Origin of the sequence: Helicobacter sp. 10-6591, from assembly GCF_003288805.1 — a bacterium.
In the GTDB taxonomy this organism is placed as follows: domain Bacteria; phylum Campylobacterota; class Campylobacteria; order Campylobacterales; family Helicobacteraceae; genus Helicobacter_F.
Genome location: NZ_NHYK01000006.1, coordinates 1 through 57,671 on the forward strand (window position 1 = coordinate 1; position 57,671 = coordinate 57,671).

Genomic DNA, 57,671 nt, shown 5'->3' on the forward strand with positions numbered 1-57,671 from the left:
TGCATAACTAGAACTCTGAGACAACAGATCATTTCTTATAGTAGTAGCATTTGCATACAAGTTTGCATTCTTATAACTTCCCAAAGAAGAACTTGCTCTATGATGCAAAAAAGAAAGAGTATTCAATGCATTCCCCATAACAGTATCTAAGAATGTAGCTCTTGCAGTAGCTGTAGCTATAAGTGTTCTGTTCAATGCAGCTGCTGCTGTCTTAGAACCATCTATGTTGGCAACAAGACCTCTTAAAAGATCACCTGTTATAGTTACTGCACCATTGCCATCACTTGTTTGTACTTGTGTATGTGCTACTGCTTGTGCTTTCTGACTTCCTTGTATAGCATTTGCTACTTTGGTGATATCTGTAGTAGTTTCACTGATTGTGAGTTTCTCTAAAGTTATATTGCCATTACCTTCAAATTGGACTGTTTTCAGATTGCCATTACTACCATTGCTTTGATTCTCTAACTTCCAATCTAGGATTTTTATACTGCCATTCCCATCGTTTTTGATCACAGTGTTATTGCCTGTTTTTCCTTGATTATCAATTTCTAAAGTTCCATTCCCATTATTTGTGATATTGCCTTTGAGTGTTCCTCCACTTTCATTTCTCACTACTCCTTCTATTTTGCCTTGTTCACCTATTACAAGTACATCTCCACCTTCACTTGAGCCTAATTGGCCTTTATTTGTAATCGCAGCAGTCTTGCCTTTCAAAGTGCCATCTACTTGAATCTTACCTGTGAGTTTGTAAGTGTCTGTGTTATTGCTACTTGAGCCGTTTTTATTATCTTTACCTAGTACCAAACCACTGCCACTTACTCCTTCTACTGTAGCACCTTGTGCTATCTTTAGGTTTCCAACTACTGTCTGATCACTGTTTCCATTAGTTTTGCTTATATTTATTCCATTGTCTTGACCTCTGATTATTCCTTGCCCCTCTATTTCTAGATTGTTTATAGTTGTGTTTAGAGTACCTCCAGCATTAAAGAATGCTATGCCATCTTTCTTGCCTTCTATGGTTCCAGAATTTTTGAGATTGCTTATACTCCCACCTTCTATAAAGACTCCATAGTCTCCACCTGTGATAGTGCCTTTGTTTTTGTTTTCTATAGTGCCGTATATTGGTTTTTTATGAGTAACAGCAGCAATCACAATACCTGCAGAATAATCTCCATTGGAATTACTTGGACTACCATTACCATTTGTTATTGTTATCTTGCCTTCGTTTATGATGTTTTGGATAGTCATAAAATCACTAACCATATAGATTCCAGCATTTCCAGCTTCAATAGTGCCTGTGTTTTTGATAGTTCCAATATTGATATTATTGCTGTTCCCATTGTCGTTAGCTTGTCGGGCTATTGAGATTCCAGCTCTCTTGCCTTTGAGTGTTCCTCTGTTTTCAAGGTTTTTGATACTAGAAGTTTCACCATTGCCAGCTTGCACACGGATTGCTGCATGTATCAGATGTGCATTACCATATTTGAAGCCATCATTTTGGTTGTTTGAGCCATTATTACCTTGGCTTTCACTCTCTATAATTCCCTCATTGATAAAAGTTTCAATAGTACTAGCATTTAAATACACTGCATTGTTTTTACTTGCCTTGATAGTTCCAGAGTTTGTAAAGTTTGTGATAGTAGCTTTGTAGAGATCTATGCTTCGGCTGCTACGATTGTTAGTACTACTGCTGCTACCACTGCTGCCACCATTATTATTAGCATTTGAGGTTTCTATCGTTCCAGAGTTTTTAAAGCTTGTGATAGTTGTGTTATAAAACTGTAAAGCCCCTTCACTTCCATCTGTCTTTCCTTCTGCCTTTATCGTTCCCTCATTGATAAAAGTGCCAAGTATATTTCTACTTCCCTCTTTTACCTTTATTGCAACCGCACTTCCAGTCGCTGAAATAAGCTTGCCGCTTTCATTTTTAAATGTCTCAATCTTAGCGCCATTTTGGAGTCTTACAGCAGCACCGTTATCTGTTGATTCTATAGTGCCCTTATTAGTGAAATTTTTCACAACAGTTTGGCCACCATTATTCTGCCCATCTGTATAGAGATAGACTGTATCTGCAGTACTGTTTGATTTTATTGTTCCATTATTTTCAAAGTTGTCTATTGTAGAGCCACCACGAAAGATTATGTTCCATTTATTGCCACTATCTCCATTAATCGTTCTATTAAGAGTAGCTCCTTCTTTTATTGTTATCTTAGGAACAATAATTTTATTATTATCAGCTTTATTACCCACTTCTAGGGTTGGCTTCTTATCGTTGTTTGTTTCTTTTTTTATAATAAGTGAGCTTATACGGCCATCAGCATCATTTTTGGTAGTGATAATGCCATCAGTCAAATCTGTAATTGTGGTGGTATGACTGGCATCACTTCCATTTCCAGTGTGATTGCTTTGACTGCTTCCGCCATTACTTCCTTTAATCTCCCACTTATTATCTGGATGATTAGCTACTGCACTTGAGACACAAAGAGACAAAGCTGCTATGGTTGAGACAAACTTAGGAATAAAGTTTCTTGATTGTTTCAAAGTCTTTCTTCCTTTCACTCCTCTAGCTTTCGCTTTAGAATCTACTTTAACCTTAGAATTTACTTGCATTTCTTTTACTCCTTTCACTCCAACTTTAGAATCTATTTTCATTTTAGAATCTACTTGCATTTTCAACTCCTCTCCAACAACTTCTATTCCTAAATTCTTATGTTTCATTTTTAGCTCCTTTACTTCCAAATACTTCCAAATCTGAAGCTTTGTAAAAGCTTCAGATTCTTTCAATTTTCCCTACAAAATCTTTGAAAGCTCGCCTTGCAAAGATTTCCCCTTGCAAAGATTTCTCCTTAAACAAAGATTTTCCCCAAAAAAAGATTTTCTAAAATCTTTGAACTCCCAATTGTATAAGGGATAAAAAAAAAAAAAAAGCACTTATTCTCAAAAAAACACACAAATTTCCAATAAGGTGTAAAAAAGAAACAAAAAAAGCAACAAAAAAAAGAAGAAAAGTGTATCTTGTCTTAAGACAAGGGGCAATGTGTCATAACTACTGCGTTTTATGTATATGCGCTAAACAAATCATTTGTACAAAGCCTCTTTCATAGCGCTTTGTGCGTCTTTGAGCTGCTGTTTTTTCTTTAAAGATTCTCGTTTGTCATAGAGTTTTTTGCCTCTAACAAGTGCGATTTGTACTTTCAGTTTGTTTTTGTGATTGAAATACAAACTTAAAGGCACAATGCTCAAGCCCTGTGTCGATACGCTTCCTAAGAGTTTTGTAATCTGCTTTTTATGTAACAAAAGTTTGCGTATGCGTCTTTGGTCTGGTCTAAAATGTAGATTTGTATGCTCAAGAGCCGAAAAATGCGCGTTGAACAGAAATGCTTCAGCTTTGATAATGCGCACAAAACTATCTTTAAGATTGACTTTATTTGCACGTGCTGCTTTGACTTCACTACCAAGCAGTGAGATTCCAGCCTCCAGACTTTCTAGAATCTCATAGTCAAAAAATGCTTTCTTGTTTTTTGCTACTTCTTTGGATTGCAACTTTTGCGCTTTTGGACCTTTACCCACTGCTAACCCTACAAAGTGGAAATCTTTGCAAAGCTTTCAAAATAAAGTTTTTTAGCTTCATGCAAACTCATATCTATAGAATCTATACAGATTCTCTGCCCCATTACAACGCCTAAATTTTGCGCTTGCAATTTATAAGTCTTAATCTGGCTTAAAATCTTTTCCACCTTACTCGCATGAACTTCTATAACGACACAACTGGGAGTTTGCGCAAAAAGTAATTGCCAATTTGTGTATCCAGTCTGAACTCTGATCCCCTTATTGCCAAGCAATGCCATTTTTGCTAACGCGATTGCCAAGCCACCTTGATTGAGATTTTTAGCACTTAGGATGTCTCCTTGATGGATGGTCTCATACAAAAAATCCCAAAGCCTTGATTCTGTATGCAAATCAATGCGTGGCACTTGCCCATAGATTCTATCCTCGCAAAGCTTTTGGGCTAAACTCGCGCTAAAGTTCTCTTCTAGCTTCCCAACAAGCATAAGTGTGCTACCCGTCTGCACCAAGGCACTTTTAATAGCTTTATTGCTATCTTGTATCACACCTACGCTCACAATGCTTGGCGTAGGATAAATGTCCTTGCCATCGCTTTGGTTATGTAGCGAGACATTCCCGCTGACAACTGGGGTATTAAGAATCTTGCAGGCCTCTTTGATTCCCTCGCAGCTTTGAGAAAACTCCCACATCACTTCGGGATTATTTGGCGAACCGAAGTTAAGACAATCACTAATTGCTAGCGGTCTGGCGCCTCTTGTAGCACAATCCCTACCAGCAGCACTAACACTTAATTTTGCTCCCTCTTTTGGATTGAGATAGCTTGCACGCACATCACAATACACACTCATCCCAACCCCTACGCCACTCTCTTTGACACGTATCAAACTCGCATCACACTCACCCGGACCTACAATGGTATTTGTCTGTACGCTACTATCATACTGGCTATACACCCATTTTTTATCGCTTACCTCAACAGATTCCAAAAGCTTTTGGAAGACCTCTTGCGCATTCAAATCCGTATTGATACAACTAGCGATTACAGATTCTCTTTTTATCTCTTTTACTTCTCTATCAAGAATGGGTGCATTATTGCTTAACTCATCTATTGGGATTGTGGCACACAAGTCCCCATACCAAAACAACTCCATCACACCACTATCAGTAACCTCGCCAATCACAGCTACATCCACTTCCCATTTCTTAAAAATCTCCATGACTTTCTCTTCGCTACCTTTTTTTGCGCAGATGAGCATTCTCTCTTGGGATTCGCTTAGCATCAGTTCATAAGGATTCATAGCAGATTCTCTCATTGGAACCTTGTCAAGATAAAGTCTCATACCACTTCCACTTTTCCCTGCCATTTCAAAGCTTGAGCTTGTAAGTCCTGCCGCACCCATATCCTGAATCCCCACGATATAGTCATTCTTAAATAACTCCAAACAAGCTTCTAATAAAAGCTTTTCAGCAAATGGATCGCCTATCTGCACACTTGAGCGCAAAGCCTTTGTGCCGGATGTAAAGCTATCACTGCTCATTACCGCTCCACCTAAGCCATCTCGTCCAGTTTTTGAACCAACATAAATTACTGGATTGCCTACACCTTCGGCTTTCGCGTAGAAAACCTCCTCTTTTCTTGCAAGTCCTAAACAAAAGGCATTGACCAATATATTACCGTTATAGCTTGATTCAAAGCTCATCTCCCCGCCAATTGTAGGCACCCCCATACAATTACCATAGCTACCAATCCCCTCGACCACTCCACGCAAAAGATAACGATGTTTTCTGCCAATCTCCTTAGAATCTGTAATATCCCCAAAACGGATAGAATTAAGGCTTGCTACAGGCCGCGCACCCATTGTAAAAATATCGCGCATGATGCCGCCAACGCCTGTAGCCGCACCTGCATTTGGCTCGATGAAACTCGGATGGTTATGGGATTCTATTTTAAAAACCGCGACAATACCGCCTCCTATATCAATCACACCAGCATTCTCTCCAGGACCTTGCACTACCCAAGGTGCGCTTATAGGGAAGCCTTGTAGATATTTCTTGCTTGATTTATAACTGCAATGCTCACTCCACATAGAAGAAAATATCCCTATCTCAATGAGATTTGGCTCTCTCTTAAGGATTTCTTTGATGCGAGAATAATCTTGCAAACTCAATTTGTGTGAATCTAGTACGGCTTGTAACTCAGTAATCGGGGAGGTAAGGTGAGAAATATCGCGCATAAAAACCTCATAAATATTAAAGAAGTAAGTGGGGCTTGCATTGTAGCATTGTTTGAGCATAAATTCTTGCTAACCCAACTCCTTGAAGCCAAGCATTGGGTTATAATTCCAGCTTTATCCCTCTTACACACAAGGCAGAAAATGCACACTATCTATCCTAGTTTAGAACAGATCACAGAGCTTCCTGCTTTAGAGCAATACAAGCGGGTTGCAATCACAAAAGAGATTTATTCTGACTTTATAACTCCTATTGAAGTATTGCGGATTCTTAAAAATGTCTCAAAACATATATTTTTACTTGAAAGCGTGGAGGATAAAAAAACTTGGGGACGTTGGAGTTTTTTAGGTTTTGAGCCAAGTTTAGAAATCGTATGCAAAGACTGGAATATCTACATAAAGGACCTAAAAAACATAACAACAAAGCAATTTCGTGGAGAGCCAAAGAAAGCCATAGAGGACATTTTAGAAAACTACAAAAGCCCAAAATTTGACAAGCACCCTCCTTTTAGCGGTGGTCTTGTAGGCTACTTTGCCTACGAATATATCCGCTATAGCGAATCCCATCTTGACTTCAAAAACCCTGACAGCAAGTTTCATGATGTGGATTTGATGCTTTTTGACACATTGATTGCATTTGATAATCTCAGGCAAAAAATTGTGCTCATAACAAATATCACGCTTGAAAACCTTACAGATTCTTATGAGAGCGGAAAAGAAAAGCTAAAAACTTTAGAGAATCTCCTCTATAATGGCACAAAAGCCTCTATAAAGCCCATAAAGCTCTTAACCCAAATGCAATCAGACTTTAACGAAGTCCAGTATCACCAAATGGTAAGCAAAGCAAAGCGCTACATCTTTGAAGGCGATATTTTCCAAGTCGTACTTTCAAACCCAAAACGTGCAAAAGCAGAGGGAAGTCTCTTTGATGTGTATAGAATCTTGCGCACTAGTAATCCCTCGCCTTATATGTTTTATTTGTGTAGTGATAGTCTTGAGATAGCTGGTGCTTCTCCTGAGACCTTAGTCAAGCTTACAGATTCCAAGCTCTATACATACCCATTGGCTGGCTCTCGCCCTTCAGGCAAGAATGAGGAGGAGGATATATCGCTTGCAAAAGAGCTTTTGAGTGATCAGAAGGAATTAGCAGAGCACAATATGCTTGTAGATCTGGGACGCAATGATATTGGCAAGATAGCCAAACTTGGCAGTGTCAAGGTAGAAAAATATATGGATATTCAGCGCTATTCTCATATTATGCATCTAGGCTCAACTATCAGCGGGATAATAGACCCTAACAGGAATGCACTCGATGCTATCGCCTCTATCTTGCCAGCTGGCACATTAAGCGGCGCACCAAAAATCAGAGCTTGCGAGATTATCAATGAGTTAGAAGGAAGCGAGCGGGGAATCTATGGCGGAGCAATAGGCTATCTTGATTTTTCAGGCAATATGGATACTTGCATTGGAATTCGTCTGGTCTATAAGATGGGCGAAGATATATGCGTACGATCAGGTGCTGGGATTGTCATAGATAGTGATGAAAGTAAGGAATACCAAGAATGTGATAATAAAGCCCAAGCACTCATCACAGCACTACAACTTGCACAACTTATGCACTAGGGCTCCAAAACTTTCACTAAGATTCCATATAGTTATACAATCAATACAAAGGCAGGCAATGATAGTTCTTATCGATAATTACGACAGCTTTTCTTACAATCTCTACCAACTTCTTGGCGCATTTGACCCGGAGATTAAAGTAGTGCGTAATGATGAGTTGAGCGTACAAGAAATAGAGCGCCTCAACCCCCAAGCACTTGTGCTCTCACCCGGACCCGGTAAGCCTGAAGATTCTGGAATCTGCATAGAGGCAATCAAATATTTTGCTGGAAAGATACCTATTTTAGGCGTGTGTCTTGGCCACCAAGCAATCGTTTGCGCCTTTGGGGGTAAAGTCGGCTATGCGCCCTGTATAATGCATGGCAAGACCTCAATCATAAGTCTTGATACTACCTCTAGACTTTTTGCAAATTTTGATACAAGTCTAAAAGTAGCACGTTATCACTCTCTTTGCGCTATCAAGGAGTATCTGCCAAAATGCCTCAAAGTCATTGCAATATCCAAAGATGATGAAATTATGGCGCTTGAGCATAAGGAGTATGCTATCTTTGGTGTGCAATTCCACCCAGAATCCATAATGACAGAGCGCGGAGCAGATATGATAAAAAATATTTTGTCTCAATAGAAGTTACTAACTGAAGTTTAAAAAGGTTTGGGGAAAGACTAAAAAAGCCAAGAGACTACAACCAAGTCTCTCTGAAGGCTCTATCTCAAAAGACCAAGCTTATTTGCGCATAAATGCTAGGTAAGAATCTTGCAACAATCTCTTTTTCAATGTTGTTGCCATTTTGCTTTTCAAAATGACAACCATTGCTTGCTCCAAAAGCCTGCTTACATGCATGTCCATCCAAATAGAACTTATCCTTGCTAGAGGTTATCTTTGCAGATTGTAAAGCCACAACTGGCACCTTTACGCCTAATTCAAACAGAAGCTTTCCGACTGGTTGATAAACAGCGACATTCGCATAAGGTATCATGTTTCTTGAGCCCGGTCTTTGTGCTAAGAACTTTGCCAAATCACCCTTGATAAAATCAACTCCACCGCCAAGAGCTATCCCTAGAGTATTAGGACCGCCAAATCCTATCATCAAATCCGCCCCTGCACCATAGCTATAGTATTTGAGATTTGTAAGAGGAAACTCATTCTCTTTAAGTGCAGTACCATAAGAGAAAGTCCCTGCATCATAAGAACCATAGATTCGCAACCCACTCTTGCGATTTGGAGCAAGGATAAGACCGGCTTTGTATCCATAAGTAGTATTGATTCCCAATCCAACGTCATTGCCCTTTTGTACACCTGATGGTTGTTGTACATTATTATTATTATTTGTAACAATCTTAGGATCTTTTACGCTTGCATGTTGTTCGAATCTGCTCAACTCCACCCCAATATCTCCAGCTACAAACAGACCACTACTTAATCCAAAACAACTTCCAGCTAATGCCCCTAATGCTATCAACTTTTTCATCGTAATTCCTTTCGTACTGATTTTTCGACAAACGCCGCGGGCTATTATGCAAAGCAAACAGTTAATAATTTTTTTTTTTTTTAGTTTCAGGATTTATTTTTAAAATTCTATTACTAAAAGTAGCAAATACCTTAGGCATTATCCTATGTAAAACAAAAATGTCTCATTCTGATTTGGAATCCAAGTGATAATCGCTCACACCAACAAAGAAGCAACCCTTGAAGCCTATTAAAAATTTACAACCAAGATCACACTTCAAAATCTCTATACAAAGCATTTTGTCGCAATGCCTCATACAAAACCGCACCCACACAAGTAGCCAGATTGATACTGCGAGCAGATTTGCTCATTGGCAATCTATAGGATTGGCACTCAAAGGTTTCTAAAATATCTGTATCCAAACCCCTATCCTCTCTACCAAAATACAAAAATGCTTCTTTTTGGAATCTCGCTTCATAATAAAGCTTCCTTGCTTTAGTACTCAAGAAAAAATGATTCTCATTTGGACTATAAAGTTGCCAAAAATCTTGCAGATTCTCCCATTCATAGACTTCTAATCTTTGCCAATAATCAAGTCCCGCTCGCTTCAATTCTCTCTGCGTCGTGCTAAAGCCAAGTGGTTTTATAAGATGCAGCACACAAGCAGTAGCGACACACAAGCGACCGATGTTTCCTGTATTTTGTGGGATTTGGGGTTGGACAAGCACAATGTGTAGCATACAAGCCCTTTAAGCTATTCAAAAATCAATAAAAAAACCGATTCTAGCTGCTTTTAAACCGCTAAAGGCAAATACATTCTCTCTCAAAGTGGGATTTCATATGAAAAGGAAACTCTTATTAGGTATTGCATGTGTAATAGGTGCTTACATAAATGCTTATGACACAATTGATGAAGCGCTGAGCAATGGAATCTCAAATGGCGATGTAGTATTTTTCAGCTCAAACACAAATGTATATGGCGATACACACCAAAGTATGCCGCGACAAAATGACCTTACTAAAAGCGCCTATAGCGTAGGAAGCTTAGGACTAGCTTATCGCTCTGGATTCTATAAAAGCTGGCGTTTCATGGTGAGCTTTCGTGCAAGTGAGAAACTCTACCAAGCCCACAAAGACTCCCTATGGATTGATGATATAAACTCTCCAGGAAGATCTTTTAGCAACCAAAAAGGCGATGCGGCCAAAGACTTTTATGCACCTGCAATGCTTGGACAATCATATCTGGAATATTTCCATGAGGATACGAGCATACGCACAGGAAGGGTCTTTGTCAAGTCAGAATGGGCTGATAGATTGATTGATGGTGTGCATATCCGTAATAAATCTTTTGAAAATATAATCATAGAAGCTTTTTGGGCAAAGTCTAGCGGCTATGTGCAATACAACAAACTCAGTGGTCTTATAGATGTAAATCCAAATAGTAGAGCTGGTCTTTTGAATACAAGCATCAAATACACACTCAATGATATGTTTTCCCTTAAAGCCCAAGCAATCTACGCAGCACGGCTTTTTAACGCCTTCAGTGCAAAAGCAGCCTTCCGCTATGAGATTTCAAATTCTTATATTGGTGCAAACGCCCAGTTCACCGCAAGCTTTGAAGATATTAATAGCCCTTATAGACGCACACAAGATAATGATACCTTTGTATTTGATACCCGCGCATATATTGGCATAAAGGATTTTATAGATGATCTACACAATGGTCTAGAGATAAGCGGTGGATTCATTAGGAGTGGGGAGAATGGCATTGGGAGTTTGAATGCTGTAGGCAATAATATTAGTCCATTTTTTATGTGGGGTGGTAGAGCATTTTTAGTAGGAAGCAATGCAAGTCTTGGCTTTGCTAAGATACATTTCACAATCGATAGAATATCGCTAGCACTCGTATATGGAAGCACACATTTTCAAAAGCCATTTGGTCTAAGCACTATATACAATGGTTTTGACAGGGTCAATGAAGTAAATTTCCTCTTAGACTTCAGTCTCAGCGAACACACCTCAGCAATTTTTAATCTGCTCAACACGCATAAAGGCAAAGCCTACTATCCACATACTACTCTGATAAATTTTGGAATCAAACTTAGCTTTTAGCCAAATCTCCAAAGATATATGATGTCATCGAAGTAGAGCCGTACTGATATATTTCATTGAACACGCTTACATTCTCAGTATCTTTGCTTGTACCTAGGATATTTAAAAGTGGCAGAAAATGCTCCATTGTAGAAAAACTCTGATTGCATCTCTGTGTTTTTGTTTGTGCCAAAGCAGATTCTATAACTCTTTGAAAATCTCTTTTGAGTATCGCATCTTTTATTGCGTTGTCAAACTCTATGGCCCACTCATAACCATAATCTTGCTTCTCCCAACACATCAAAGAAAGATTATGTACAATGTTTCCACTGCCTATGATAAGTATGTTTTCCTCTCGTAGTGGATACAATGCCTCACCTATAAGGATTTGCTCTTGTAATGTCGCATGAAGATTCACACTCATTGCCACTATGGGTATATCAGCCTTAGGATACATATGGCTCAGCACACTCCAGATACCATGATCGATTCCCCAAGAATTATCAAATTCTGCACCAAAACTGCCCAAAAGCTCTCTTGCCCTCAATGATAAAGCACTATCTCCGCTAGGATCATAACGCAACTCATACAGTTCTTGAGGGAATCCATACATATCATAAATTTGTCGAGGTGTAGGTGTGTGTGCGATTTTTAGCCCTTTTGTATGCCAATGTGCGGACAAAACCAAAATCGCGCTAGGTTTTATCAGTTTCCCTAAATCACGCCATTTTCTAGTGATTAGATTGTCTTGCAAGGCGTTAAGTGGTGAGCCATGCCCTATAAACAAAGTGGGTAGCATATTTTTCCTTCTTAAATTGAGATAAAGAAGCATACACCAAAAGACAAACAACACAATCTCCCCTCCGCACATAACATTGCAAAATTTAGTAAAATTGCACACTCATCTCAAAATCACAAGGAATCTTTTGGCAAATCGTAGGCTTTTTTTTGTTGTCGTTGGATTGATTTGCGTAGGTGTCTTGATGTCATATTCACTGGCTGCATACTCAGTCGGATTTTTCGGCTATGACGAATTCCATTTCTTTGGGAGAGAATTACTTGTGGCAATTGTTGGTATTATCGTTATATGGCTTTTTGCCCAACTTGATCCTGATAAAAGTTTCCAAAATATCGGACTTGGAATCTTTTTATTATCACTACTGCTAATGGTTGGTATGCATTTTTTACCTACCAGCTTGGTTTCATCTGCTGGCGGTGCAAAACGTTGGATAAAACTGCCGGGATTATCCCTTGCGCCTTCAGAATTTTTTAAAATCGGTTTTGTGTATTTTCTGGCTTGGAGTTTTACGCGTAAATTTGGCACAGAGGCAAACTTCAATCTCAAAGACGAGATAAAACTTTTTATCCCCTATATAGTCTTATTTTTTATAGCTGTGGTGCTTATTGCCGTATTACAAAATGATTTAGGGCAAGTGATTGTTTTGGCTTTGACACTTGGATTCATGCTGCTTTTTGCAGGTGGGAGCCTCAGACTCTTAGGAATTATCCTACTTACAACTCTTAGCATAGGGCTTGTAGCAATCATCACAAGCCCACATCGCATCTTGCGTGTTAAGCTATGGTGGGCAAATGCACAAGATTCTATCCTAGCACTCTTGCCCCAAAGTCTTGCAAATTCTCTGCGGGTGGAAAATCTCCCCGAGCCATACCAGATCTATCATGCGACAAATGCTATATTCAATGGCGGATTTTTAGGCAATGGCTTGGGAGAGGGCGTGATCAAACTTGGATTTTTAAGCGAAGTGCATACGGATATTGTGCTGGCTGGGATTGTAGAAGAATTAGGGTTTGTGGGATTATTTTTCATAGTCGCAGCATTTACCACAATGATCTTTTATATATTCAAAATAGCAAATCGAGTGCATAATATGACCTACTATCTTTTCTGTGTGGGCATCGCACTCCTGCTTGCATTTTCATTCATCATCAATGCTTTTGGAATCTCTGGTATAACACCTATCAAAGGAATCGCCGTGCCTTTTATAAGCTATGGAGGAAGCTCGCTTTTAGCAAGTTGTCTTGCGATAGGCTTAGTACTTAGCATTTCAAGAAGAGCAAAAATTCTTTAAATTGAAAAACAAAGGACTTCAAATGGATATTATCATCCCAGCTCATGAAAAAGACTTACACATCCTGCCTCATACTATAGATTCTCTTTTAAAGAACATGTATATTGCCGCAAGAAACAAAGAAGATATTAGGGGGGGGGGTATAAAGAATTAGCAACTAAAAGATCTCTTTGCAAAGATGATATTTATGTCATTGCAAGGCACAATCTCAAAGCTTACATTCAAAATCTAGGTGTTTCTTTCATAGACGAAGATTCCCTACTGGATAATCTCACTTTCAAAACCATCCACTCTACTCTCTTAGACCCTAGACATTGTGGCTGGTTTTTCCAGCAGTTTCTAAAAATGGCATACAGCTTTGTATGCCAAAAAGAGTTTTATCTTAGTTGGGATTGTGATAGCTTACTTATCAAAGAATTTACTATCGATTTAGATTCTGTGTTTTTAAATGCTTTGCCTGCACGCATATCGCCAAACCACCCTTATTACAACACTTTTACTACGCTCTTAAATCTCAAGTTCAACAACAACTACCAATTTATGTGCGAGTTTATGATTTTTAATAAATCCATTATGCAAGATCTATGTAAGACTCTCAATCAAAAGCAACCGCAATATTTCTACCAACCCATTATTTCTCTTGTAAATAAAGACAGCAAAACATACAGCTTCAGCGAGTTTGAAACATATGCAAACTTCGTACTGAACCATTACAAGGATACTTACCAACTACAGTTTTACCCTGTATATAGATGTGGTGCTCGATTTTTCAAAGAAATTCCAAGTTTGGACAATGCTCTTGTAAGAGACTTTGGCAAAACCTACTATATGCTGCAATTCAATCATTGGGATAACCCTGTGCCATTTGCCAGGATTCTCCATAACCAAACACTGCGCAAAATCATAGGATTTAAGAATCTTATGAGAATTTATTTTTACGGAGGATTCTATAAACGAGACTTTAAGTACAGAGACGATTCTCCGGTATCATAACCCACGCGCTCTTATTTGTCTTGCAATGCATCGACTATGCTATCAAGTGGCGTAAAAACGCGTCGCAAAATCTTAAAAGGTGCAGTTACCACATCTTCTAATAAACTTACTTCGGTTTTTGGATTTGATAACTCCCCGCTGACCACAATATTTGTCGTTATCTTGCCCTCATCCCCTAGAATCAAAAATCCAACAATAGGAATGCTTGAGATAATATCTGAGAGAGTTTTCATCGTGCTTGCTTGGAGCAATAGATTCAATGTATCGCTTTTAAAATCAACCAATCCATTCCCACTTATATCAATAGCAGTGCCTACAAAATCAATTTCATCAAGCCCCAAATATTCATCATTAAGCCAAAACATAAATGAACCATTCTTGATCTCATATCCATCATCATTTAATCCGGGCTTTCTAAAAACCACAAGTGAAGGGATAGCATCAATAAGAGCAAGAATATTTTGTATCAACACAAATTCTTTAAAAATCGTGTTTTGCATATGGATTTTTCCTTGCAAAACCCCGCCCTTAAAAATCCCAGAAAGCTCAAAAAGCCCATCTTCAAAAAGTCGCTTTTGCATTACCTTATTGATAAAATCCGCGCTGAAATTATCGATTGCCACCTTTGCTTGGTGGTTTGCTACATCGACATTAGCAATCCCATTCCCATAAGAAGCATTCATATTCACAATTTCATCGCGCAGAGTGATAGTTGCAGAATCTGTAGGGATAGTGTAATGTCCAAAATACACTTGCATATTGTTTGCCTCTAAATACAAAATATGTGGTGGATAATTTATTTCTTGCTCGTATTTGCGCTTTTGTGCAATAAACTTATTGTGTTGGGCAATCTCTTGTGGACTTAGCTCTTTATACTGGGATTCTTGATTAAAGCTCTCATGCAAAGCAGGGATAGTACTTGAAAGCAATTCATCAAGATTGACATCATAGGAATCCAACACAAAAAACATCGTATTCTCATGCTTGCGCAAAGAAAACTTTTTATCTTGGGTACTTAGCTCTATCTTTGGTTTTGGCTTAGAAATATCGATTATGCCCTCCATAGCAAGAGAACTAAGACGCGTTTTATCTTTTCGATAAATAGGATAAGTGAGATTATTAAGATTGGCGCTTATGAAGATTTCGTGTTCATTGAGCGAATCTTGTGTAAGTACAAGACTACCTTCAGAGATTCCATAATATTGCAAGAGTGGGGAATAGGGATAAATAGCATGGATGTTTTTCATACCCACTTCTATATTTTGCTCTGAATCCTGCTCAAAGACCAAAGAAAATTGTGGAATGCTAATCTCTAAGCTCTCATCTGCGAAATTACCCACAACCTCGATAGTGTCCAACAAATCCACTCCATCGCCCTGTGTAATATCTTCCACTTCTATTGCCTCTGGTTGTATCTGTGGAGATTCTTCTAGCTGCTGGGAAATGGCAATACTTTCTTGGGGAGAATGAGTTGTAGCCTGCATGCTGTTTGTCTTAGCGCTTACTGTGTTAAGAGTCAAAATACTGGGAATATTTTCTATGGAATCTTGCTCTACAATCGCTTGGATAATCCTTCGTACCATAGGATCATCTGTAGTTTCCACATCAAGCTCTGGTGGTAAAGTCTGGGATTTAAAAATCTTAGAGGGTGCTAAATCAAGTGTTTTGACATCGAGTTTTAACAAAAAATTCTGCTTCAAAAGATCTATATCCATTTTTGTGTGCGCACTGAGTAAGTCTTGGTACTCTAAGTTTTTGGCTTCTATATTGATAGTCTGGTGTTTGCTAGAAATAGCAATGCTTGTCAAAAGATCATACACTTTGATTTTTTGGCCTAAAAATACAATTGTGCTTTCTTTAGAGCTTATTTCACCTTGGACATTTGGATGCAAATCCCCGAATTTATCAGCTTTTAGATGAATCTCAACACCAACCTTTAATGCTCCATCTTGAGTCATTACAGGCACTGGAATCTCATATACCTCAAGCAAATCCAAAAGAGCTTTATCGAGATTAATCTCTTTAGAATGCAGCGAAACAAAGACTTCCAATGGCTTAGAAAACGGCAGTTTCAGACGCACTTTCGAGTTTGTCAGATCATAGCCGACATAGCTTGGCTTAGTAAATGCAATATCTAGCACATCATCACGCATATTCAGAGCTACTTCCCTTGCATTGATTGGCGCTATATTGGAATCCAAACTCACCTTCACATCTTTAAGAATGGCATTTGCCTTTATCGATCGATTGAGATGAAAGAAGATATCTTTGTTAAGTGGTATCTGCATATCAAATGATGTAAGCTCAAAAGAGCGAAACTTTATCTTTTCAAACAACCAAGATTCTAATTCCTTATTGTGCAGTAGTTTGATATAAGACTCTAAAAATTGAATATTCCTCCACACCGAGCTAGAAGCTACCACATTGAGATGTTTAAAGTTTGTAGTACCATGTATATTAAGCTTAGTTGGTGTTTGAGATTCTGGATTTTGTTGTATATGAAAGTTTTGGATGTCATCTTTTCGCAGAGTTTTAAGAATAGGATTATGGGTTAGCGTGAGGGCAAAATCAAGATTTTTCTTGCTCACATAGTACTCCAAATACCCATCACACTCCAAAGACAGATCAAAAAAACGAAGAGTTTGCACACCTAAGATAATTTTACTGTGCAGATTCTGTATGCTAAGCAGAGCTTCAAAATCTGGCGCATAAAGCGCATAGCTCATGCCGTCATAAAGCAACCTGCGCTCTGTTTTGTCAGGAAAAATCACACTATAAAGATTGAGTTTTTCAAAGTAAGAAAGCACAAAGAGAATGCTTTGCGCAGCGCTCACGACAGAATCCAAAACATCCTCAGAACTCCTCTCTATGCTAGTTTGTGAATCTTGGGCAAAGAGGCTTGTCTCAGATAAATCAATCCTATCAACCTCTAAAATAAACTTATTTTCTAACTTAAGATAGAATCCTTCCACTTTGATTTTTCCTACCACAAACCCCTTGTGATAAATACCCTCGTTGAGAATCTTGTAGCCGAAAAAGGAAAGAATGATGATGACGCCACAGAATACAAAAAGTCTTTGGAGACTTCTTTGCTTTTTCTTAGGAGGTTTGGTTGTAGTTGTTTCTTTTGCTTTCATGATCTATCTTCATGTCCCAATACAAATGCCCCAAATACTAAATCTACCAAAAGGCTCAATAAAATCCATTATAACACATCTCAACAGCTTACAAGGCGTCAAAGAAGGGCAGTTTGGCATAGTTGATGAGTGGCTTATGCGATTATTTTGGCAGCCACAAAGTGGAGTGATTGCTATAGATTCTCAAAACTTAAGCAGAAAAGAATTTTTGAAGCATCTAAGTAGCGCAAAAAGTGCTACACGAGAGATTACACTCATTCCAGGTGAGACGTTGCATTTTTTCTTAAAGGATGTGGCGTTAAAGTTTGGGCTTGATACAGCAAAACTGCAAGCTGCTTATGAAAAGTATTTTGATCTGCCAGATGGAGTAATCATAGCTGAGACCTACAAGTTCCCACTTGGATTGGATGAGGATGCTCTTATGCGTTTGCTAGCAAAAATTTCTTATACATGGCATGAGAGGCAAGCTATCGCGCTACTTGGGACATATGATAAGGCACAATGGTTTTATTATGTGCGTATGGGTTCAATAGTGCAGAAAGAAGCAGCAAACAAAGAGGAAATGCCACTAATTGCTGCTGTGATAAATAATCGCTTAAGAATCGGAATGCCTTTGCAAATGGATGGGTCACTAAACTATGGGGGATTTTCGCATGTGAAAGTTACCCCAGAGCGCATAAGAAATGATCTTAGTCTCTATAACACCTATAAACACAAGGGAATCCCACCCTATCCTGTCGGTAGTCTAAGCTTAGATGCTATCAAAGCATGTATTGAACCTGCAGATGTGGATTATCTCTACTTTGTGCGTAATGCAAATGGCACACATACATTTTCTAAAACTTACAAAGAGCATAAAAGCAATTTTTGAATAAATTTCCAGAAATTTTCAAACGGGTTTATAGTCGAGTTGGGATTGTGCAAAGCGATCCTATTGCACAATACATCTCTCAAGAGCGCTTAACATATAGACTATTCTCTCGCGGTGTGAGAAGCCTCATAGCGCGCTGGGTATCAAGGGCTAGGCTATGGTTGAGGCGATTGAGAAACTCGGGATAGGTGAAGTTTGGCATATTTGGGCAAGTATGGGGTATCTTGCGCGGAAAGATGGGATTGGATTCTGATTAGGCACGGTGTCAAAGAAGTAGCCCCCCGCTTTGTAATGGAGTGCTTGCGTGGTATTCTTGGAGCTCTGCGATGATTTGATAAGACTGCAATAAGCATACACCACAATCCCCTACAAGCTGTGAAATTCCATCACTGGTATTTACAATCTGATAGATTCGTCTCACCCAAGGAGGCGTGAGGGTAAAAGTTGGCGGTAAGGATCGCAGCACTCTTTTTAGCTTGTGGAGTTGTCTGCCTGGTGCAGGGCAAAAATGGAGGTTGACTCCTGCATTTGCATTGGCATAATTTTCCCAGTCTTTTATATCTTTGGAAAAGAGGAATAGAGATATAGGGGAGTTGGCTGTGTATATAAGAAAAACTTAAGAGTAAGTAAATCTGCAAGAATCCGGTCGTAGTTTTACTAAAGTTTGGCTGTGTCTGCTTGTAGGTATTTAGTGAAGAAGTAAATGTACTTAAGTGGTATGGCAAACACAAAAAACTATGTGAGCTGAGGTTTTGTGGAGATGGACAAAATGGGCTATCCATCCGCCGGCAAACAGCAGCTAAAAGCTTGATATTCAATCGAGAGAAATTTTTGGATTTTTAATCGTAGAGCATGAAGTGATATGCATTCAGATTCTTTTAATTTGTATTCACCCTTAAAATCTTTGGAAAAGCTTTCAAAGATTTCTCCTTAATTATATAAATCCAAATTCTTCCAAAAAGATTCTTCCCAAATCTTTACGCGCAATTGCTGGCGCTCAAACTCGGCTGACCTCACTCTGATTGAATTCTTCCACTCGCACCGTCATGATGAATCTTCAATCTGTACTGCCATACGAGCAAAAATCCCAATTGGGATTTTTGGAATTAGTGTAAGTCTGTCCAAATCTTCCTTTTCCATAGATATGCAAGCACGCTCATCACACCAAAGAAAAGGATGATATACACGCCCAGTGCTTCTCTCTCTTGTTTTTTGGAATCTCCTACTGACTCAAGATATGCAACCACGCGACGTTGGGATTCTTCATTTAAGCCAACGCGAGGCATTGACAAGCCTACAGGCATCACGCCTAGCTCTTTGGCAAGGTTTGTGTAATCGTCATCATCTTGCCAAGCACTCTTTGTTGTATTTTGAGGAAGCGTGATTCCATAATCTTTGTGAGACTTAGCGTTTATTTGCTCTGTTTTCTTGGCGATTGCTTTTTGCTTCTCTTGTTGTGATAGGGACTGAGCTTGGATTTTTGGTATTTCTACCGCAAGCTCTTTAGCTTTGGCTTTATTGAGATACTCATCTAAAATCGCCTGTTTGATCGCGCTGTAAGCTACTCTTTGTGGGTTGTTTATAAAGGCTTGTAGATAATCTTCACCACGTGCGCGGATAATCATCGAGAGATCTGGAGCTTCTGCACCAAGATATTTCTTAATCTCATCTCGTTTTTTCTCCATTTGGGCAAGGTGCTCTGGAGTCTTTGGTTCGTCATAGCGAATATTATGGCATCTGGCGCAAGCATCTTGGAAAACTGCTTTGTTGGTCAATCTGGTTTCTAGTTCTTTGATGAGACTCTGCTTTTGAGAATCTGAAATATTGGCTTTTTGGATAGCTTCTTTTTGAGCTAGATACTCTGGTGAGTAAAGCACATTATTTCGTAATGCCACATTTCCTATCGACTTGAGATAAGCTACTATATCCGCGACTTCTTGTGCTTCGTCATTTTCCGCAAAATACTGAGTCATAGGGAATGGATTCTCATCGTTAAATTTATGATCAAGCTTGATTGTATGCGCTGGATTTATGATGAGTGCGCTTAAGAAATTCTCATCATAGATAGCACCTGCTGTGGAAAGATCTGGGGTAGAAATCATGCCACCCTTACCACCTTCAAACTGCAAAAGGCCATTATCGATATTTGCGGCTTTTATATTGTGGCAAGCTACACAATTATTCATCACGATTGTTTCACCTCTTTCTTTGTCGCCTTTGGATAGGTCGATTCTCTCTAGATCTTGGAATGCAAAATCAACAGGCGCTGTTTTAGGGTGGAATACAGAGTGTGCTAATGGCTCTACACCCCAGTAAAGAACACTTACGACAATACACACAACAACTAAAATTTTTATCTCTCTCATGTTAGTGTCCTTTGTTTCTTTCCATGATTGTTATAACAGGCAATGCGATAAATATCCATACTAAGAAACCAAGTGCTGCAACCAAACCAATTTGGTTATTAATACCTTCTGGAGGCAGTTTGCCAAAAATAGTGAGTACGACCAAATCAATAATTAAGACCCAAAACCATATAAAATAACCGGATCTTTTATGTGCTGGTGCAACAGTGGGGCTTCTGTCTAGCCAAGGAAGGAAAAGGAATGCAACTTGCGCGATGCCAAAAGCCATAAGTCCTAAATCTGCGCTAAAGAAAAACCCACGCAATACTTCATAGCTCCAAAGAAAATACCACTCTGGGTAAATGTGCGCTGGAGTCTTGAGATTGTTAGCTGGATCGAAATTGATAGGATCCATAGCAAAATCAAAGTGATAACACACAAGATAGAAAAAGAGCATCATAAAAACGCTGAGGATAAAAATATCCTTGCAAAGAAAGTCTGGCCAAAAGCTGATGACTTTGGATTCTTTCTTTTTGCCTTCTTCGTATTTTTTTGCCTCTGCTTCGAAGTCAATCTCTTCTCCCTCTTGGTTATTGACATGTGGGATTCTCAATGTGTAAAAATGCAATCCTATGACCATCAAAATCACTATAGGTAGCAAGCATACATGTAGCATAAAAAATCTTGTCAATGTAGAATCTGCAACCACAAAATTCCCTCTCACCCATTCGACTAAATCAGGCCCAATGACTGGCAATGCACTTGGGAGATTTGTAATCACAGCTGCCGCCCAAAAGCTCATCTGTCCCCAAGGGAGCATATATCCGCTAAATGCCTCAGCGGAGAAAAGTACAAAAAGCAACATGCCTCCAATCCACACAAACTCCCTGCCTCTTTTGTAAGAGCCATAGTAAATAGCGACCATCATATGAATATAAATAATCAAAAACACCATACTTGCAGCGACTGCATGTATATGCCTCCATAGCCATCCGAAAGCCACTTCTCGCATAATAGTGTCATTGACACTGTCAAATGCGAGTTTGGTATCGGGCTTGTAATACATAAGCAAGAACAATCCACTAACTACCAGTAAAGTAAAAAGTGCGAGCAAAATCACACCCATAGCCCAAAGGAAATTTATCTTTTTAGGTATCCAATACTTTGTCATCAAAACTTCGATAAGTTTTCTGACAGCAAGACGTTGGTCAAGCCAATCCACTAAATTATCCGCTTTTTTCACTTCCATAATATTTGCTCCTTAAACTATGCTTTTTTGAGTGCTCTGTACTCAGGGCCTTCTTCGCCTAATACCATCTTTAATCCATCAAGCTTGAATGGAGGAATCTCCATAGGTCTAGGTGGTGGTGTGCCTACTTTATTGACACCAGAAGAATCAAACTGCCCGCCATGGCACGCGCATAAAAAACCTTGTTTTTTCTCATCAAAACCAGGAATACAGCCCAAATGCGTGCAAATTTGGATGCCCACGGTATATACCGCACCATTTATTTCAAAATCACGTCCTTCGACCTTTGGCAATCCGCTTTGCTTCTTCAGTATGTACACGGGTTTACCTCTCCATTCAACAGTACTTAACACACCTTCTTGTAATTGACTCAAATCTACGCTTGTAAATCCCGCAGAAACTACGCTTGGTAAGGGATCCCAAGATCTCTTCATAGCGCACAATGAAGCTACTGCACCCGCAGCTGCTACCCCCCCTAAAGTCATACCAAGAAAATCTCGCCTTTTAGCATCGCTAGACATCGTATCTCCTTTTCTGTAGTTGTGTAATGCGCGTGTATATTAGTTAAAAAATACTTAAACATTTATTACCTACAGAGTTTTAGGGGGGTTTAACCTTGTGTGGATAACATTGCAATTAATCTGAAATCTAAGGAATCTTTATGCAAAGCAGCATTGATTTTATTTGTAGCTTTTTACGACAAGAGGTTTTTAATCGCGGGTTTAAGCGTGTGGTAGTAGGGCTAAGTGGCGGAGTGGATTCTGCGGTGGTAGCAAAGCTCTGCCAAGAAAGCTTTCAAGAGAATCTCAGCGTGCTTTTACTACCAAGCTCTACTTCAAATCCTACCAATCTTAATGATGCTAAAGCATTTGCACAAACTCATAAAATCGCCCATCACATTATCCCTATCGCACCTTTTGAATCAGCATTTCAAGAACTCTCTAAGCTCATGTACCCTTCCAGCCTCAAAGAAAAAATCCGTATTGGCAATTTCTGTGCCCGGATACGTATGAATCTACTCTATGACTACGCATTTGCTAATAATGCACTTGTGATTGGCACAAGCAATAAAAGCGAATTGATGTTGGGCTATGGGACTATATATGGGGATTTGGCATATGCGATAAATCCTATTGGTGATCTTTACAAAACACAGGTTTATTCGCTTGCGTATACACTTGAGATTCCTCATGCAATCATTAGCAAAAAGCCTAGTGCAGACCTTTTTGAGAATCAAAGTGATGAGGAGGATATAGGCTTTGACTACAGAGAAATCGATAGATTCTTACGATCCTTAGAAAAAATAGCTAGTCAAAGAAATATCACCCTCTTTTCTCTTGCTCTGAGTGATTTTAAACAACTCGCAGTCTTAAAAGAGGCTTTGCAGATAGAAGGCTTTAGACAAGAGATAATAGACTCTTTACTTACAAGAATCATCAAAAATAACTTCAAAAGGGAATTGCCAACAGTCTTGAAATTTTGAATTAGATCGGGGGAGTTTCGTGTTAATCAGGGTCTAGCAAGAGAGAAGATTCTCCTGCCGTTGGCCTTAAAGTTTATCAGCATTTTGGCTTAGGTATTCAGCCACACCCTTTGCATTTGCGACCATGCCTTTGTCGCCTTTTTGCCAGCCTGCTGGGCATACCTCGCCATGTTGTTCAAAATGCAAAAGTGCATCACACATTCTTACCATTTCATCTACATTTCTCCCAAGTGGAAGGTCATTAACTACCGCATGGCGGATGATTTTATTTCTATCAATCAAAAAGCTTCCGCGCAATGCAACTGCACTATTAAAAAGCACATCATAATCGCGAGAGATTTGCTTAGTGATATCAGATACCATCGGGAAACTTACTGCACCGATACCACCTTCTTTGATAGGAGTGTTTCTCCAAGCGAAATGCACTTCTTTAGAATCTATTGATACACCAATAACACTAAATCCGCGTGCTTCAAAATCTTTCACTCTGTGGTCAAATGCAATAATCTCACTTGGACAAACAAAAGTAAAATCCTTAGGCCAGAAAAAAATCACTGCACCATTTTTACCAATATTGTTGTAAAGATTGAAATTATCTTCAAATAATCCATCTGCCTTGATGGCTTCTGCGGTAAAATCAGGTGCGGGTTTTGTCACTAACATAGCAACTCCTTTTTAATAAAAATTATTGATAATAAAATTATTATCACGAGCGCAAGTGTAATAAATATTAGGTAACTAAAGACTAAGATGAAAGCAAAATTTTATAAGGAGGTAATATGCAAAAAAGCGGTATGAGTGACATGCTAATAGAGTTTAATGGATACAAGCCAAAAATCGCAAAAGGTGCATGGATTGCTAGTGGTGCCAAAGTCATTGGCGAAGTAGAAATTGGCGAGGATAGTAGCATATGGTTTAATTGCGTGCTTCGAGGGGATATAAATTCCATTAGAATTGGCAAACGCACAAATATCCAAGACCTTAGCACACTACATGTATGGCCAAGAGGTGTTTTGGATAAAAAAGATATCGGTAGCAATACATTGGATTTGGGTTATCCTGTGGATATAGGAGATGATGTGACTATCGGGCACAATTGCGTAATCCATGCTTGCAAGATTCACTCGCGTTGTTTGATTGGCATGCAAACTTGCATAATGGATGGAGCAGAAATCAGCCAAGATAGTATCATAGGAGCTGGGAGTGTCATTACAAAAGGTAAAAAATTCCCGCCATGCTCTCTCATCTTAGGCAATCCCGCAAAGTTTATACGAGAACTAAGAAATGATGAAATCTTATTCATTCGAGAATCTGCGCAAAATTATGTCCGCTATAAAAATAGCTTTATGCAACCAAATTAAGAACACAATATAGGAGCCAATATGCAAATAAAACCATCAACAACAAAAGACGGAATCACCTATTTTATTACCCCCCCCCCCTATTTAGAGAGTACTCAAGAGAACTTCACAGCTTCCCAAACAAATCTCACTGATTCTCTTCATACAGATTCTTTAAACTCCACCACTAATGCAGAATCCCACTTCCCAAGCGAAGGCTTGGATATGCTCTATCTGGCAGAACAAAAGCACTTTTGGCATATCTCAAGACGCGAGTTTCTCTATAAGCAAGTAACCAAGATATTTGACAAACTCTATCCGCAAACTCAAGGCAAAAATCTCAAGATTCTTGATGTGGGTGCTGGCACTGGGAGTGTTACAAGACATTTCCTTTCACAAGGATTTTCTGATATAGCAGTTGGCGAGATTCATCCACAGGGTTTAGAGTATGCTAAGAGTTATGGTGTCAAAGAACTTTATTGCATGGATTTACTGGATGTACCTTTCCAGGATGAGTTTGATTGTATCTTTGCCTTTGATGTCTTAGAGCATATCGATGACGATGGGTGCGCACTCAAAAATATGAGAAGTATGTTAAAAAATAAGAGTATTTTAGCACTTAGTGTCCCTGCGCATAATTGGCTGTGGAATGCACATGATTGTCTGGTGCATCATAAGCGTCGCTATACACGCTGTATGCTTAATAAGCTTATGAGAGAATATGGATTTGAGATTGTATGTAGCAGATATTTTTTTGTGTCGATTACTCCTTTACTCCTTGTAAGAGCTTTACTTGCTCCATATGATAAACAGAATCCAAAACTTCACAATTCTCATAAACCAAACCAATTACGAGATATCCCACCTCCAAAGCTTATAAATAATATATTGCTAAAGATTTGTCGCGTAGAAAATAAGATTTTGGATTTGCTACCGCAAAGATTTAGCACGGCTTTTGGAGGCTCATTGCTGGTGATAGCAATGAGCTGATCTCATAGGTCTATTTAGATAGCTACAAGAGGAATAAAGTAAGAAAACTTCAATAACTTTTATAGTAGAATCCCCCCTCTTAAAGATCAAATCATAAAAGGAAGCCTACAGCTATGACAAGGATAGAAGAAGTTGCGGCACGTGCTTTAGAAAAAGTCAATAACAATAGATACATACTCTCAAATCTCTTGTTTGCTAGAGTAAAGGAATTGAGTTTAGGTGCTGAACCTCTTGTACCAAAAGATGTCAAAAAAGACAAATTGACAGATATTGCTATGCTAGAGATAGCAGAAGGGAAAATCATTCTTGAAAAGATCGAGGGTAAGCCTTTAAGTTAAAAACTTGGTTGTTTAAGTATCGTATTGAATTTTTTTTCTCAAATAGGTGCGATTGATACTATCGAAGATGCTATTGTACATCTACATACACTCACAAAAATAACACCAAGTATCAATCAAGCTATCCAAAAGGCAATCTGCTACCACCAAAACCAATTTCGCAAGAGCGGGATTCCGTATGTAGTCCATCCCCTGTGTGTGGCCTGTATTGTGGCGTTTTATGGTGGAGATGAAACGATGATTTGTGCAGCACTTTTACACGATGCAATCGAAGATACACATTGTAGTCTTGGCGATGTTGAGAGGGATTTTGGTTTAGACATTGCGCGCTTGGTAGATGCTTTGACTAAAATTGTAGAGATTCGTAAAGAAGAATTTGCTGGGCATTCTAACCAGAAGCTTCTAACTTCTGCGCTCTCTTTTCGAAAAATCCTGCTTGCTTCCATACAAGATATTCGTGCATTTGTTATCAAAATTTGTGATCGTATGCATAATATGCTTACCTTAGATTCTCTTGCACACCACAAAAGGATAAGAATCTCGGAAGAAACACTTGTCGTATATGCGCCAATAGCTCACAGATTAGGAATCTCTTCGCTCAAGGCAGAATTAGAGGATCGAAGTTTTTATTATTTATTCCCCGAAGAATACGCAAGGATTGATCGCTATATAAAAGACAACCACCAATCAATTGATTTGAAACTTAATTCATTTATTGATTCTGTACGACATTTGCTATTGAGTAATGGCTATAACGAAAAAGATTTTACTATTGAGCATCGTATCAAGCGTTACTATTCAATATATCTCAAGATGCAACGCAAAGGTGTAGCGATTGATGAGATTTTGGACCTACTTGCTGTGCGTATTATCTTAAAAGAACCACTTGATTGTTATAGGGTGTTAGGAATCTTGCATTTGAATTTAAAGCCTGTTGTCTCGCGGCTGAAAGATTACATAGCAATCCCAAAAGAAAATGGCTATGAAACTATCCATACGACGATTTTTGATAAATCAAGCATTTTTGAAGTGCAGATTCGCACAATCGATATGCACAAAAGTGCGCAATATGGAATCGCTGCACATTGGAAATACAAAAGTGGCGGGAGAGAGCCAAATCTCAACTGGGGTAATAATCTGCAATACCAAGATAATTCTCTTGAGGAATTTTATGAGTTAGCAAAAAATGATCTTTATAAAGATGATATTATTGTTTTCTCTCCAAAGGGTGATACTTATAGCCTGCCTGTAGGGGCTTTGGTACTAGATTTTGCTTACGCGATACATACAGATGTGGGCAATCGTGCAAAGAGTGCATTTGTAAATCAGCAAAAAGCTTCATTGCTCCAACCACTCAAAAATAGCGACATTGTACGCATAATCACAGCCGACCATAATGAAGAGGTGCGACCACGCTGCAGCTGGGTAAATGCACTCAAAACTTCCAAAGCAAAATCACAGCTCAAACTCCAATGCCAGCTAAGAATCAAGGAGATTGATACAAAAGCAGCTATCCATATTCTTGCGACAATATTTGAAACCACCCCCGAAAAAATAAAAAAACACCTCAAGCAGATTGGATTGGACACAGAAGTTTATAAGATTATGCGTGATAGGAGTTTTTTCAGAAATATTAAAAATGCAGTCAAAGAAGTTTATGAAAGACAAAAGAGTTTTTTGAGTATTTTTAAAACCAATCGTTTGAAAATACGACAAATCAAGCTTGACAACATTGTGGCATTTAGTAATTTTTCTCTTACCCAAGCAATTTTTGATTATTGTTGTCATCCAAAATATGGAGATGAGATTCTGGCTATCAAAAATGGCACAAAAATATCCATCCACCATAAGCTGTGTAATCGTGCAAACACAGAGATTGATAATGGTGCGAATATGGTGTTTGTGCAATGGCTAAAAAACCAAAAATACAATTACAAGATTCTCGTGGCTCTTGAAGACAAGAAGGGAGCAATCGCGGGACTGCTGAATGTCCTAAAGAAATATGATTGTCGCGTGACCCGTATAAATTATGACAGAGCAAATAGCACTTTTAGTACATTCTGTGAAATATGGATAGAAAACGCAACAAATGATATTAAAAATCTTAGGGAGGCTTTGGAGAGACATTTTAATATCGTTGAATTTAGTGCGTTAAAAGATGCATATTCTAAGTAATCTAGAAAATCTTACATAATGCAAGGATAAGAATATGCAGCCATTAGAGTTTGAAAACAAATTAGATTCCACGCAGCTAGAGTGTCTGAACAATGCAATGGATGAACTAAGTAGAGGTGCAAGTGAATTCATAGGCCAAGAATATATCAGAGCGCTTGTGGCGAGATTTTTGCACACACAAGAACGCTTTGTTGTTAAGGCGGGCTTTGATCCTACTGCACCAGATTTACACTTAGGACATACGACTTTGATTCATAAGCTTGCGACCTTTCAGCGTTTTGGCGGAGATGTGAAGTTTTTGATTGGTGATTTTACTGCGACCATTGGAGATCCTACTGGTAAAAGCGAAACACGGAAACCTTTAAGTAAAGAAGAAGTGCAAAATAATGCCCGCACTTATACAGAACAAGTCTTTAAGATTTTAGATCCTCAATTCACACAAATCTGCTTTAACTCAGAGTGGATTAATGCCCTAGGTGTGAGTGGATTGGTCAATCTCAGCGCAAAGTTTTCTGTCGCACGAATGTTAGAGCGCGATGATTTTAGTAAACGTTATAAAAACAACCAGCCCATCTCTCTTATAGAGTTTTTGTATCCATTGCTACAGGGTTATGATTCTGTGGTGCTTGATTGTGATATTGAACTAGGTGGGAATGATCAAAAATTCAATTTGCTTGTCGGACGTACATTGCAGCGTGCTTATGGTTTATCTAAAGAGCAGAGTATACTGACAATGCCATTATTAGAAGGTCTTGATGGTGTGCAGAAAATGAGCAAATCACTTCATAACTACATAGGAATCACTGAGGAACCAAACTCTATGTATGGCAAGATTTTAAGCATTTCAGATTCTCTTATGTGGCGATATTATGAGCTTTTATCTGCAAAAAGCTTGCAAGAATTAGCTTCTTTGCGAAAAGATGTGGAATCTGGCGCAATCCACCCAAAGAAAGCAAAAGAAAATCTAGCCTTAGAGCTTGTGACAAGATACCACACCTTAGCCCAAGCTCGGGCGGCAAAAGATGAATTTGACAATGTGTTTAGTAAAGATGCAATTCCAAGTGATATACAAAGTTTTGAATTCCAAGCAAATGAGTGGATTTGTAAGATTGCACTTGAATCCGGGCTATGCTCTTCAACATCTCAAGCAAGGCGTGATATCAAGGCTGGAGCGCTGCGATTGAATAAGCAAAAAATAAGCGATGAGAACTTAAAATTGCCTTCTGGGGATTATATTTTACAGATTGGCAAAAGACGTTTTGTCAGGATTTTACTCAGATAAGGACATTGATGAAATTACAACCCCTGAAAATAGGAAAACACATTATTAAATACCCCATATTTCAAGGCGGTATGGGTATAGGAATCAGCTGGGATAATCTTGCAGGTAATGTTTCAAAGGAAGGTGCTCTAGGGATTCTGAGCGCTGTTGGAACAGGCTATTATAAAAAAATGCAATTTGTTGAAAAAATAGTCAATCTTAAACCATTTGAAGCAATCAATTTTTATTCAAAACAAGCACTAATAGAGCTTATCAAAAATGCACGTAAAATCTGTGGTAATGCACCACTAGGGGTAAATATACTTTATGCTATCAATGAATATGGCCGTGTAGTAAAAGATGCGTGTGAAGCAGGTGCAAATATCATAGTAACGGGAGCTGGACTTCCTACGAATATGCCGGAATTTACAAAAAAATTCCCAGAAGTCGCGCTTGTGCCAATCGTCTCCTCTGCCAAGGCGTTACGTATTATCTGCAAGCGTTGGAAAGATCGCTATTGTAGATTGCCTGATGCAGTGGTTGTAGAGGGACCATTGAGCGGTGGACATCAAGGTTTTAGCTATGAGGATTGCTTCAAGCCAGAGTTCCAATTAGAATCTATTCTCCCGCAAGTTGTCAGCGAAGCGCAAAACTGGGGTGATATACCTGTGATTGCTGCTGGTGGGATTTGGGATAGAAATGATATTGAACATATGATTTCTTTAGGTGCGAGTGGAGTACAGATGGGGACGCGATTCTTAGGATCTAGTGAATGCGATGCATTAGCCTATAGAGAAATCATGCCACATATCACAAAAGAAGATATTGTCCTTATTAAATCTCCTGTGGGCTATCCAGCAAGAGCTATCAAAATGGGTGTTTTACAGAGAATAGAAGAAGGTAATGCACCAAAGGTTCGCTGTGTGAGTAATTGCGTCTCTCCTTGTCAGAGAGGCGTAGAAGCCAAAAAAGTCGGTTATTGTATTGCGGATTCTCTAGGGGCTGGGCATCTTGGCGACAAAGAGAATGGTTTATACTTCACAGGTGCAAATGGTTATAGGATAGAAAAAATACAGAGTGTGCATGAGATTATTACGGAATTAGTCAAGGATTGATGTGTGCAGATTCTTTCGTGTATTTCTGTATCTGTGCTTTTTTGGGTATTCCGTAGGTTTCACACAGTCACAACTACCCAGAATTACGAGCCTCATACCCTTTGGAGATACGAATCTTAAAGTTATTTTCAATCAAGGGATTACAAATCTCTCTCTCAATCAAAGCAGACTCAAAGACGGACGTATATTCATAGATTTTAGAGCCGTTTTGGTAGTCCCGAAACGAAGTTTTACGTTTAAAAATACTTCAATCATCAATATCGCGCAAAATACTCCAGAAGTTGTTCGTATAGTAATAAAACCAAGTGAAAAATATAGCTACGAGATTAGCAAACAGGCCAATAGTCTTTATATCCGCCAAATACCAAAAGATTCCACAGATTCTAAGAATCTTACAAAACAGAAAACTCAAATATCGCCTCCCCAAAAACCCATAAAAAAAATCATCGTTTTGGATCCAGGACATGGAGGTAAAGATTGTGGTGCTATAGGTGTGAATAAGGTATGTGAAAAAACCATCGTTTTAGATGTAGCTAAAGCACTAGATGTCGAACTTAAGAGGCGTGGGTATAGTGTATTTATGACCAGAAACAATGATAGTTTTATTGATCTTATTGATAGGACAAAATTTGCAAATGATAAAAATGCAGATCTCTTTATCTCAATCCATGCAAACTCTGTCCCAGTAGGCAGAAAATCTCCTAGCGGTATAGAGACCTATTTCCTTTCAACCAATCGAAGTGAAAGAGCATTGAAGGTTGCAGAAACCGAGAATATAGGTGATCTTGCTACGATGAATTATTTTTCTAAACACACCTTTCTTAATGCAATCAACAACCATAGATTGATTGCTTCAAGCAAATTGGCTATTGATATACAAGCAGGAATGATTGAATCTGTGCGTCGCAAACATAAAAATATTGTTGATGGTGGTGTAAGGGATGGACCATTTTGGGTACTAGCAGGTGCACTTATGCCCTCTGTGCTTATCGAGCTAGGTTATGTGTCACATAAGAATGAAGGCAAGCTACTCACGGATAAAGAATACCAAAGGCTATTAGCTATTGGCATTGCTGATGGAATCGATGATTATTTAGAAAAAAATTAAAGGATTATTTTGAAGGTTCTTAATAATCGTGTAAGTATTGTTTGTTCATGCTTATTTTTTATGCTGTTTTGCTGGATTGTCATTACATTGCTGAGTTCAAGATTCTTGGAAACATTTTCTTATATATTTTTTATTTTTATCCGAGAGTATGGAGTTTTTAGCACTATCACTAATCGTATTTTACTCTGTGGAGCACTTTTAAGCCTTGCCTTTTTGGTCATTGGCGCAAAGAAGTTTGATGCTGTATTACACAGTCTCATTTTTTGCTTATGCATAGGGTTTATATATTTCATCGTATTCACCTCGATTCAGCATCCAAAGCCTATGCAAGATATTGCAAGCTTGCTGTTAATAGAATCTAGCATCGATCATCGTAGTGTGATAGAAAGTATTTGGGATTATAAAGCACGCATTTTTCTGAGTAGTTTTGTTTATATATTCTTTATTTTTTTGCCACTTGCTTTTTCTCTATTCCATATTACACCAAATACGAAAAGTTACGCTGGAAATCTGCTTGAGATTCTCAAACCAAGTTTAGAGATTGTAGTCATAGCACTTTTTGCAAGTGCTATACAGCCCTTTTACTTGAAAGCAAATTTTTATGAATATATTGATTTGGCTGTTTTCGTGCTAGGCACAATATTTTTGTGTGTAGTGTTGATACAACAAAGGCCAAAGCTAGATTTTTATGGGTACAGCAATATCGTGTTGCTATTTCTTGGAATCATAGTTGTCGCGCTGTGCTCAAACATTCTTGCAAGTTCAGATCAGTATTTCCATGTGCGCTATATGTTGTATGCATTTGTGTTTGTAGCATGGTATGCGGAATGGGGGTACAATTACATCATGCAGAGCTAAGTTGGCATTTTTTTTGCTACTGAGTTCAATATACAGAATACTTGGAGAATCTTGATGAAAAGAATTTGTACTTTTGCATTGCTCTTGACATTTATCTATGCAGAACCAGAAAGTTCTCCGGATGCGACAATCACACAATTACCCAACCAACCGCAAATAAACCAACAATTATTAGTTTCTAATCAAGATAATCGAGCAAATAAAAACTTTTCGAATATGCCTTATGAGGACTTTGAAACCATAGTTCAGAATTCCAATGCCTCACTGAATTCTGCTATCGCTTTTGCAAAGATGGGCGAATACACAAAAGCTCTTGATCTTTTTATGCAAGCTTGTCAAAGTGGTAATGCTGCCGGGTGTTTTGGTAGTGGGCTTATCTACATGTATGGTATGCAAAGCGGCATACCCGATCCAAATACAGCCGTAAAATTCTATGGGAAAGCCTGCTCTGCAGGCGATGCGACAGCGTGCGCGAATCTAGCGCTTGCTTATGATAATGGACATGGAGTCATACAAGACAAAGAGCAGGCCCATCAGCTTTATAGCGTAGCCTGCTCTGGTGGTGATAGCCTTGCTTGCACAAATTTGGGTTGGTCATATGCTAATGGTGTTGGCACAAAGAGAGATTATATGAAAGCATTGGAGGCATACCGAACAGCTTGTGGTCTAGGCAGTGAATTGGGTTGCTATAACTTAGGGCTTATGACCAATACAAACAATATCTTTGGTATGAACAAAGATAAGATGGGAGTGGTTGAATTGAATTATGTCGCATGTGAGCAAGGTGATCTTGTGGCTTGTGGCAATTTAGGCTATCTGTATGCTACAGGTCAGGAAGGAGCAAACCAAAATTATCATTATGCTGCAAGATATTTCAGTCTCGCTTGCGATGGTGCGTATATGCAGAGCTGCAATAATCTAGGTGTGCTTTATGACGGTGGATTTGGTGTGCGCCAAGACAAAGCAAGGGCGATTGAACTCTTTGGGATAGCTTGCGATTATGGTTTCCAAGAAGCATGTAATAATTTTAGTCTGATGCAAACCTTTGGTTCTCTTAATTCTGAGAATACAGTTGCAAAAATGTTTGGAATGTGATTTTCTTAATCCCGCGTAAATTCTAATTTCTCTCTTTGCTTGAGACTATTATCAGTGTATTTAAGCCAGAGAATCTCAAGTGCATATACAGCTCCTACGCGAAATCTCGCTATGTTAAAGCGCTTGTAATAAAGCTTGCTTTGTTCTGTCGTAGCATCTAGAAATCTCGCTTTTATCTGCACACCTTTTATTGATGGAATTTTTGGAGTGTTATACGCGATACTAACTCCCACAATAGGCGATTGCACGGCTAAGATTATATGTTTTGAATCTTCTTTGCTCTTAAAAACAAGCGCTTGATTTTGTGCATCAAATGCATAAAAACAACTTGCAGTATAAACACTACCCTCACTTTGTGTCTTGTCATTATCGATAACGCTTAAATGCAAGACATGTTGCTTGCGCAAAAATTTGGATATGAGAGCATGCATAAGATTGGATTTTGGGGAGATTTAATCAAGCGAGCAAGTTAGGATACCAAGACTAGTCAAAAGTTGGTGTTGGTGTCTCATCAGTTGAATCTGGGAGTTGTGGATACTCAATTTTTGGCTTGCGTCCTGTGAGTGAATGTAAAAATGCAGTGATTTTATCTGCCTGCACATCATCTAGCTCTATCCCTAACTGCACGCTTGCCATCTCTTTAACTGCATCTGTAAGTTTCCAGATAGCACCATTATGAAAATATGGAGGAGTTTGTGCGATATTGCGCAAAGTAGGAGTTTTAACTCTTCCATCTTTGTCGCCTTTAAAACCACCAAGCGAAGTGTACTTATACTCTCTAGCAATATTAAACGGCTGCATACTACCGCCAAGATTCACTCCACCATGGCAAGTTGCACAGCCTGTCTCAATAAACAGTACCAAACCCTCTTTTTGTTTGCTATCAAGTGCTGAGTTACTACCATTCATGTAATCATCAAATGGCGAAGGGGTAACAAGCGTGCGTTCAAATACACCAATGGTATCTGCGATAAGCTCAAAGCTCACTTTTGTGTCTGCGCCATAGGATTTTTTAAACTCCGCTACATATGCTGGTATAGAATTTATACGCCTTTCAACTTCAGCTCTAGAAGATGCCATTTCTATCTGGTTTTCCATCGGTCCTTGAGCCTGTTCAGAGAGGTGTGCTGCCCTGCCATCATAGAATTGCACTTCATTAAAGACACTATTATAAACAGTCGGAGAGTTCAGATGCTCGTGATTTGCCGCCCATTTATGACCAATAGCGACAGGGACCAGATCGACTCCACCAAGAGCTAAATTATGGCAGGTGTTGCAAGAAATCAGATTGCTAGCAGATAATCGTGGATCAAAATACAGTTTTTTGCCAAGTTCTATTTTTGCTGGTGTCGATTTGTTGTTCTTAGATTCTGGAGCGGATTTTTCTGCAAGAGCAGCGAGCTCTTTTTGTGATTTTGGGAATGCTTCTATGCCATTGTCAAGTACCATTTTTCTCAACTCATTATCAGTTGGAATAGCCTGAAGGCTAAGACTGGAAGCAATACTAAACGCTAAAAGGTATCCTGTTTTCATTCTCTTTCCTTGACTTAAATGTTGTGGTTAGGCAGTTTTTTGCCTCTTTCGAAAATCTTTCGAAAAAAAGCGGCGATTGTACAGGAATCTTCATTAAGCTAAATTTAAGTAGAGTAATTTAATGGCTATTTTTGTCGTTTTTAGCAATGCCGCGATAGAATTTTGTCAAAAGCGCTATAAACTTCTCTAAATCTTCATCGCTAAACATATACAAGACTTTCCTTTCATGCTCTATGAGAATCTTAGAAATTTCTTGTAAGCGTTTTTTGCCAGATTCTGTAAGGCATATAAGATTTTCTTTACGATTGTTTGGATTTTTATTGCGTCGCAATAATCCTAAGTCTTCAAGATGGTCGATAAAAAACCTAATAGTATTCTTGTCTGTGTCAATAATCTTGGCTATTTCTGTTTGAGAAACATGTCTTTTTGCTACCACAAAAAGTATGCCAACTTCTCGCCTATCATTAAATTCTGTATCTTTTATCATTCCTTCTAGTTTCTGTTTCATCAAAAATGACAATTTGCTGCAAAGCAGAAGCATCGATTCCTCAATCATGATACCTGTCCCCAAATAATGATATAAAAATATTATTGTATAAAAATATTACCTACTTACTATCTAAGCGTCCCTATCCCCGTTCAGCAAAGAGAATTTAAGCTTTTGATCCTATAATTTTGCTCTACTACCACCACACGCCACAAAGGAATACCAATGCTAAGCAGCACTACGAGAGAAAGTAAAAACTCGCGTTTAATTTCTAATTCACGTCTTTATATATATATATATATTGTAATGCTTTATTGCATAGGTATAGTTGCTTATGCCCGCTATGGATTTAATCTTGATGATATTTGGATGTGGCTTAATATCTATGAGCAAACCCCTATCAGAGATGGATACCGCCCTCATATAGGACGATTCTTTCCTCTAGCATTTTTGGATCTCAACCTTATGATGCTTGTTACTTCAAATCCCTATTTTTATTTTGCGCTTAATGCCTGCATTGTCTTTGGAGTGAGCATCGCATTATGGATAGTGTTTGATGAGGTTTTTGCTCAAAGTAGATATGGGCTAAGATTGCTTTGTGTAGTGGTTTTGTTTTTGCACCCTGGATTTGTAACGATAATGCTAGGAATCTGTTATCCAGAAAGATGGCAGATTCCTTTATTATGTGTTTTTGTGCTAGCAAGTTTGAGATTCTACAAACGCCATTGCTTTAAAAGCGCGATTGTAGGCTTACTGGCTGCAAACTTAGCACTTTATTTTAAAGAAACCACATTTTTAATAATTGGATTTTTTGGTGCATTCCACTTATATTTTGCCCTCAAAAGCAAAGAAGGTAAGCTTGCTTATTTTTATTACATAAGCCTACTTATAAGTGCACTTATTTTTTTGCTTTTATATTTTTGTGTTGTTTATCCACAGATTACAGACGTTTACCAAAGAGGAGTGTTTTTAGATACCTATGAGAAGTTCTTGTATTTTGTAAAAGGCATACTGAACTTTGGGCTTAATGATTCATTTTTAGTTGTCTTACTAAGTGCGCTTTGTGTATATAGAATCTTTTGTATTTGGAGACTGAAAGACAGAGAGCATATTTTTTATGACAGCCTTTTGTTTTGTGGATTTATATATATGTGTGCCTTTATAAAACTTGGGCTTTTTGAGTTGTATTATCTTATGCCTATATATTTTGTAAGTGGCATTTCTTGTTTGTATTTCTTATCAAAGTGCAATCTTTTCAAGAATCTTTTTATAAAAACCCTGTGTATCTTATGTATGACCTTGTGGTGTATCAATACCTTACCTATTGGGATTAATAACTTCATATTTTATAAAATCGAAGCTCTCAAGTTCCACAGCGCATTAAATTTTATTACTGAGATTGCAAAATCACAAGAAAAAATTACTTTGTATTTCGATGGTAATGGTAGAGGGGAAAAATATGCTACTTGGTATTATGGATACTATCCAGAGTATTTGGAGAAAATTTATGGAATCTCAAATTTTGATATTAAATCCTATGAGCCAAATTCACCGAGTTTATGGAACAAAAAGAATTTATGGACTTACGATAAAGATTCTAAACTCAGCATTTATAACAATGATGAGATAAGCATCCCTCAAAGCGGAGATTTTATTATTCTTAATAATTCAACAAACAAAATGGCCGATGCAGATTATCTCCAATTGATGGAGCAAACATATGAGCTTGTATATACGAGCAGATATTTTAGTGCTCCTTATTTTGGGTTAAAACCCTTACTAAAATATATATTTTCAGATTCTAAGCTTGTACAAAATGCTACGCAAGAGAACAAGAATCTTTTTAGATTGCCCTTAAGGGATTACATTTATAAAGTGAACTAAGGTAAAGATTATTTTATTTATTTCATTTAAAAATCTGAGAAACTCCTTATAGTAGATTATAGGTGGCACAAGCAGTGGGTGAGTAGTATGGAGTTTGTAGAATCTATTTTGGCTTCGTCTCTGAGCATCCAAAGCCAATAGACCAAATTCAGATATCTCGTTTTATACACATTAAAGCAATCTAAACACAACTCTGCTTTCATTGCCTTGGGATTACAATGTATTGCAATAAGGGAGTAAAAAATATTTAGAGTTTATAAGATTCTAATGTGCTTTTAAAAATCCTAATATCATCACGTCCAAAGGCCTGCAAAATCTTATTCACCAGAAACTTCGCATTATCTTGTGAGAGTGAAATCTCAAATACACCATATTCTTGACGTCCGCTCACTTGCTCTTTAGGGCTTGTAAGGAGCGAAGTTGAAGCGTATTTGGAACATTTATGATAGAAAAAATCATCAAATCCATCTTCTAAAAGCATATCCACAAGAGAATCTTTGAGATTATCTTTAAAATAGATTGTTAAGACCAATGTCTGCATGAATTCTCCTTAGGGCAAAACTAGACTGATACACAAATCTCATACATGAAATTTGCGCGCGACAAATCTAAAGAGTGGCGGCAATATAACAAGCGTGAGAAATGATGAAGTCACAAGCCCACCTAAGACAACGATAGCTAGAGGTTTTTGCACTTCGCTTCCTACTCCATGTGAAAGCAGCATGGGTACAAGCCCAAGCCCTGCAATGCATGCTGTCATAAGCACAGGGCGTAATCTACGCTTAGCCCCTAGCACTACACATTCTTCCAAATTCATGCCTTGCTTGAGTAACTGCAAGAAGTAACCCACCATCACCACACCATTAAGCACTGCGATTCCAAAAAGCGCGATAAATCCAACCGAAGCTGGCACAGAGATATATTCACCTGATACAAAAAGCGAGATAAGCCCGCCTGTAACAGCAAATGGGATATTAAGCAGAATCAAAAGTGCTAGAGGGATTGACTTAAAGGTAAAAAAGAGAATAAAGAAAATTGCCAAAATGCTTAGCGGGATGACGGTTGCAAGTCTTTTGCTCGCACGCTGTTGGTTTTCAAACTGCCCACCATAGACAATCCTATATCCCTCTGGTAGCTTGACTTCTGCTGCTATACGCTGCTGTGCTTCTTGTACAAAGCCACCCAGATCGCGATCGCGCACATTTGTGCGCACTACATTATAGCGCTGGGCTCCTTCGCGCTGGATTTGCACAGGACCATCGATTTCTTTGATATCTGCAATGGAGCTAATAGGTGTTGGCATACCATTTTGCGAACTCATCTCTAGGCTTTTGAGTTTTGTTATATCACTTGCAATCTCTTTGCTTTGTCGGATAATTACTGGAATCCTTGCTGTGCCTTGTGGGATGTATTCGACCATAACACCTTCTAGTGAGCTTTTCATAAATAGTGAAAACTCATCGCTTGAGATACCAGCATTTGCCATAATCGCAGAATAAGGAGTCACATGCAAATAACTCAAACCTTCATTGAGCGTAGTAAAGGTCTCACTAGACCCTGTAATAGATTTGAGAATCTCTACAATTTGTGAGCTTAGCCTGTTTAATTCATCAATTTCTATGCCAAAGATCTTGATAGCCAAGTCTCCACGGACACCTGTAAGCATCTCAGAGATTCTCATATCAATTGGCTGCATAATCGCAAGATTCATTCCTTTGAAGTCTTGTAAAACCACACGGATTTGCTCTCTTATCTCATCAAGACTTTTTGCTTGCCATTGTTCTTGGTCTTTGAGAGAGATAAAGGCATCTGATTGGTTAGGCCCTGAAGGGTCTAAACCAACCTCATCAGACCCTATTCTGGTTACCACGCTTTTAATATCAGGCACACGCGCTAAAAGCTCCTTTTGCATCAAAAGCATAAGTTCTTTACTCTGCTCCAAAGATATTGATGGAGGAGCTTCGACATTTATCACAATATCGCCTTCATTGAGCGTAGGCATAAAGGCACTACCAATAAGTGGAAAAAGAGAAAAGCTAAATACCAAAAAAGCAATCGCGCCCAAAAAGACAATCTTAAAGTGGTTGAGCGAAAAATTGAGGATTGGCGCATATATTTTGTGTAAGGCTCTGATAAGCAATGTCTCTTTATGCTCTTTGACTTTTAAGACAAAGGAGCTAATCACAGGAATAACAGTCATTGAAAGAATGAGCGAACCAATAAGCGCAAAGACAATAGTTTGAGCAAGGGGAATAAAAAACTTGCCCTCTAAGCCTTGTAAAGTCAGAATAGGTACAAAGAAGATGATAATAATCAAGATTCCACTAAAAACTGATACAGAAATCTCACTGCAAGCACGATACACACTATGCAGCTTTGTAGAGCCTTTATCTAAGCTTAGTCGTTCAAAGGCATTTTCAACCATTACTACAGCAGAATCCACTAAGATTCCAATTGCAATGGCTAATCCACCCAAACTCATAAGATTTGCAGAGAGCCCATATTCTTTCATCATCACAAATGCCACCGAAATAGCAAGGGGTAAAATCACACTTACAGCCACGGCTGCACGCACATCGCCCAAGAAAAGAAACAATGTGATGATTATCAAAATAATGGCTTCACTTAAGACTTTGATGACATTATTGACTGCTTTTTGTGTGAGTTCCGATCTGTCATAGAATATCCGAAGCTCAACGCCTTGGGGTAAATTTGGTTTGAGCTGCTCCATTTTCTCTTTGATTGAGGCTATAGCATCACGCGCATTCGCGCCTTTGAGTGAAAGCACAAGCCCTTGTGTCGTTTCTCCTACTCCATCAATGACGACAAGCCCAAGTCGTGTCATGTGGGATTCTATGACATCGCAAAAATTACCAATCTGCACATAGCCATTCTTTGTGATTACAGGAATTTCTTTGATTTTGTCAATACTAAGTGAGGCAGTCTGAATCTTGACCAAAAAACTCTGACCATCTCTATCTACGCGTCCTGCACCATCATTTTTGAGATTAGCACTCAAGGTGTCTTGGAGCTGGGAGATACTAATGCCAAGTCGTGCCATATTGTCAAAATCTGGCACGACTGCAATCGCGCGAGCATATCCGCCTAACCTATTGACATCTGCTACACCTTTGGTATTTCGCAATATCGGGCGGATTGTAAAATCAAGAATCTGTCTTTTTTCTATCTCGCTTATATCCCCTTCGATAGTGAACATAAACATATCGCTTAGTGGAGTGACAATGGGGGCTAATCCACCGCTTACCTCAGAAGGCAAATCAGCCATAGCCACAGTAAGCTTTTCATTCACCATATTACGCGCAAGATAAATATCCGTGCCGTCATTGAAGTCGATAGTAATATCAGCTAGGCCATATTTTGAGATACTACGCAAAGACTTTTGGTCTGGCAATCCCAATAGTTCTAACTCTAAAGGTCGCACAACACGATTTTCTATCTCCTCTGGCGCCATACCCGGAGCTTTGAGAATAATCTTTACTTGTGTGGAAGAAATATCTGGAAAAGCATCAATTGGAATGGTAAAAAAACTGTAACTTCCAAAAAATACCAACGCAAGAGCACAAATCATCACCATCAATCGCTGGCGTAAGGAAAACTCAACAATCTTAGTGAGCATGACCACCAGCCTCATTAGCGCCTAAACCATTCATCATGCCTTGTAAAATGATAATGGATCCAGATGCAAGCTGTGAGCTTGTCTGCAAAACACCATTTTTGATGGCAAAGCTATTATCGCGTTCCTCAAGAACTTCAACTTTTTTAGGAATAAATCCATTCGCACTACGGACAAAAACAACATACTCATTCCCCATACGCAGCACGGATGATGAAGGGATAAGCATGCTATCTTGTGGTGTATCTCCACCAATATAGACTTCTATCATCTCACCGACCTTAAAATCTTTGGCAATGATTTTTGCAGTCGCCATGATGGTATTGGTGTTTTTGTCTATCACAACAGAAATAGCATCAATGTAGCCTATCTCTTTGCCTTTTTCATTATAGATAGCATCGCCTTTTTCAATAGCATGGCTGTAATGCACAGGCAATCGGATACGTCCTAGTAAATCGCTATTCTTTAAAGAAATCCTCACATAAGGTGTAAAGGCATTGATTTTCTGCCCACTTTGGCGAGGAGCTACTGAGAGTATGCCTGAAGCCTTTGCAACAATAGGGAAGCCATACTGTCCTTGCTTGCTGGATTCCATAAACTCCCTACTTACTCCTAATAAGTCAAGTTTTGCAAATGTCTCGTTGTATTTGAGTTGTAACTCATTCATCGTAAGATAGCTGAGTTGGTATTCCCGCCTTGAGATAACCCCTTTTTTGTAAAGCATTCTGTCTTTTGCTTCGTTTTCAGCTGCAATTTTTAAGCGCTCTCTGGTGTTTGTGAAATCAAAAAACAATGTATTGAGTTCATTGGAGCTAATATCACAAATCAGATCTCCTTTTCTTACCTGCTCCCCTTCCCTTTTGTAGACATTCACGACAATAGTTTCAAAATTTGAGCTTTGTGTAATCGAAGTCTTATCATCAAAATCAATAAGAGCATTAAATGGTATACCTCTGGAGTTGAGATCCTTACCATCGGCATTGACAAGATACAAACCATTGGTCTTCATCTCAGATTCACTAATCACAATCTCATCATATCCCAAGACTTGCACACAAAACTGCGCAAAGAGTGCAGCACTTAAAGCAAATTTTTTCATATATTCCCCTTATTTTTTCTCGCGTTTTGGATCGGATGGTAAGACAAGTACTTGCGCTAGACTTTCCTCAAGCATGGCTAATGTATTGGCATAATCTTTCCTTGCTTGGATTGTAGTAATCATAGAGTCCAAATAGCTATTTTTGACAGCGAGATATTCAAACACACCTATTTTGCCAGCCTCATAGCCTACACGACTGATTTCTGCAAGAGAGCGTTTGTTTTCCTCATCACGCTTTGCAATTGCAATTGCCTCACGCTTTATCTGTAGTTGCTTAAAGTAGGAATGGGCATTATTGCTTAATGTCTCTTGTAAAATCTCTTTTTCTCTTACTGAGCCACTTTGTAGTGCAAGATACATCGCCTTTTGGTTGGTGTATTTAGTGGTAAAAGGAAGCGGAATCTTAAGCTTCACACCAGCACCCGCACTCGATTCTGAGATATTGGTTCCAGCGCCAATTTCTAGAGAATCAAATCGACTTCTTGAAGCAAAAACTGCATTATTAGCATGATCTCTAATATCCAAACTCACTATTTCAAGATACAAAGAGTTCTCCAAATGTTTTTTTATATCGCTTTCTCGCAGTGAAAGATAAGAAAAACGCAGATTCTTTATGACTATGTCATCGCTCTTATCAACTATTCCAAGCATCACTTTTAAGGCATTGAGGGTGTTTAAGAGCGTCTTTGTGCTGTTTTGCACCATAAACTGCACGCTCAAGTAATCACTTTTGAAAAAGAGGTATTGGGATTTTGAGATTCTGCCTGCATCAAAACGCACTTTAGCAATCTCTAGCTGTTCTTTGGCATTTTTCAGCCTGTTTTCATAGATATTTAGCTGCTCTTTTTGGGCGAGATATTCGAGGTAGAGACGTTTTGCAGAAATAAAGCTCAGATTCCTTGTGAGTTCGTAATTTTTATTTTGTCGGATTTGACGCGTTTGGTATATTTGCCTTAAGACACTACTTACCCATGGCAAGCGTGGAGTAAGCATTATATAAATCTCGCTCTCTAATTCTTTGCCACCACTTGGGGAGCTAACCTGCTGACTCATCAGATCAATGTATGAAGTATTCCATGCTTGCTGGGCTTTGCCTTCATACACCAAAGCATTTGCATATGCTCTAGATTTAGCAAGTGCAATAGAGTTTTGTTCTATACGTTCTTTGAATTCATCAATAGAGAGAATATGTGTGTTTTTATTTTTACTTGTGGGGGGTTGTGGTTTTTGAGACGTGGAAGTTTGCGCGCTAAGCAAAAGAGCGCAAAACACTACATACACCAAGTTGCAAGCTAAAAATTTCATTTTGTCCAATCCTCTTTGTGGTAAAAAGCAGAGCTCCTACAAGAATCCTTCAGTTCGAAAATATTGCAAGACATTTTTATATACGCGTTTTTTGAAGTGTGTTACATATTCAAAAAGTTCTTGGTAGCTTACGAATTTGTATCTGTCAAATTCTGGCTCATTGGTTTGGAGATTCACTTTTGCCTGTGGTTTTAGGCGGACTAGAAAATATTTTTGAATCTGTCCATGAAATGGATACATTTTCGTGCTGATAGTCTCTGGAAAATCATACTTTATCCACTCTGGACATTCGCCTAAAATCTCGACTTCATTAGTACCAATCTCCTCTTGTAGCTCCCTAAAAAGTGCTTCCTTTGGTTTCTCGCCTTCATCTATTCCACCTTGTGGGAATTGCCATGCACCCTTTATATCATTACGATGACCGATAAAAAACTCACAAATATTTGGGTATCTACTTGAAAGTATTATTGCAGCGACATTTGGTCGATATTTTTTTTCGTCCATTACAAACCTCTGGATTCTCAATCATTTATGTTCTATGTTGTTTTTGCTGCTTACTTAGATTGATTGCAAAATAAAAATAGTTTTTATATTGTATATAAAAAGCTAAAAAGATATTTGAGAATTCTAGAATTCTAGAATTCTCAAAAATTAGCTTTACAATTCTAAAATGCGCTATTACTCTTGCGGATAGCTCTCACAGGTGTTTTTAGCTACTTCTTGGCTGATTTTATACGCGCAAAACTTTGGTCCACACATTGAGCAAAACTTAGCTTCTTTAAAGCCTTCTTCTGGCAAGCTCTCATCGTGAAGCTCACGGGCTTTATCAGGGTCAAGTGCTAGCTCAAACTGCTCGTTCCATCTAAAATTCCACCTAGCATCACTCATTTTGTGATCTCTCTCAATAGCACCTGGGCGTTTTAGAGCCACATCTGCGCTGTGAGCGGCGATTTTGTGAGCGATTATACCATCTCTTACATCTGCTGCGTTTGGCAGACCTAAATGCTCTTTTGGCGTTACATAGCAAAGCATGCTAGCACCATGATATGCTGCCATTGTTGCGCCTATCGCGCTTGTTATATGATCGTATCCTGCGCCAATATCGGTTGGCAAAGGTCCCAGGATATAAAAAGGCGCATCATCGCAAAGACGCTGTTCTTCTTTCATGTTAAACTCAATTTGATCAAAAGGTATGTGGCCTGGACCTTCTATCATTACTTGGACATTTTTCTCTCTTGCTCTTCTGCCAAGGCGACCAAGCTCTGCAAGCTCGGCAAGTTGCGCCTCATCGCTAGCATCAGCTAGGCAGCCTGGGCGAAGACTATCGCCAAGGCTGAGTGCGACATCGTATTTTGCGCAGATATCGCAGATTTTATCAAAGGCTTCGTAAAAGGGATTTTGTTTATGATGCTTTATCATCCACGCAGCCATGAGAGAGCCACCACGGCTTACTATTCCCATTTTGCGCTTGCCTACATAAGGCATGAACTCTAAAAGCATTCCAGCATGTATTGTAAAGTAGCTCACACCTTGTTTTGCTTGCTTTTCTAGGCAATCAAGCATGATTTCTAAGGTGAGATTTTCCATATCGCCGATATCGTGGATTATTTGATACATAGGCACGGTGCCAATAGGCACAGAGCTTGCTTTTATGATACCTTGGCGGATTTGGTCTAAATCCCCACCGGTGCTTAGATCCATAACAGTATCAGCACCGTACTTTAAGCAGACATTAAGCTTTTCTATCTCTTCTTCAAGACCGCTTGTAAGTGCGCTTGAACCTATGTTTGCGTTGACTTTGGTTTTTAGGCTTCTGCCTATGCCCATAGGCACCAAGTTTGTGTGGTTTATGTTTGCTGGGATGATGATTTTGCCCTCTGCGACTTGCTGTCTAATAAACTCAGGCTCAAGTAGCTCAGTTCTAGCGACAAATTCCATCTCAGGTGTGATTATACCTTGCTTTGCGTAGTATAGCTGTGTGGGTGTGGTATGATTTTCTCGCTCTTTACACCAGTTTGTTCGCATTTTTACATCCTTTTATTGCGAGATATTAACACAACTTAATTGCATTGCCTTATATCAAACGCAATGCAATCTCATCAGCCAAAAACAACTCGTTTGCAAGAATAAAACTCTCCCCTTGATGCTGCTCACATCGCAATATATGAGAATCTATGAGCTCTTGGCATTTGTGTGAATCTAAGAGGTTTTTGCGCACTCCGCTCTTACATCGAAGCCCAAGCATAATCTCTTCTACTCTTAAGTCACAGGGATTGAGAACTTCGAGCTTTCTTTGGTGTGGATTTTGTATATAAGCTTGCAGTGCCTTGCTTGCCATACTCCTTATGGTACCGATTCTAGAAAATGCACCTGCTCCACAGCCAATATATTCCTTTGCTTCCCAATAGCCTAGATTATGCTTACAGTAATATTGTTCTTTAGCATAGTTTGAAACCTCATACTGCTCAAAACCAAGTGCGCTTAAACCCTCTCGCATGAAAATCCCTAAATTCTCTTGTGGAGATTCTATTCTGCGAGAATCATTTGCAAATCTTGAGCCTTCATCAATACTCAATTCATAGACTGAAACATGTGTAAGAGGGAGCTTGGCAAGCGAGTGTATCTCTTGCTCTAAGATGGATTTAGTATCAAGTGGCGTGCCAATGATAATATCACAACCAAGATTCCTAAAACCTGCATTGTATGGATGCTCATAGGCTTGAAAAATATCACTTACTTTATGCTCTCTTTCTAAGAAGGTAAGCTTGTTGCCAGAAAAACTTTGCACACCAATGCTGAGGCGGTTCGCCCCCAATGTTTTGAGATGCTTGCACCAATCTAACCTCAGCAAATTCACATTGCACTCTAAAGTAATTTCACAATCTCTACTTACATAAGGCAAAAAACTCTCAAACACCTTATCATAGAATCTAAAGTCAAGTAAATTTGGAGTTCCACCGCCAAAAAACACACTTGTAATCTCAGGGTAGTTGTGTGCTTTCAGGCTTTGGTGTAAATCCTGGCACAATGCTTTTATATACTGGCCATAAAGCTCTTGTGTACCCACATAGGAATTAAAAGCACAATAGCCACACTTGCTTGAGCAAAACGGGATATGTACATACAAAAGCATATATTCTCCAAATAGCAGGAATCTTATGGGATTCTAACATTGAGCCAAGCCAAACAAACATTAAGCTCTTTAAAATATATCCTGGGCTAGAGTTAGCGGCTTTGCTTTACCCAAACAAATCTTTTTAGGAAGAAGGAATTCCAATGCCTTTGCCCAATGTGACACACACAATAGCCTTAGTATTGATGGCTGCTGGAAATTCCCAACGTTTCATATCCTCGCAACAATCACCTATTCGCATCAAAAAACAATGGCTAAGGATAGGAACAAAGCCACTTTGGCAAAAAGTGTTGGATGATTTTTGCAGGTACTTTGATTTTAATGAGATAATCATCACTGCTTCACAAGAAGATATATTTTATATGCAAAATATTTGCACCCATAAGGTCGTACTAGGTGGAGCAACGCGCGCACAAAGTGTTCGCAATGCGTTAAGACATACAAATAGCCAATATGTGCTAGTAAGCGATGCGGCACGATTCTTTGTAGATACAGAGGTTTTAGGGCGACTCTTAGGGCTTTTAGATTCTAAAGATTGCAATCTTATTTGCGCTGTGCCTTATATTGAGGTGACAGATACGACATTTTACAAAGGAAGCTTTTTAGAAAGAGAATCTTTAAAACTCATCCAAACGCCCCAACTTGTCCAAACCCAAGCACTTAAGCATGCACTCAGCAAACTCGATGAAAACCATGATTTTAGCGATGAAAGCTCAGCTATAGATTCCCTAGGACTGCCAATTACTTTTGTCAAAGGATCAAAGAAGCTAGAAAAACTCACCTTCGCACAAGATCTGACATATTTGGAATCATTTGGTGCACCAAGCACAGAATGTATTTATGCGAGTGGCTTTGATGTGCATGCATTTGAAGATGGCAAACCCATGGTACTTGGTGGAATCAATATAGAATCCTCTTTTGGATTCAAAGCTCATAGCGATGGTGATGTATGTTTGCATGCACTCAGCGATGCTATTTTGGGTGCGATAAATGCAGGAGATATAGGAGAGTGGTTTCCTGACACTCAAGAAGAGTTTAAAAATGCGGATTCTAAAAAGCTGCTAGAATCTATCCACCAGTACGCCCAAAGCGTAGGCTATGAAGTAGTGTATGTGGATATCACTATCCTGGCGCAGATTCCAAAAATCTCACCCTATAAACATGCCATGAAAGAATCTATCGCCAAAATCTTAGGTCTAGATATAAGCCGTATAAGCATCAAAGCTAGCACAACTGAAAATCTTGGTTTTTTAGGACGCAAAGAAGGCTTAGGTGTCAATGCAAATGTTACAATGCGTCCAATCAATTGGCAGAGAATTCATTGATGTATAGATCTTAAATTTTAACTAGGAGAATAAGTGTGAAAGTATTAATTATCGAAGATGAAGCATATCTAGCTCAAGGCATTGTCAATAAACTCAATGATTTCCAACTTGAATGTGTCATGAAAGATAATTTGGAAAATTTAGACAAAGAGGAGCACTTTGATGTCGTGCTTGCTTCATTGAAAAGCATTGACAACAACTACAATGAACTTACACGAGCATTTAGCAGATCTATCATTATTTTGATGATTAATTATATCAACGATGATACGGTTACAAAGCCATTGCAAAATGGCGTGACAGATTACATCGTAAAGCCTTTTGTTATGGATGAGCTGATACGCAAGATTCAACACTACAAATCCTACCAAGATCTAAAAAAGGAGATAAATTTCTATCACAGCTATTTTGACTTTATCGAGAAAGAACTGGATACACCAAATCCAACAGCCTATAATCCCCCATTTGTGATAAAGACAAACTCCCAGAGAAGTGCTGATATTTATGCTATGCGTTATGCCCGCATGAAAAAGATAAGTATGAGTTTTCTCACACTCAAAGAAGATAAGTGGAAGCAGATTTTTGCAAACCAGCCAACAAAGAACACTGTTTTTTATATCACAAACCTTGAGGAATTCAGGAAGTCTGAGACAAAGGACTTTTTGGATTTGATATTAAAATTTAGCTGCATTGTTTCAGTAATTTCAAGCGAAAAAATCCAATTTCCGCAAGTTGTAGATATTTCAAACTATGACAATGATGTTGATTTAGGAGGCACAATCCTTTCTGTAAGAGAATATGAGAAAGTCATTATCTCAAAGTTTGAAAGTCGTTACTCAGACATCGAATTAGCCAAACGCCTTGGTATGAGCCGCAAAAGCCTTTGGGAAAAACGCAAAAAGTATGGCATCACGCGTAAAAGAGAAGTTGCAAAAGATTAGACTACTTTTTGGCAAAACGGATAAGACTCCAATAGATATATATATACAGCACAATAAAAGCAAGGCTTATAGCAAGAAGTATAAGAGTGCTATAAAAAAACAAACAACTCAAAACAACAAAAGGCGCATACAGTAAGCAAATACCAAGAGAAGTGGAAGCATTGTTTTTGAATACACGCTTAAAAAGAAGCATATGAAAATGTGCTTTATCAGGTTTCATGGGTGAGATTCCACGAACAACTTTTTTCCGATAAATCGAAAAGAGGACTTCCCATACTGGATAAACCATGATGCTAAACCCAAACCAAGTACTTACCAATGTATTTTTTTGTGTAAGAAGAATGAGCAAAAACCCAGCCAAGAAACCCAAAAAATATGCGCCTCCATCACCTAGAAAAATCTTACCTTTTGGAAAATTCAGCACAAAAAATCCAAGAATCGCCATAATGACAAAAATACAAATCTCTGCAATATTATTGTCTTGCACTGCAAAAGCCACAAATGCAATCGCACCAAAAATAAGCAAGCAAATACCACTAGCAAGCCCATTAAAACCATCGATAATATTGATTGCATTTGTTACGCCAACAAGTGCGAATATACTAAAGAGCACCCCAATAAATCTCGGAAGCTCAAAGCCCAAAGAAAGATCTTTAAGATACACACTCATCATATAGCACCCCAAAAAAGCTCCAAAACATTGCAAAATCAATCTGATTTTTGGATTAAGCGATGAGCTAAAATCCTCAGCCAAGCCACTTATAAAAATCACAAAAGCTCCAAAAAGCAATCCAAGCAGAGATTTGTCATAGCCAAAATAAAACAGATATGCGCAGTAAAATGCCACAAATATCCCAACTCCTCCAGCCCGTGAAGTATTATGCGTGTGGAATCGTTGAGGCTTCTGGGACTGCGCAGAGTCCATAAAAAAATCCAATCGCTTTGAAGCGATAATAACCAACAGACATAATCCAAAACTCATAAAAAATGCAATAGCACTTGAAAACAAAATAAATTCGTTTATCATCGGAATCCTTATTGAAGCAGAAATGATTCTATGCCTTGGCTTCTATTCTATAACGATAGCACTAGGAATTACAGCAAATCCCTACTTGCTCTATGCTAGTTTTCTTACACAAATACCAAGGCAGCGCCAAATACCAAAAGCTTTGCACAAATCCCAGCGCACAACCCTGCCAATACATCATCACCTACTACACCTAAGCCTCCTTTTACTTCTCTATCGATTCTACCAATCCATGAAGGCTTACAAATATCAAAGATTCTAAAAAGCACAAAGCTCACAGCCATAGCACCCACAAACCACCACATTCCTTTATCTAGCAGCAATTTTGGTGCAAAAAAACTCATTGCTATCCACATCCCCACAAGCTCATCAATCACTATGCTTTTATCATCGTGCATACCGCCATTTTGCTCGTATATATCAATCTGTTTGATTGCAATTGCACCAACTAATAGTGCGCTTAAAAACAAAGTCTCTTGTGAGAAAAACAAAATTCCTAGCCCTATAGGTATGCTCACCAAACTCCCAAATGTCCCTGAAGCTTTTAGTCTCCCAACAAAACAAAGAGTTAAGAATATTTCTTGGAGTATTCTTTTCAAAGTCACCTCACATACGCTGAGGTAAAGTCGTAAGAAATTCTTCTAAATTAAATTTATTGCGATGATTCTCAGTAAAAATATGCACCATAACCTCGCCTAAATCTGCAATCACCCAATCCTCGCTATCCTCATCTGTGGCATAGAATTCCACATCTTGCATTTTCAAAGTACTCTTAAGAAAATCAAGCAAAGCAAAAGAATGCTTCCCTGCCATGGCCGTCGCGATGATGACAAAATCCACTAGATATTCTTTTTCTCTTACATCGGTAACAACAATATTTTCGGCTTTTTTTTCTTCGAGGAGGAATTTGATAGTTTCTATGAGTTGTGTGGTCTCTAAGCCCAAGATTGCTCCTTGCTAAATAAATGCTCATTATAGCCTAGTTTGTGCGTTTTGTAAGCTCAAGGGCAAGAATCTCTGCGATATATTCATGCAGACATTTTGGGATACCATCAAAGACATTGTCAGAGTGATTTTGTGTTCTAGAATCCAAGTAAGAATGAAGTCGTGCACGGATTTGTGTTGAGCTGATAGTACAAACTTCTTTTGAAAGAGGCAAAAACCTCGCGTTTAAAGCAGGAATCATAAATTTTGCACAAAGATTTTCAAAATCCTTTTGTGTATGTGCTCCTCTATCAAAAACTACAAAATCCATATTTTGCGTAAGAATCCTAAACTCCCTCCAATTGCCCAATGATTCAAAGCTATCCCAACCTTGCACAAAAACAATACGAGCGTTTGCAAATCTCGCTTGAAAATAGCGCAATACTTCAACTGTATAAGTGGTCTTTTGTCTAGCTATTTCAAAATCACAAACCTCTATTTTGTCTTTGTGTATGCATTCTTTTGCATACAAAGCACACATTTGCAGTCTGTGCTTGGGCATAAAAAAACTGCCATTCTTAAAAGGAGAGCAAAACGCAGGCAATAATAAGAGCTTGTGTAAATCAAAGGTATGAAAAACTTGATCAATAATCTCAATATGTCCATTGTGCAATGGGTCAAAGCTCCCGCCAAAGATTGCATAAACTCCAGATTCCATAAACTTCGTGATATGTTTTATTTTTGTGTTTGGGTAAGATTGCTTGCCCACCATAAATTTGGGTCAAAGCCATAGATTGGCTGGATTTGGGGCATCGTGATTCTGTCATTCCAAAATGCCACACGATAGCCCTTAGCGTGAAAATGCGGAATCACATAAAAACCCCATAACAAGACTCTATCAAGAGCCTTACCAAAAGCCACTTTTTCCTCATCGTCTTTTGCCTCTATCAAGCCTTGTATCAGAAAATCCACATTTTCATCCTCGATAGCAGCATAGTTACGACCACCGGGATTTTTAGAAGCCTCACTGCCCCAATAGAATCTTTGCTCATTGCCTGGATTGAGGCTTTGTCCCACAAGCTGAATGACCATATCATATTTGTAGTCTCGGAGGCGATTCAAATATTGTGTATCATCGACTTTTAGTACTCTAGCGCGGATACCAAGAGTTTTGAGATTCTCAATAAATGGCAGGCAAATGCGCTCAAACCCGTCATAATTAATAAGAATCTCAAACTCTAATGGCTTATGACTTACAGAATCCATAAGCACGCCATTTTTAAACACAAATCCCGCTTGCTTGAGCAAACTCGCAGCATATTTGAGATTCTCTCTATGCTCTTGTGCTACCACTCTCATTCCCTCTTTGTGCTCTACACCGCGCCAATCTACATAACCCTCAGGTATGTTAGGGGGCAGCTTTAAATCAGTGCGAGGGATCATATAAAGAGAATCTAAGATTCTATTATCCGCTAATGGCAGCTTTAAGAGAATCTCGCGCTCTTTGCCATCTGCAATACCCTTGGAAGCAAAGCGCGAGTTATCAAAGATATTTATTGTGCGCTCATACTGCCCAAAAAACAGATTTGTATTGCTCCATTCGAAATCAAATGCATAAAAGATCGCCTCGCGTACTAATTTATTGGCAAAAAACGGATTTTTGGTGTTAAAAAAAAATCCTTGAAGTGTACTAGGAAGCTTGTTTGGAATGATGATTTTACGAAGAGATTCTTGCCTATTTGTGTTGTAGTCTTTTGCCCATGTTTTGGCACTTGATTCCACACGCCAATCATATGCACCACTCATAAATGCTTGCTGTGCCACCACAGGTTCTTTGTAATATTCAAAGACAATCATCTCAAAATTGAAAAATCCCTTACGAGTGGGATGATCCTTTGCCCAATAATTTGGATTCCTTTTATATACAATTGTGCGTCCTATCTCATAAGATTCTATGATATATGGACCACTACCCACAGGCAAGAGCAGCGGATCTTCTCCAAAAGTATTTTTGCCATCTTTCATGAAGACATGCTGGGGCAAAACGGGGAGTTGGGAGATGATAAGAGGCAATTCAGAATTTTGGTTGGTCTTAAAGTGGAAGCGAACATGTCTGGGGTTTAATACTTCCACACTTTGAATATCTGCATAATAGCGTTGGTATTCAAACTTCCCAAGAGCAATAAGAGTGTCAAAGCTGAATTTAACATCACTCGCACTTACTTGTATGCCATCACTAAAATACGCATTTTCATTGAGAATACAATCCAAAAAAAAGCCGTTTTTGTCCTTGATAAATTCCTTTGCTAAAAGAGCATATTCGCTGGCACTTTCATCAAGACTGCTAACGCCTAGAGTATCGTAAATAAGCTCATTTGTGCCGGCTGCTGGGTTGCCTTTTTGTAAAAAAGGATTAAGAGAGTTGAAATCACCTAGTGCGTAGTTTTTGAAGATTCCACCTTTGGGAGCATCAGGGTTAGCGTATTCAAAATGGCTGAAATTTTTGGGATATTTTGGCGTGCCAAAAAGCGTGATTGCATGCTCAGCTTTTACTTGCAGAAAAATTCCAAAAAATAGCAGGGCAAAAATATGCAAGATACTATCCTTAAAAACAGAATCACAAAGAAGCTTATGGATATTAAGAGCTGTATCAAATAACCTACCTGCTTTCTCTCGCATAATCATCTTTCAGTCGTACTATATCATCCTCACCAAGATATTCACCCATTTGCACTTCGATCAACACAAGAGGGATAATTCCCGGATTCTCTAATCTGTGTGTCTGCCCCATAGGAATATAAGTTGATTGGTTTGCTTTTAAAAACACTTCTTCTCCTCCAATGCTTACAAGTGCACTACCACCGACTACTATCCAGTGTTCGTTGCGATGGAAGTGTTTTTGCAAACTCAAACGCTTTTTGGGTTTGACCACAATTTGTTTTATCTTGTAATTACGAGATTCTAAAAGCACACTATAAGTCCCCCATGGACGATATGCTGTGTTGTGAATCTGTGTGAGTTCTGGGTGGGTTGTCTTAAGTAAGGCTACAACTTCTTTTACTCGTTGTGTTTCAGAAAGTGGTGCTACAAGAGTACAATCCCCACTATCTATAATCGCAAGATTTTCTATACCAATAGTCGCTACAAGCTTATCAGAAATCACAAAGTTGTTTTTTGAATCTATAGCGATAAGCTCACTTTTGTGCGCACTAGATTGGGCATCCTCTCTCCATTCTTTTTTTAATGCTTCAAATCCACCAACATCATTCCAGTTGAATGTACTCTCAACACATGCAACTTTTGAGCTTTTCTCCATCAGCGCATAATCAATGCTAATATCCTCTATCTCCTCACAAGCTGCCTTGTTCAAGCGCAAGAGTGTTTGGGTATTGTTTGTGTCTTTAAAACTCGCTTGTTCTTTACTGATAAGATAAGCTTTTTTGCAAGCGTTATAAAGCTTTGGTGCGTGCGCTTCCAGCTCTTTTAAAAAAAGCTTGGCTTTAAAGCAAAACATGCCGCTATTCCAAAAATAATTTTTGCTCTGTAGGTATTTTTTTGCGGTTTCTAAATCTGGCTTTTCTACAAACTGCTCAACAATCCCATCTTTTGCTTTTATATAGCCATAGCCTGTATGCGCGCAATCTGGCGTGATACCAAAAGTGACCAAAAAACCTTTCTCGCTAAATTGCACAGCTTTGTGGATACACTCTTCATAAGCCTTTGTATTGTGTATTAAATGATCGCTTGGCAATGCCAAAATAGTTTCATTCTCATCAGATTCAAAAGCATTCAATGCCGCAAAACAAAGTGCCGGTGCTGTATTCTTTCCAAGAGTTTCCAAAAGAAAACTAGAAATTGGAATGTCTATCTCGCTTGCAATATCTTGTGCAAGAAAAAAATGCTCCTCATTTGTAACGACACTGAATTTAGCATTTAGTGAATGCAAAAACACTTCATTACGCAAGAGAGTTTTGGCAAAAAGCGTGTTGGAATTTCGACTTTGATGAGTGAGATGATAGGATATGCTTGTGGGAGAATCTTTTGGGAGGATTGGAGCGAATTGTTTGGGTAAAAGGGTGCGAGAAAGAGGCCAAAGTCTAGTACCAGATCCGCCACAAAGTATACTGATGGTCATTTTGTTGCTCCTTTACTTCAAGCTTGAAAATTGCCCCAATTATATAAGAACGCGGATAAAAACCTTCTAAAACTCTCTGAAGCACAAACCCATCAAATCAATTACTGCTGCACTTTGCATGCAAAAATGAGATTTACAAAGCTTATGTGGCTTTGTTACAATCCCAAACTTTTCAGCGCAATTTCAAGGCCAAAAATAGGGGATAGTATGCAAAAGAAAAAAGTGGGGATTATCGGGGTAAGTGGCTATACAGGATTATGTTTGTTGAAAATTTTACTTGCCCATCCAAGATTTGAGCTGAGTTATCTCGCAAACTCACAAGGCCAGATGAGTTTAAGTGCTATCCATCCGCAGTTTTTGGATGTACTAGATATGGATATACACAAAGCTGATGTACTCGAAGCAAAGAAATGTGATGTGTTATTTTTAGCTCTACCACATAAAAGTGCTATGGAATTTGTGAAGAAGCTCTATGCAAGCGGTGATTCTCTCCCAAAAATTGTTGATTTGTCCGCAGATTATCGTTTGAGCGCACAAAACTATGAAGCGACCTATTGTCCACATACAGACAAGGAAAATCTAGCAAATGCCATCTATGGATTGCCAGAGTATGCATCAGAACAGATAAAAAATGCAAATCTTGTTGCAAATCCGGGTTGCTATCCCACAGCTAGTCTTTTGGCACTTCTGCCATTTTTGCCCTATATTCAATCTGATGGTGTATTCATTGATGCCAAAAGTGGCGTGAGTGGTGCAGGAAAAAAACTCACTGATGATACACATTTTCCAAATATTAATGAGAATCTCTTTGCTTATTCGCCATTTACGCACCGCCACCAGATTGAGATTGAGGAAAAATGCGCGCTCTTTGGTCAAGTAAATTTACAAATCAACTTCGTGCCACATCTCACTCCATTAACGCGCGGCATGCTTGTGAGTGTATTTGCTACATTAAAAGATTCTGTGGATGAGGATTTTGAGCCATTAGAGCTTCTCAAATCCCACTATGCCAACAGCCAATTTATAAGAATCTCTCAGGATAATGTGCGTATAAGTAATGTAAGTGGAAGTAATATGTGTGATATTCTTGCACTAAGGCGCGGGAGGGCATTATTTATAAATAGTGCGATTGATAATCTCATGCGTGGGGCAAGCTCGCAGGCTGTAGTTAATGCAAATATTATGTGTGGATTTCCTGAAGACTGTGGAATTCCAAAAGTTGGCATATAAAATGACAAAATCACAAGAAAAGATTCTTCAAATTGCAAAAGATGCGGTCTTTATCGCTGATTCTCATTGGAGCAGTGTCAATCCAGCGCTTTTAGAAACACTACAAAACATCCAAGCATCGCAAGTCTTTTTGATGGGTGACATCTCGCAGGTATTAGTAGGCAATCTCAGATCTAGTAAGAAATCCAATGCTTCGCTTCTTGAATCTCTACAGGCTTTAAGCCAGCGCACACAGGTCTTTTGGTTTGAAGGCAATCATGACTTTGCCCTTAATGCTTTAAATATGGGGCAAATAGTATTCATTCCTCGTTGCCAACAGCCATTAAGAGCGCAGTTTGGAGAGAAAAGAGTGAGTTTGGCACATGGGGATTTGTTTTTAGACAAAAAATATGAGCTTTATATCAGAGTGCTGAATTCATGCTTTGGACATAAAGTCTTAAAATTCTTGGATTGGCTTACTTTTGGGAATCTTTACCAATTGTTAGAGCGTAAGATTCTCAAAAAAAGAATATACGCTTTTGACGAACGAAGAGACTGTGAGGAATTTTGCAAGAAGCGGGTTAGCTCCTATATGTCTTTTTTTAAAAAAACGTCGCAAGAATTGCCACACATAATAATAGAGGGACACTTCCATCTAAATAAGTCTATGCTGATACAAGAACATACAAGAGAGATTCTCTATATCTGTCTGCCATCCTTTTATATAAGCCAAAGTGTTTTTGCATTACAATACCCCCAAAACTGCTAGGGGTTTAGTTTTTAAGGGCATCTATGAAAGAGAAGAAAGATATTTCAAAATTTGCAACCAACGAAATGCAGCTTGTAGATTTTAGAATCTTTGAAACCAGAGATAATCAGTCTTATGAAGGAATTTATGGTATCAATGTCGCCAAAGTCGAGGGCATTGTTGTATTTCCTGAGCATATTTTTGAGCTTCCAGCTGCACCTGATTATGTGTTAGGAACTTTTGATTTGCGCGGAGATATTCTGCCATTAGTAGATTTAGCGACTTGGATGCGCGTATGTATCGATCCTGACAAAGATAAGAATCGCAAAGTTATCATCACAACTTTTAATAATATTCGTATAGGATTTGTGATACACGAAGCAAGACGTATCCGTAGAATCAGTTGGAAAAACATTGAAGGCGCAACATTCAATCATGATTCTCAACGAGGAAAGATTACAGGCACAACAAGAATCGAAAACGAAAGAACACTTCTTATTTTGGATTTAGAGGGAATCATTGATGATTTGGATTTCTATAACCCTATGAAAACACTTACCAATAACGATGGTAGTAAAAAAGAAATACCGCAATTTAGTGGCCTGGTACTCATTCTTGATGATAGCCTTATAGCACGAAAGCTTTTGCGCACTTCGCTAGGTAATGTAGGATTTGACATCATAGAGGCAGTCGATGGCGAGGATGGCATGCAAAAACTAGAGAATCTTTCTAGCCAATATGGCGATAGTCTTCAAGACCACCTAAAACTCATCATTTCAGATGTCGAAATGCCTAAAATGGATGGATTCCACTTCGCTACACAAATAAAACAAGACGTGAGATTTTCTCATATCCCTATTATTTTTAATTCTTCGATTT

Annotated in this window: 51 protein-coding genes (1 of these 51 running past the window's edge); 23 read left to right on the forward strand and 28 right to left on the reverse strand. The window is 38.7% G+C overall.

Annotation, left to right across the window (positions count from 1 at the left end):
- The 3 genes from CCY97_RS02890 to purL all read right to left on the reverse strand — a co-directional run.
- A partial coding sequence (locus CCY97_RS02890) for a hypothetical protein (RefSeq protein ID WP_146744494.1) occupies positions 1-2,718 on the reverse strand: 2,718 nt, incomplete at its 3' end.
- Positions 2,719-3,078: 360 nt separating this feature from the next.
- Positions 3,079-3,543, reverse strand: a complete 465-nt coding sequence (smpB, locus tag CCY97_RS02895) for an SsrA-binding protein SmpB (protein WP_112064064.1) — start codon at positions 3,541-3,543, stop codon at positions 3,079-3,081.
- A gap of 35 nt (positions 3,544-3,578) precedes the next feature.
- Positions 3,579-5,801, reverse strand: coding sequence for a phosphoribosylformylglycinamidine synthase subunit PurL (gene purL, locus CCY97_RS02900; protein ID WP_112064065.1), 2,223 nt, complete (start codon positions 5,799-5,801; stop codon positions 3,579-3,581).
- Between the two features lie 141 nt (positions 5,802-5,942).
- Between purL and CCY97_RS02905 the strand changes: the two genes are divergently transcribed.
- Positions 5,943-7,421 (forward strand): anthranilate synthase component I family protein, encoded by a 1,479-nt coding sequence (locus CCY97_RS02905; RefSeq protein WP_112063999.1) that lies wholly within the window; start codon positions 5,943-5,945, stop codon positions 7,419-7,421.
- 58 nt (positions 7,422-7,479) lie between these two features.
- A complete protein-coding gene (locus tag CCY97_RS02910; RefSeq protein WP_112064000.1) occupies positions 7,480-8,046 on the forward strand; it encodes an aminodeoxychorismate/anthranilate synthase component II in 567 nt (188 codons plus the stop codon).
- An 85-nt stretch (positions 8,047-8,131) separates the two neighbouring features.
- Here the strand turns inward: CCY97_RS02910 and CCY97_RS02915 are convergent, their stop codons facing one another.
- Together CCY97_RS02915 and CCY97_RS02920 are read right to left on the reverse strand one after the other, a co-directional pair.
- Entirely contained in the window at positions 8,132-8,890 is a 759-nt protein-coding gene (locus CCY97_RS02915) for an outer membrane beta-barrel protein (RefSeq protein ID WP_112064001.1), read from the reverse strand.
- A 248-nt stretch (positions 8,891-9,138) separates the two neighbouring features.
- The gene (locus tag CCY97_RS02920) at positions 9,139-9,609 is read right to left on the reverse strand and encodes a tRNA (cytidine(34)-2'-O)-methyltransferase (RefSeq protein WP_112064002.1); all 471 of its coding nucleotides are present in this window, start codon (positions 9,607-9,609) and stop codon (positions 9,139-9,141) included.
- A gap of 100 nt (positions 9,610-9,709) precedes the next feature.
- On the opposite strand from CCY97_RS02920, the gene CCY97_RS02925 reads away from it, so the two are divergent.
- Positions 9,710-10,981 (forward strand): Opr family porin, encoded by a 1,272-nt coding sequence (locus CCY97_RS02925; RefSeq protein ID WP_112064003.1) that lies wholly within the window; start codon positions 9,710-9,712, stop codon positions 10,979-10,981.
- Here CCY97_RS02925 and CCY97_RS02930 read toward each other — a convergent pair.
- Entirely contained in the window at positions 10,971-11,759 is a 789-nt protein-coding gene (locus tag CCY97_RS02930; RefSeq protein WP_112064066.1) for a class III extradiol ring-cleavage dioxygenase, read from the reverse strand. The genes CCY97_RS02925 and CCY97_RS02930 overlap by 11 nt on opposite strands.
- A 127-nt stretch (positions 11,760-11,886) precedes the next feature.
- On the opposite strand from CCY97_RS02930, the gene CCY97_RS02935 reads away from it, so the two are divergent.
- The 3 genes from CCY97_RS02935 to CCY97_RS02940 all read left to right on the forward strand — a co-directional run bounded on the left by CCY97_RS02935 (position 11,887) and on the right by CCY97_RS02940 (position 14,043).
- Positions 11,887-13,050: an FtsW/RodA/SpoVE family cell cycle protein gene (locus tag CCY97_RS02935; RefSeq protein ID WP_112064004.1), complete on the forward strand. Its 1,164-nt coding sequence runs from the start codon at positions 11,887-11,889 to the stop codon at positions 13,048-13,050.
- Positions 13,051-13,072: 22 nt separating this feature from the next.
- Positions 13,073-13,204, forward strand: coding sequence for a hypothetical protein (locus CCY97_RS08445; protein WP_258456911.1), 132 nt, complete (start codon positions 13,073-13,075; stop codon positions 13,202-13,204).
- A gap of 89 nt (positions 13,205-13,293) precedes the next feature.
- Positions 13,294-14,043: a DUF6492 family protein gene (locus CCY97_RS02940; RefSeq protein ID WP_258456934.1), complete on the forward strand. Its 750-nt coding sequence runs from the start codon at positions 13,294-13,296 to the stop codon at positions 14,041-14,043.
- Between the two features lie 11 nt (positions 14,044-14,054).
- On the opposite strand, the gene CCY97_RS02945 is transcribed toward CCY97_RS02940, so the two are convergent.
- Entirely contained in the window at positions 14,055-17,180 is a 3,126-nt protein-coding gene (locus CCY97_RS02945; RefSeq protein ID WP_112064006.1) for an AsmA-like C-terminal domain-containing protein, read from the reverse strand.
- On the opposite strand from CCY97_RS02945, the gene mltG reads away from it, so the two are divergent.
- On the forward strand, positions 17,152-18,051 hold the full coding sequence (gene mltG, locus CCY97_RS02950) for an endolytic transglycosylase MltG (RefSeq protein WP_258456913.1): 900 nt from the start codon (positions 17,152-17,154) through the stop codon (positions 18,049-18,051). The two genes, CCY97_RS02945 and mltG, sit on opposite strands and share 29 nt — an antisense overlap.
- A gap of 265 nt (positions 18,052-18,316) precedes the next feature.
- Here the strand turns inward: mltG and CCY97_RS02960 are convergent, their stop codons facing one another.
- From CCY97_RS02960 to petA, 4 genes are all read right to left on the reverse strand, one after another.
- On the reverse strand, positions 18,317-18,658 hold the full coding sequence (locus tag CCY97_RS02960; protein WP_112064008.1) for a DUF1561 family protein: 342 nt from the start codon (positions 18,656-18,658) through the stop codon (positions 18,317-18,319).
- 499 nt (positions 18,659-19,157) lie between these two features.
- Positions 19,158-20,417: a c-type cytochrome gene (locus tag CCY97_RS02965; protein WP_112064009.1), complete on the reverse strand. Its 1,260-nt coding sequence runs from the start codon at positions 20,415-20,417 to the stop codon at positions 19,158-19,160.
- A 1-nt stretch (position 20,418) separates the two neighbouring features.
- Complete coding sequence (locus CCY97_RS02970) at positions 20,419-21,648, reverse strand: cytochrome bc complex cytochrome b subunit (protein ID WP_181562797.1); 1,230 nt, start codon at positions 21,646-21,648, stop codon at positions 20,419-20,421.
- Between the two features lie 14 nt (positions 21,649-21,662).
- Positions 21,663-22,166 (reverse strand): ubiquinol-cytochrome c reductase iron-sulfur subunit, encoded by a 504-nt coding sequence (gene petA / locus CCY97_RS02975; RefSeq protein WP_112064011.1) that lies wholly within the window; start codon positions 22,164-22,166, stop codon positions 21,663-21,665.
- 140 nt (positions 22,167-22,306) lie between these two features.
- Here petA and CCY97_RS02980 point away from each other — a divergent pair, with 140 nt between their 5' ends.
- Positions 22,307-23,128 carry an NAD+ synthase gene (locus CCY97_RS02980; protein WP_112064012.1) on the forward strand — a complete coding sequence of 274 codons (822 nt, stop codon included), beginning with the start codon at positions 22,307-22,309 and terminating at the stop codon, positions 23,126-23,128.
- A gap of 66 nt (positions 23,129-23,194) precedes the next feature.
- Here the strand turns inward: CCY97_RS02980 and CCY97_RS02985 are convergent, their stop codons facing one another.
- Positions 23,195-23,791 (reverse strand): peroxiredoxin, encoded by a 597-nt coding sequence (locus tag CCY97_RS02985; protein ID WP_112064013.1) that lies wholly within the window; start codon positions 23,789-23,791, stop codon positions 23,195-23,197.
- Between the two features lie 140 nt (positions 23,792-23,931).
- On the opposite strand from CCY97_RS02985, the gene CCY97_RS02990 reads away from it, so the two are divergent.
- The 9 genes from CCY97_RS02990 (at position 23,932) to CCY97_RS08555 (ending at position 33,408) form a co-directional block, all read left to right on the forward strand.
- Complete coding sequence (locus tag CCY97_RS02990) at positions 23,932-24,489, forward strand: gamma carbonic anhydrase family protein (RefSeq protein WP_112064068.1); 558 nt, start codon at positions 23,932-23,934, stop codon at positions 24,487-24,489.
- 21 nt (positions 24,490-24,510) lie between these two features.
- Complete coding sequence (locus CCY97_RS02995) at positions 24,511-25,458, forward strand: class I SAM-dependent methyltransferase (protein ID WP_112064014.1); 948 nt, start codon at positions 24,511-24,513, stop codon at positions 25,456-25,458.
- 113 nt (positions 25,459-25,571) lie between these two features.
- On the forward strand, positions 25,572-25,796 hold the full coding sequence (locus CCY97_RS03000; RefSeq protein ID WP_112064015.1) for a DNA-directed RNA polymerase subunit omega: 225 nt from the start codon (positions 25,572-25,574) through the stop codon (positions 25,794-25,796).
- A gap of 24 nt (positions 25,797-25,820) precedes the next feature.
- A complete protein-coding gene (locus CCY97_RS03005; RefSeq protein ID WP_112064016.1) occupies positions 25,821-27,971 on the forward strand; it encodes a RelA/SpoT family protein in 2,151 nt (716 codons plus the stop codon).
- Positions 27,972-28,005: 34 nt separating this feature from the next.
- On the forward strand, positions 28,006-29,253 hold the full coding sequence (tyrS, locus tag CCY97_RS03010) for a tyrosine--tRNA ligase (protein WP_112064017.1): 1,248 nt from the start codon (positions 28,006-28,008) through the stop codon (positions 29,251-29,253).
- Between the two features lie 8 nt (positions 29,254-29,261).
- A complete protein-coding gene (locus tag CCY97_RS03015) occupies positions 29,262-30,347 on the forward strand; it encodes a nitronate monooxygenase (RefSeq protein ID WP_112064018.1) in 1,086 nt (361 codons plus the stop codon).
- 1 nt (position 30,348) lies between these two features.
- Positions 30,349-31,455, forward strand: a complete 1,107-nt coding sequence (locus CCY97_RS03020; RefSeq protein ID WP_258456919.1) for an N-acetylmuramoyl-L-alanine amidase — start codon at positions 30,349-30,351, stop codon at positions 31,453-31,455.
- A gap of 9 nt (positions 31,456-31,464) precedes the next feature.
- Positions 31,465-32,313 carry a hypothetical protein gene (locus CCY97_RS03025; RefSeq protein WP_112064020.1) on the forward strand — a complete coding sequence of 283 codons (849 nt, stop codon included), beginning with the start codon at positions 31,465-31,467 and terminating at the stop codon, positions 32,311-32,313.
- Positions 32,314-32,367: 54 nt separating this feature from the next.
- A complete protein-coding gene (locus tag CCY97_RS08555) occupies positions 32,368-33,408 on the forward strand; it encodes a tetratricopeptide repeat protein (RefSeq protein WP_112064021.1) in 1,041 nt (346 codons plus the stop codon).
- 5 nt (positions 33,409-33,413) lie between these two features.
- Here CCY97_RS08555 and CCY97_RS03035 read toward each other — a convergent pair whose 3' ends face one another.
- From CCY97_RS03035 to CCY97_RS03045, 3 genes are all read right to left on the reverse strand, one after another.
- Entirely contained in the window at positions 33,414-33,797 is a 384-nt protein-coding gene (locus CCY97_RS03035; protein ID WP_258456920.1) for a hypothetical protein, read from the reverse strand.
- Between the two features lie 94 nt (positions 33,798-33,891).
- Entirely contained in the window at positions 33,892-34,941 is a 1,050-nt protein-coding gene (locus CCY97_RS03040; protein ID WP_112064023.1) for a cytochrome-c peroxidase, read from the reverse strand.
- A 118-nt stretch (positions 34,942-35,059) separates the two neighbouring features.
- Entirely contained in the window at positions 35,060-35,449 is a 390-nt protein-coding gene (locus CCY97_RS03045; RefSeq protein ID WP_181562794.1) for a MarR family transcriptional regulator, read from the reverse strand.
- A gap of 204 nt (positions 35,450-35,653) precedes the next feature.
- Here CCY97_RS03045 and CCY97_RS03050 point away from each other — a divergent pair, with 204 nt between their 5' ends.
- Positions 35,654-37,312, forward strand: coding sequence for a hypothetical protein (locus CCY97_RS03050; protein ID WP_112064025.1), 1,659 nt, complete (start codon positions 35,654-35,656; stop codon positions 37,310-37,312).
- A 247-nt stretch (positions 37,313-37,559) separates the two neighbouring features.
- Here the strand turns inward: CCY97_RS03050 and CCY97_RS03055 are convergent, their stop codons facing one another.
- From CCY97_RS03055 to hemW, 7 genes are all read right to left on the reverse strand, one after another.
- Entirely contained in the window at positions 37,560-37,853 is a 294-nt protein-coding gene (locus CCY97_RS03055) for a DUF3240 family protein (protein WP_112064026.1), read from the reverse strand.
- Positions 37,854-37,892: 39 nt separating this feature from the next.
- Positions 37,893-40,949, reverse strand: coding sequence for an efflux RND transporter permease subunit (locus CCY97_RS03060; protein ID WP_112064027.1), 3,057 nt, complete (start codon positions 40,947-40,949; stop codon positions 37,893-37,895).
- Positions 40,939-42,045 (reverse strand): efflux RND transporter periplasmic adaptor subunit, encoded by a 1,107-nt coding sequence (locus CCY97_RS03065; protein WP_112064028.1) that lies wholly within the window; start codon positions 42,043-42,045, stop codon positions 40,939-40,941. Before CCY97_RS03065 ends, CCY97_RS03060 begins: the two co-directional genes overlap by 11 nt.
- Positions 42,046-42,054: 9 nt before the next feature.
- Positions 42,055-43,350, reverse strand: a complete 1,296-nt coding sequence (locus tag CCY97_RS03070) for a TolC family protein (RefSeq protein ID WP_112064029.1) — start codon at positions 43,348-43,350, stop codon at positions 42,055-42,057.
- A 36-nt stretch (positions 43,351-43,386) separates the two neighbouring features.
- Positions 43,387-43,854 carry an RNA pyrophosphohydrolase gene (locus CCY97_RS03075; RefSeq protein WP_112064030.1) on the reverse strand — a complete coding sequence of 156 codons (468 nt, stop codon included), beginning with the start codon at positions 43,852-43,854 and terminating at the stop codon, positions 43,387-43,389.
- 174 nt (positions 43,855-44,028) lie between these two features.
- Entirely contained in the window at positions 44,029-45,375 is a 1,347-nt protein-coding gene (thiC, locus tag CCY97_RS03080; protein ID WP_112064031.1) for a phosphomethylpyrimidine synthase ThiC, read from the reverse strand.
- A gap of 49 nt (positions 45,376-45,424) precedes the next feature.
- The gene (gene hemW / locus CCY97_RS03085; RefSeq protein ID WP_112064032.1) at positions 45,425-46,483 is read right to left on the reverse strand and encodes a radical SAM family heme chaperone HemW; all 1,059 of its coding nucleotides are present in this window, start codon (positions 46,481-46,483) and stop codon (positions 45,425-45,427) included.
- Positions 46,484-46,626: 143 nt separating this feature from the next.
- Here hemW and CCY97_RS03090 point away from each other — a divergent pair, with 143 nt between their 5' ends.
- Positions 46,627-47,808: a bifunctional 2-C-methyl-D-erythritol 4-phosphate cytidylyltransferase/2-C-methyl-D-erythritol 2,4-cyclodiphosphate synthase gene (locus tag CCY97_RS03090; protein WP_112064033.1), complete on the forward strand. Its 1,182-nt coding sequence runs from the start codon at positions 46,627-46,629 to the stop codon at positions 47,806-47,808.
- Between the two features lie 35 nt (positions 47,809-47,843).
- Complete coding sequence (locus tag CCY97_RS03095; RefSeq protein WP_112064034.1) at positions 47,844-48,749, forward strand: response regulator; 906 nt, start codon at positions 47,844-47,846, stop codon at positions 48,747-48,749.
- A 1-nt stretch (position 48,750) separates the two neighbouring features.
- Here CCY97_RS03095 and CCY97_RS03100 read toward each other — a convergent pair whose 3' ends face one another.
- From CCY97_RS03100 to CCY97_RS03125, 6 genes are all read right to left on the reverse strand, one after another.
- Positions 48,751-49,776: an MraY family glycosyltransferase gene (locus CCY97_RS03100; protein ID WP_112064035.1), complete on the reverse strand. Its 1,026-nt coding sequence runs from the start codon at positions 49,774-49,776 to the stop codon at positions 48,751-48,753.
- A 104-nt stretch (positions 49,777-49,880) separates the two neighbouring features.
- The gene (locus CCY97_RS03105) at positions 49,881-50,375 is read right to left on the reverse strand and encodes a phosphatidylglycerophosphatase A (RefSeq protein WP_112064036.1); all 495 of its coding nucleotides are present in this window, start codon (positions 50,373-50,375) and stop codon (positions 49,881-49,883) included.
- 7 nt (positions 50,376-50,382) lie between these two features.
- Positions 50,383-50,721 (reverse strand): ribosome silencing factor, encoded by a 339-nt coding sequence (gene rsfS / locus CCY97_RS03110; RefSeq protein ID WP_112064037.1) that lies wholly within the window; start codon positions 50,719-50,721, stop codon positions 50,383-50,385.
- A 34-nt stretch (positions 50,722-50,755) separates the two neighbouring features.
- Entirely contained in the window at positions 50,756-51,472 is a 717-nt protein-coding gene (gene nadD / locus CCY97_RS03115; protein WP_112064038.1) for a nicotinate (nicotinamide) nucleotide adenylyltransferase, read from the reverse strand.
- On the reverse strand, positions 51,436-53,379 hold the full coding sequence (locus CCY97_RS03120; RefSeq protein WP_112064039.1) for an extracellular solute-binding protein: 1,944 nt from the start codon (positions 53,377-53,379) through the stop codon (positions 51,436-51,438). Before CCY97_RS03120 ends, nadD begins: the two co-directional genes overlap by 37 nt.
- Entirely contained in the window at positions 53,360-54,835 is a 1,476-nt protein-coding gene (locus CCY97_RS03125; RefSeq protein ID WP_112064040.1) for a mannose-1-phosphate guanylyltransferase/mannose-6-phosphate isomerase, read from the reverse strand. Before CCY97_RS03125 ends, CCY97_RS03120 begins: the two co-directional genes overlap by 20 nt.
- Before the next feature lie 207 nt (positions 54,836-55,042).
- On the opposite strand from CCY97_RS03125, the gene argC reads away from it, so the two are divergent.
- The 3 genes in view from argC to CCY97_RS03140 are tightly spaced (at most 23 nt apart) and all read left to right on the forward strand, a layout consistent with a single transcriptional unit that may run on beyond the window.
- Positions 55,043-56,065, forward strand: a complete 1,023-nt coding sequence (argC, locus tag CCY97_RS03130; RefSeq protein ID WP_112064069.1) for an N-acetyl-gamma-glutamyl-phosphate reductase — start codon at positions 55,043-55,045, stop codon at positions 56,063-56,065.
- 1 nt (position 56,066) lies between these two features.
- Complete coding sequence (locus CCY97_RS03135; protein ID WP_112064041.1) at positions 56,067-56,813, forward strand: metallophosphoesterase; 747 nt, start codon at positions 56,067-56,069, stop codon at positions 56,811-56,813.
- A 23-nt stretch (positions 56,814-56,836) separates the two neighbouring features.
- On the forward strand, positions 56,837-57,671 hold the 5' portion of the coding sequence (locus tag CCY97_RS03140) for a chemotaxis protein CheV (protein ID WP_112064042.1). Its footprint extends 110 nt past the window's final position; the window shows 835 of its 945 coding nt (coding positions 1-835); it begins with the start codon at positions 56,837-56,839; its stop codon lies beyond the right edge, outside the window.

What these genes read in the sequence shown, in the direction of transcription:
- purL (WP_112064065.1), bottom strand. Translation starts at nt 5,801, where the DNA reads ATGCGCGATATTTCTCACCTTACCTCCCCGATTACTGAGTTACAAGCC.
- CCY97_RS02905 (WP_112063999.1), top strand. Translation starts at nt 5,943, where the DNA reads ATGCACACTATCTATCCTAGTTTAGAACAGATCACAGAGCTTCCTGCT.
- CCY97_RS02910 (WP_112064000.1), top strand. Translation starts at nt 7,480, where the DNA reads ATGATAGTTCTTATCGATAATTACGACAGCTTTTCTTACAATCTCTAC.
- CCY97_RS02915 (WP_112064001.1), bottom strand. Translation starts at nt 8,890, where the DNA reads ATGAAAAAGTTGATAGCATTAGGGGCATTAGCTGGAAGTTGTTTTGGA.
- CCY97_RS02920 (WP_112064002.1), bottom strand. Translation starts at nt 9,609, where the DNA reads ATGCTACACATTGTGCTTGTCCAACCCCAAATCCCACAAAATACAGGA.
- CCY97_RS02925 (WP_112064003.1), top strand. Translation starts at nt 9,710, where the DNA reads ATGAAAAGGAAACTCTTATTAGGTATTGCATGTGTAATAGGTGCTTAC.
- CCY97_RS02930 (WP_112064066.1), bottom strand. Translation starts at nt 11,759, where the DNA reads ATGCTACCCACTTTGTTTATAGGGCATGGCTCACCACTTAACGCCTTG.
- CCY97_RS08445 (WP_258456911.1), top strand. Translation starts at nt 13,073, where the DNA reads ATGGATATTATCATCCCAGCTCATGAAAAAGACTTACACATCCTGCCT.
- CCY97_RS02945 (WP_112064006.1), bottom strand. Translation starts at nt 17,180, where the DNA reads ATGAAAGCAAAAGAAACAACTACAACCAAACCTCCTAAGAAAAAGCAA.
- CCY97_RS02965 (WP_112064009.1), bottom strand. Translation starts at nt 20,417, where the DNA reads ATGAGAGAGATAAAAATTTTAGTTGTTGTGTGTATTGTCGTAAGTGTT.
- petA (WP_112064011.1), bottom strand. Translation starts at nt 22,166, where the DNA reads ATGTCTAGCGATGCTAAAAGGCGAGATTTTCTTGGTATGACTTTAGGG.
- CCY97_RS02980 (WP_112064012.1), top strand. Translation starts at nt 22,307, where the DNA reads ATGCAAAGCAGCATTGATTTTATTTGTAGCTTTTTACGACAAGAGGTT.
- CCY97_RS02985 (WP_112064013.1), bottom strand. Translation starts at nt 23,791, where the DNA reads ATGTTAGTGACAAAACCCGCACCTGATTTTACCGCAGAAGCCATCAAG.
- CCY97_RS02990 (WP_112064068.1), top strand. Translation starts at nt 23,932, where the DNA reads ATGCTAATAGAGTTTAATGGATACAAGCCAAAAATCGCAAAAGGTGCA.
- CCY97_RS02995 (WP_112064014.1), top strand. Translation starts at nt 24,511, where the DNA reads ATGCAAATAAAACCATCAACAACAAAAGACGGAATCACCTATTTTATT.
- CCY97_RS03000 (WP_112064015.1), top strand. Translation starts at nt 25,572, where the DNA reads ATGACAAGGATAGAAGAAGTTGCGGCACGTGCTTTAGAAAAAGTCAAT.
- tyrS (WP_112064017.1), top strand. Translation starts at nt 28,006, where the DNA reads ATGCAGCCATTAGAGTTTGAAAACAAATTAGATTCCACGCAGCTAGAG.
- CCY97_RS03015 (WP_112064018.1), top strand. Translation starts at nt 29,262, where the DNA reads ATGAAATTACAACCCCTGAAAATAGGAAAACACATTATTAAATACCCC.
- CCY97_RS08555 (WP_112064021.1), top strand. Translation starts at nt 32,368, where the DNA reads ATGAAAAGAATTTGTACTTTTGCATTGCTCTTGACATTTATCTATGCA.
- CCY97_RS03040 (WP_112064023.1), bottom strand. Translation starts at nt 34,941, where the DNA reads ATGAAAACAGGATACCTTTTAGCGTTTAGTATTGCTTCCAGTCTTAGC.
- CCY97_RS03045 (WP_181562794.1), bottom strand. Translation starts at nt 35,449, where the DNA reads ATGAAACAGAAACTAGAAGGAATGATAAAAGATACAGAATTTAATGAT.
- CCY97_RS03050 (WP_112064025.1), top strand. Translation starts at nt 35,654, where the DNA reads ATGCTAAGCAGCACTACGAGAGAAAGTAAAAACTCGCGTTTAATTTCT.
- CCY97_RS03055 (WP_112064026.1), bottom strand. Translation starts at nt 37,853, where the DNA reads ATGCAGACATTGGTCTTAACAATCTATTTTAAAGATAATCTCAAAGAT.
- CCY97_RS03060 (WP_112064027.1), bottom strand. Translation starts at nt 40,949, where the DNA reads ATGCTCACTAAGATTGTTGAGTTTTCCTTACGCCAGCGATTGATGGTG.
- CCY97_RS03065 (WP_112064028.1), bottom strand. Translation starts at nt 42,045, where the DNA reads ATGAAAAAATTTGCTTTAAGTGCTGCACTCTTTGCGCAGTTTTGTGTG.
- CCY97_RS03070 (WP_112064029.1), bottom strand. Translation starts at nt 43,350, where the DNA reads ATGAAATTTTTAGCTTGCAACTTGGTGTATGTAGTGTTTTGCGCTCTT.
- CCY97_RS03075 (WP_112064030.1), bottom strand. Translation starts at nt 43,854, where the DNA reads ATGGACGAAAAAAAATATCGACCAAATGTCGCTGCAATAATACTTTCA.
- thiC (WP_112064031.1), bottom strand. Translation starts at nt 45,375, where the DNA reads ATGCGAACAAACTGGTGTAAAGAGCGAGAAAATCATACCACACCCACA.
- hemW (WP_112064032.1), bottom strand. Translation starts at nt 46,483, where the DNA reads ATGCTTTTGTATGTACATATCCCGTTTTGCTCAAGCAAGTGTGGCTAT.
- CCY97_RS03090 (WP_112064033.1), top strand. Translation starts at nt 46,627, where the DNA reads ATGCCTTTGCCCAATGTGACACACACAATAGCCTTAGTATTGATGGCT.
- CCY97_RS03100 (WP_112064035.1), bottom strand. Translation starts at nt 49,776, where the DNA reads ATGATAAACGAATTTATTTTGTTTTCAAGTGCTATTGCATTTTTTATG.
- nadD (WP_112064038.1), bottom strand. Translation starts at nt 51,472, where the DNA reads ATGGTGGGCAAGCAATCTTACCCAAACACAAAAATAAAACATATCACG.
- CCY97_RS03120 (WP_112064039.1), bottom strand. Translation starts at nt 53,379, where the DNA reads ATGCGAGAGAAAGCAGGTAGGTTATTTGATACAGCTCTTAATATCCAT.
- CCY97_RS03125 (WP_112064040.1), bottom strand. Translation starts at nt 54,835, where the DNA reads ATGACCATCAGTATACTTTGTGGCGGATCTGGTACTAGACTTTGGCCT.
- argC (WP_112064069.1), top strand. Translation starts at nt 55,043, where the DNA reads ATGCAAAAGAAAAAAGTGGGGATTATCGGGGTAAGTGGCTATACAGGA.
- CCY97_RS03135 (WP_112064041.1), top strand. Translation starts at nt 56,067, where the DNA reads ATGACAAAATCACAAGAAAAGATTCTTCAAATTGCAAAAGATGCGGTC.